The organism is Kitasatospora sp. NPDC048239, assembly GCF_043202015.1.
In the GTDB taxonomy this organism is placed as follows: domain Bacteria; phylum Actinomycetota; class Actinomycetes; order Streptomycetales; family Streptomycetaceae; genus Kitasatospora.
This window is the reverse complement of record NZ_JBICZP010000003.1, coordinates 329,016-386,686: the sequence shown is the minus strand read 5'-3', so window position 1 is coordinate 386,686 and position 57,671 is coordinate 329,016. Positions and strand designations below refer to the sequence as shown.

Sequence of the window (57,671 nt, the reverse complement as noted above, 5' to 3'; positions counted from 1 at the left end):
CTGGACCTCGCCCCCGGCCAGTCCGCCTTCCTGCCCGCGACCGGCACCGAAACCGGCCTCAGCGGCGCCGGCGCGACCGTCTTCCGCGCCACCGTCACCCTCTGACGGAGCGCCCCGGACACCCGAAGGGCCCGCATCCCCCCGGGGATGCGGGCCCTTCGTCACGTCCTCGGCGGGATCAGCCCGCCGTGGGTCCACCGGATCCGCCGGACCCGGCAGCCCCGGCGCCGACCTCGACCGGCACCCGGGCCGGCTCCGCCTGGACCGGTACGGCCGCCGCAGTGGCACCGCCCCCGGGCGCCGTCAGCGCCTCGGCGGGGAAGCGCCGCTCGACCGCCTTCAGCAGCTTCCGCCCGACCTTCTGCATCGGCAGCTCCACCAGGCGGTACATCAGGTAGGCCGCCAGCAGGGACACCGTGAGGAACTCGGCCACCCAGAGCACCTTCTCGCCGGTGGCGGTCGGCCGCTGCTCGTGCCCCAGCAGCGGGGCGATGGTGTGCAGCAGCGGCACGTGCAGCAGGTACAGCGAGAAGCTCACCGCGCCGAGCCAGGTCAGCACCTTCGGGAACCGCCGCTTGCGCAGCGCCATCGCCCCGAGGAAGGTCGCCCAGGCGCCGGTGTAGGAGGTCGACCAGGAGATCCACCCGGAGTTCCAGGTGTTCAGCTCCATGCCGTTGCGGTTGTACATCCAGCCGATCGCCACCCCGGCGACCACCACGAAGGCGCAGCACAGCACCGCGTGGATGCGCTCGATCTGACCGTGCTCGGCCCGGTAGAGCACCGTCCCGGCGAACATCGTGGCGAAGATCAGCAGGGTCTCGAAGACGGGGGCCCGGCTGTTGTTGAGCAGCAGCACCAGGGCGAGGCCGGCCACCAGCACCGCACCGGTGCGGGTCAGCACCGGGTTGCCGCTGAGCATGCACGCGAAGCCCATCAGCACGATCAGGGCCGCCGCCAGCACGAGGTTGCGGGTCGAGCCCAGGTCGTGGCTGATCGTGGCGGTCGCCATCGAGCCGCCGAACACCAGCGCCACCGCGGCGAACCCGACGGCGAAGGCGCTGCTGCGCTTGTGCCAGCCGAGCGCGAACAGACCGCTGACCAGGAAGTAGAAGGCCATCTCGTAGGTGAGGGTCCAGGTCACGCCCATGCCGTTGATCACGCCGAGCATGTCCTGGAGCATCGTCGCGTTGGCGACCAGCGAGATGAGGTTGTGGCCGGTGCGGAAGAGCGCCACCGATCCGTCGCCCTCGGGCAGCATCAGGATCGAGACCACGAAGGCGCCGATCAGCGCCGGGTAGATGCGGAACAGCCGCCCGACCCAGAACGCCCGCACATCACCCCGGCGTTCCAGCGAGGCGGGGATGATGTAGCCGCTGACCAGGAAGAACAGCATCACGCCGTACACGCCCAGGTCGAAGTGCCACCAGATCATCCCGCCGAACGGGAGCAGCTCCAGGATCCCGAAGTGGTGCAGCGCCACCACCAGGGCGGCCAACCCGCGCAGCGCGTCGAGCCAACCGAGCCGGGATCCGGCCTTTCCGGCCGCCGCCGCAGCACGCGTGTTCCCCCCGGCTCTACCGGGAAGCCGCAGTCGTATTGTTCTCACGGCAGGGACAGTAACCCATTCGCCGTAGCCCATCGTTTCCGGAGTACCCCGGCCCCGCCTGGGCCCTGGGCCGTCTGGAGCGCCCCCGAGGACGGCGGGGAGCGCCCCGGGGGGCAGCCTGCGGACGGCTGCCCCCCGGGGTGGTGATCAGCGGTCGCCGATCAGTCGTTCGGGTCGATCAGTTGTTCTGGTAGAAGCCGAACATGTCGACGAGCAGGTCGATGTCGCCGTCGCTGGCGTTCCAGAAGTCGACGATGCCGTTGACCCCGGGGTTCGCCTGGACGAGGTTCGGCACGGTGTCACCGGCCTGCCAGTTCAGCGAGGAGGTCGGCGGCTTGGTCGGCCGGACGTCCGTCCCGCTGTTGTACTGCGTCATCGAGTTCGGGTCCGGGGCGACGGTCAGGTGGCCCGAGTCCTGGGTGTTGGTCACGGTGGCGTTGAGCACGAAGCCGGTGAACTGCGGCTCGTCGACCGACAGCGGCATGTAGACGTAGTTGCGGCGGTCCAGCGGTCCGCCGATGTCCTCGACACGACGGGTGTCCAGCAGACGCAGCGGGGTCACCGGCAGGAAGGCGCTCTTGCTGTTGTCGCTGTAGTAGCCGACCACGTCCACGATCACGTCGGTCGGGGCCCAGGCACCGTTGCGGATCTGGATCCGCCCGTCGGCGCCGACCGGAACGATCACCGAGTTGGCGACGGTCTGGCCGGTCCGGAAGTTCACGTTGGAGGCGGTGGGCGCAGGTTGGCTACCCGGGAAGACCGTCAGGTGGCCGGTCTCCTGCGGGTTGGTCACCGTGACGTTGAGCGCGACCGCCTTGGCACCCGACGGGACACCCGCGGTGCCCCAGACCTGGGTCGAGATCGTCGAGACCGCGTTGACCTTGCCCTGCGCGGTGCCCGTGCCGTCGCGGGTGTCGACCAGGCGGGTCGGGCCGACGGCGGTGTAGCCCGCGGCCGCGGTGTGGGTGAAGTAGCCGGCGACGTCGGCCAGCAGGTCCACCGGGGCCCAGCCGCCGTTGTACAGGTCGACGTAGCCGTTCGCACCGACCGGGACGATCACCAGGTTCGGGACGGTCTGCCCCGGGGCGAAGTTGACGTTCGAGGTCTCCGGGAGGGCGCCGCCCTCGGCGAAGGCCTTGATGTGGCCGGGGGTGGTGGTGTTGGTGACGGTGACGTTGAGGGCCACGGCGGTCACGCCGGCCGGGATGCCGGCGTTGCCGCCGACCTTCACCCGGGCCGAGGTGGACGGCTGCACCTTGGCCGCGGGGGCGCCGGTGCCGTCACGGGTGTCGAGCAGGCGGGTCGGGCCGTACGGGGTGTACGCCGAACCCGGGGTCGCCATCGTGAGGGTGTTGGTCGCGAAGTAGCCGCTGCCGTCGGAGGCGGTCACCGAGATGGTGTACGAGCCGAGCTTCGCGTAGGTGTGCTTGCGACCGGTGTCCGTGCTCTGGCCGAACGCGTTGAAGTTGTCCGAGGTGCCGTCGCCCCAGTTCACGGTGACGGCGACCGAGACCGGGTCGCTGATGACGACCGTGGTCAGCTCGATGCCGTAGGCGCTGGTCCCGACGGCGGCGATGCCGACCGCCAGGCCAGAGTTGGCGGCCGGGGCGTCGGCGCCCTGCTGGGCGGTCTTGGCGCCCGGTGCGGCCTGGGAGTGCTGCGAGGCGCTGGCCGGGCTCTCGTACTTGGTGAACGCCGGGCTGGAGATCTTGTCCTTCGGCGCGGTCTGCACCACGTGCGCACCGGCGGTCGGCGCCGGGGCGTCGGCCGCCTGGGCCAGCGCGGGTGCGAAAACGACGCTGGCCGCCACGGCGGCAGCGGTCACAACGAGACGGTGACGGGACACCGTACCCCCCAAGTCCTATTAAGCGATCATCAAATGATGCTCACACAGAGTACACATCGCGCGGGTACGGAACAACGGAAATTCCGGCGCCCAGGGACGGCACTCCCGACCGGGGGGAATGGTCAGTCTCTCGTCATGTCGACAAAGCGGGAGTAATGGCCCTGGAATGCCACCGTGATGGTCGCGGTGGGGCCGTTTCGGTGCTTGGCGACAATCAGGTCGGCCTCGCCGGCGCGGGGGGACTCCTTCTCGTAGGCGTCCTCGCGGTGGAGCAGGATGACCATGTCGGCGTCCTGCTCGATCGAGCCGGACTCACGCAGGTCGGAGACCATCGGCCGCTTGTCGGTGCGCTGCTCGGGACCACGGTTCAGCTGGGAGAGCGCGATCACCGGGACCTCAAGCTCCTTCGCCAGCAGCTTCAGGTTTCGCGACATGTCGGAAACCTCCTGCTGACGGTTCTCGGCCCGGCGCGAACCACCGGACTGCATCAGCTGGAGGTAGTCGATAACGACCAGTTTGATGTCGTTGCGCTGCTTGAGCCGACGGCATTTGGCGCGGATCTCCATCATCGACAGGTTCGGCGAATCGTCGATGAACAGCGGCGCCTCGCTGACGTCCGGCATCCGCCGGGCCACCCTGGTCCAGTCGTCATCTGTCATGTTCCCGGAACGCATATGGTGCAGCGCCACCCGGGCCTCGGCGGAGAGCAGACGCATCGCGATTTCGTTTCGCCCCATTTCGAGCGAGAAAATCACGCTCGGGAGCTTGTTCTGAATGGAACACGCCCGCGCGAAGTCCAGCGCGAGGGTCGATTTTCCCATGGCCGGGCGGGCGGCGATGACGATCATCTGGCCGGGGTGCAGGCCGTTGGTCAGTGCGTCGAAGTCGGCGAAGCCGGTGGGCACCCCGGACATCTGGCCGTTGCGGGAGCCGATCGCCTCGATCTCGTCGAGGGCGCCCTCCATGATGTCGGAGAGCGGCGCGTAGTCCTCGTTGGTGCGCTGCTCGGTGACGGCGTAGATCTCCGCCTGCGCCGCGTTGACGATCTCGTCGACGTCGCCCTCGGCGGCGTAGCCCATGCCGGCGATCCGGGTGCCGGCCTCCACCAGCCGGCGCAGCACGGCGCGCTCGTGGACGATCTCGGCGTAGTACTCGGCGTTGGCGGCCGTCGGGACGGAGTTGACCAGGGTGTGCAGATAGCCCGGGCCGCCGACCCGGACCAGCTCGCCGCGCTTGGTCAGCTCGCCGGCCACGGTGATCGGGTCGGCCGGCTCGCCCCGGGCGTACAGGTCGAGGATCGCACCGTGGATCAGCTCGTGGGCCGGGCGGTAGTAGTCGGCGGGCTTGAGCACCTCGACCACGTCGGCGATGGCGTCCTTGGAGAGCAGCATGCCGCCGAGGACGGACTGCTCGGCCGCGAGGTCCTGCGGGGGCACCCGCTCGAAGCCCTCCAGGCCCTCGGAGCGCTCGCCGTCGCCCTGGCGCTGCTTGCCGCCGTCGCGCTGGAAGCCGCCGCCGGAGCCCTTGCCGCCCTTCTGGAAGCCGCCGCCCTTCTGGAAGCCCTCGCCCTGCCCGCCGCCCTGGCCGCCACTGCGCGACCGGGAGACCGGGAGCCGGTCGCCGGGCCCCTCCGGGAAGGGCCCGTCGGCGTATCCGGCCGGGAAGGGGTCGTCAGCGGTCTGCCAGTCCTCCTCCGGCGGCGGGGCGTCGTGGTCGTCGTACTGGGGGCCGGTCACGCGTGTTCCCCGATCAGCGAGTGGTGCGAGTTGGAGCGGGCCTTGCCGGTGGCTGGTGAAGCGGAGCTGCGCTCCTCTTTGTACGCCACCGCACCGACAAATCGGACGCCGAGGCGGGTGGGAGTGTCGGACGGACGGCCCACGCTAAGGCGCCGGACGCCCTTCAGCCAAGGTGGTTATCCACAGGGGGTGTGGACGATGGGTCCCGTGCTGTGGAGAAGTACCGCAAACCTGTGGACGCCCCTGTGGAAAGCCCTGTGGATAACCAGACCATCGATCCACCGTCAACCCGCTGACCTGGGAATCCCTCTTCCCGGGGCTGTGCATGAGAAATTCTTCACACACAGGCGAGTGGCCCGGCCCACACACCCGCTCGGCGTAGTCGCTCACAATTGCGAGTAATGATCCCAAGGGGCTGGCACCTCTTACCTGTGGATGAGTAGCCTGGAGCCCATGACCCTGCCCTCCACCGATCGCCGCCGGCACGACCGGGAGATCCTCTCCCTGGCGGTCCCGGCCTTCGGCGCCCTGGTCGCCGAGCCGCTCTTCCTGATGGCCGACTCGGCGATCGTCGGCCATCTCGGCACCTCCCAACTGGCCGGGGTCGGCGTCGCCTCCGCCGCCCTCACCACCGCCACCGGGGTGTTCGTCTTCCTCGCCTACGCCACCACGGCCGCGGTGGCCCGCCGGATCGGCGCAGGCGACCGCCGGGCCGCCATCCAGCAGGGCATCGACGGCATCTGGCTGGCGCTGGCGCTGGCCCTCGGCGTGGTCGCCCTGACCCTGCTGCTGGCCCCCTGGATGGCCGAGGTGCTGGGCGCCTCGGACACCGCCGCCCCGTACGCCGTGACCTATCTGCGGATCAGCGCGCTCGGCATCCCGGCGATGCTGATGGTGATGGCCGCCACCGGCGTCCTGCGCGGACTCCAGGACACCCGCACCCCCCTGCTGGTGGCCATCGCGGGGTTCGCCGCCAACCTCGCGCTGAACGCCGGCCTGGTGTACGGCGCCGGGCTCGGCGTGGCCGGCTCCGCCTGGGGCACCGTGCTGGCACAGACCGGGATGGCCGCCGCCTACCTCTTCGTGGTGGTCCGCGGCGCCCGCCGGGAGCGGGCCTCGCTCCGGCCCGACCCGGCCGGCATCCGGGCCTGCGCCAGGGCGGGCGGGCCGCTGATGGTCCGCACCCTGAGCCTGCGGGCCATCCTGATGATCGCCACCGCGGTCGCCGCCGGGCTCGGCGACAAGGAGATAGCGGCCCACCAGATCGCCATGACGCTGTTCCTCTTCGTCGCCTTCGCCCTGGACGCCATCGCGATCGCCGGCCAGGCCATCATCGGCCGCTACCTGGGCGCCGAGGACGTACCGGGGGCCAGGGCGGCCACCCGCCGGATGGTCGAGTGGGGGATCGGCTCGGGCGTGCTGCTCGGGCTGCTGGTGGTGGTCGCCCGGCCGCTGTACGTGCCGCTGTTCACCCCCGACCCGGCGGTGCAGGCGCAGCTGGACACCGTCCTGCTGCTGCTCGCGCTCTGCCAGCCGGTCTCCGGCCTGGTGTTCGTGCTGGACGGCGTGCTGATGGGCGCCGGGGACGGCACCTTCCTGGCCTGGGCGATGGTCGCCACCCTCGCGGTCTTCGCCCCGGTGGCCCTCGCCGTGCCCGCACTCGGCGGCGGGCTGGCCGGGCTCTGGTGGGCGATGAACCTCTTCATGCTGGTGCGCGGCGGGTTCCTGTGGTGGCGTGCCCGCGGCGGCCGGTGGCTGGTGACCGGAGCCGTCCGGGCCTAGGGCCCGCCCGGAAACGACCGAGGGCCGGACTCCCCCGAAGGGGAGCCCGGCCCTCAGGCCACTGCTACTGAACGGACTCAGGCAGCGACGACGGCGACGTCGAGGTTGGCCTGGACGTCGGCGTGCAGCTTGACCGAGACCTTGTGGGTGCCCACGGTCTTGATCGGCGAGGCGATCGCGACGGCGCGCTTGTCCACGGCCGGGCCGCCGGCGGCCTTGATGGCCTCGACGACATCGGCCTGGGTGACCGAGCCGAACAGACGGCCGGCCTCGCCCGAGCGAACGGCCAGCTTGACCTGGACGCCCTCGAGCTTGCCCTTGACCTCGGTAGCGGCCTCGAGCGTCTGGATCTCGTGGATCTTGCGGGCGCGACGGATCGCGTCGACGTCCTTCTGGCCGCCCTTGGTCCAGCGGATGGCGAAGCCACGCGGGACCAGGAAGTTGCGGGCGTAGCCGTCCTTGACCTCGACGACCTCGCCGGCGGAGCCGAGACCCGGCACCTCGTGCGTGAGGATGATCTTCATTACTTGGTCACCCTCTCTTAGCGCGCGGTGCTGGTGTAGGGCAGCAGCGCCATCTCACGGCTGTTCTTCACGGCCGTGGCGACGTCACGCTGGTGCTGGGTGCAGTTGCCGGTGACCCGGCGGGCACGGATCTTGCCACGGTCGGAGATGAACTTCCGCAGCAGGTTCGTGTCCTTGTAGTCAACGTAGTTGACCTTGTCCTTGCAGAAGACGCAAACCTTCTTCTTCGGCTTGCGAGCAGGCGGCTTCGCCATTGTGTGCTCCATTTGGGGTTCACGGCCCGGCTGGCGTCTCACGACGCCGGCCGCCGGGCCGCACGAAATCTGTCAGCTCTTAGAACGGGGGCTCTTCCGAGAAACCGCCGCCGGACGGGGCGCCCCAGCTGCCGCCACCCTGGTTTCCACCAGAGGGAGCACTGGAAGCCCACGGGTCGTCGGACGGGCCGGACTGGCCGCCACCGGAGTTTCCACCCCAGTTGCCGCCGCCCTGCTGGCCGCCACCGCCGCCCCAGTTACCGCCCTGGCCGCCGCCGCCCTGCTGGCCGCCGCCGAAGCCGCCGCCACCGGGAGCACCGGACCGGTTGGCCCGGGTGACCTTCGCGGTCGCCGAGCGCAGGCTCGGACCGACCTCGTCGACCTCGACCTCGAAGACCGTCCGCTTCTCGCCTTCCTTGGTCTCGTAAGACCGCTGGCGCAGTCGGCCCTGCACGATGACGCGCATGCCGCGCTGCAGCGACTCGGCGACGTTCTCCGCCGGCTGCCGCCAGACGTTGCACGTGAGGAAGAGGCTCTCGCCGTCCTTCCACTCGTTCGTCTGACGGTCGAAGGTGCGGGGGGTGGACGCGATGCGGAACTTCGCGACCGCCGCACCCGACGGGGTGAAGCGCAGCTCGGGGTCGTCGACGAGATTGCCGACGAGGGTGATGACGGTCTCGCCTGCCATGGTGGTGATGACCTCTCCGGAAGAGTTCCGTTCACCGCTGTTTCACGTGAAACAGCGGACGCGAGCTACCCGAGGCCCGAGGGCCTCAGAGGTGGCTCAGTGGGTGTCCGGGCGCAGGACCTTGGTCCGGAGAACCGACTCGCTCAGGCCAAGCTGGCGGTCGAGCTCCTTGACGACCTCAGGCGTGGCCTTGAGGTCGATGACCGAGTAGATGCCCTCGGACTGCTTGTTGATCTCGTAAGCCAGACGGCGACGGCCCCAGGTGTCGACCTTCTCCACCTTGCCGCCGCCATTGCGGACGACGGTGAGGAAGTTCTCGATCAGGGGGGCGACAGCGCGCTCCTCAACCGAGGGGTCGAGGATGACCATCAGCTCGTAGTGACGCATGTGTAACCCACCTCCTTTGGACTCAGCGGCCACGGTCTCTCCGTGGCAGGAGGGTTGTGCAGCGTCGGCACCGGAGTAGTGACGACACCGGCTCACCGTAGCGGCCGGGTCCGACACTCGGGCCCCATCGACCCGGAAGAGGGCGCAAGGGGGCACAACTACACCAGTGCAGACCGCACAGCCTACCCGCACCCGTACGGCCGAACAAAATGCATAGGGGTTGTGATCCATGCCCCAACCGCCGCAATCTGGACGGAACGGGTTTCCTGCTCGTTCGTCTCCTCGCCTGGAGGTGGGTCTCATGGCCCAGTCCATCCACCGGTTCCCCGCCCTCACCCTGAACACCGACGGCCACCGGCACCCCCGAGAGAACGCCCTGGTCGGCGTCACCGCCGTACTGGGCCTGCTGGCCTTCACGACCTCGTTCTTCCACGGTCTCCATCTGCTGAGCTCCTGGAGCGGGCTCTTCGGCGTCGTCACCGGTCTGTGGGGGCAGTTCGTCTCCGTGACCACGGCCGAGCGCTTCGTCCTGATCGTCTCGCTCGTCGCCTCGGCCTTCGGCCTCTACCTGGGTCTGGCCCGGGGCGGTCTCTGGGGCTAGGGCCTGTTCCGCCAGACCCCGGCCCCGTCCTCCCACGCGGAACCCCTGGCGCCCCCGTCGCGTACCTACCTAAGGGCAGGCAGGCGCCGGGGGCGCCGCCGCGCCCACAGCCGAAGGGGTCCCGGAGGATAAAGTCACCCCCGGGAACCTGGGGCCCACCGAGCCCGACCGACGAGGAGCACCGAGCATGAGCCTGCGCCTGAGGACGATCACCCGCGAGGAGCACCTCGCCTTCATCAGGAGCCGCGCCTCGGCCAGCCACATGCAGGTGCCGTCCTGGGGCGATGTGAAGGCCGAGTGGCGCACCGAGTCGATCGGCTGGATCGACGACTCCGGTCAGATCGTCGGCGCCGGCCTGGTGCTCTACCGCCAGCTCCCGAAGGTCAAGCGCTACCTGGCCTACCTGCCCGAGGGCCCGGTGATCGACTGGTTCGACCGCGACCTGGACCGCTGGCTGTCGCCGATGCTGGCGCACCTGAAGTCGCAGGGCGCCTTCTCGGTGAAGATGGGCCCGCCGGTGGTGATCCGGCGCTGGAACGCGCCGACCATCAAGGAGGCCATCGCCGGCAAGCAGGCCAAGCGCCTGCGCGACATCGAGGCCGACTGGTACGAGCCGCGCGCCTTCGAGGTGGCCGACCGGCTGCGCAAGGCGGGCTGGCTGCAGGGCGAGGACGGCGGCGCCGGCTTCGGCGACGTGCAGCCGCGCTACGTCTTCCAGGTGCCGCTGGCCAACCGCTCGCTGGACGACATCCAGAAGGGCTTCAACCAGCTCTGGCGCCGCAACATCAAGAAGGCCGAGAAGTCCGGCGTCGAGGTCGTCCAGGGCGGCTACGACGAGCTGCCGATCTTCCACCAGCTGTACCTGGTGACGGCCGAGCGCGACCGCTTCACCCCGCGCCCGCTGGCCTACTTCCAGCGGATGTGGAAGGCCCTCACCGCCGAGGACCCGAACCGCATGCGGCTCTACATCGCCTACCACGAGGGCGAGCCGCTGGCCGCGACCACGATGCTGGTGGTCGGCGAGCACGTCTGGTACTCCTACGGCGCCTCGGCCAACCACAAGCGCGAGGTCAAGCCGTCCAACGCCATCCAGTGGCGGATGATGCGCGACTCCTACGCCCTCGGCGGCGGGGTGTACGACCTGCGCGGCATCAGCGACACGCTGGACGAGAACGACCACCTGTTCGGCCTGATCCAGTTCAAGGTCGGCACCGGCGGCCAGGCCGCCGAGTACCTCGGCGAGTGGGACTTCCCGCTCAACAAGCTGCTGCACAAGGCGCTCGACCTCTACATGTCGCGCCGCTGAGCCGCTTGCGCCCCGCCGTGCCCCTCACCCCCTGGGAGATGACCCGATGACGCTGTCGCTCTACCTCGACACCGACCGCTGGCGCACCCACCAGCGCACCGTCCTGGCCGAGTTCCCCGGCCTGGTGCCGGTGGCGAAGGGCAACGGCTACGGCCTGGGCAACCACCGGCTGGCCGAGGAGGCGACCCTGCTGGGCACCGGCGTGCTGGCCGTCGGCACCGCCTACGAGGCGGCGGACGCCGCCGACTGGTACGGCGGCGAGCTGCTGGTGCTCACCCCGTACCGGGTCGGCGAGGAGGTCCTGCCGCTGCCGCACGCCCGGGTGATCCGGACGGTGGCGAACCTGGCCGGACTGCGGGCGCTGCACGGCGCCCGCGTCGTGGTGGAGTGCATGACCACCATGCGCCGGCACGGGGTGGGCGCGGCCGACCTGCCGGCCGTCGCCGCCGAGCTGGACGGCGTCTCCTTCGAGGGCCTGGCCCTGCACCTGCCGATGGACCGGCCGGACGGCTCCGACCCGGTCGACGAGGTGGCGTACTGGGTGGACACCGCCCGGGCCGCCGGCGTGCCGGTGCACACCGTGTTCGTCAGCCACCTCGGCGCGGCGGGCATGGGGCAGCTGGCCCAGCGCTACCCGGACACCGTCTTCCGGGCCCGGATCGGCACCCGGCTCTGGCTGGGCGACCACGGGGCGCTGGAGGTCCGGGCGACGGTGCTGGACGTCACCCCGGTCGTCAAGGGCGACCGCTACGGCTACCGCCAGCACCCGGCGCCCTCCGACGGCCACCTGGTGGTGGCAGCCGGGGGCACCGCGCACGGCATCGGCCTGGAGGCACCGAAGTACGTCCAGAGCATGTCCTCCCGGGCCAAGGGCATCGCCCGGGCCGGTCTGGCGACGGTCAACAAGACCAAGTCGCCGTACAACTGGTCCGGCAAGCAGCTCTGGTTCGCCGAGCCGCCGCACATGCAGGTCTCCCTGCTGTTCCTGGACAACGAGACCAAGCCGCCGGTCGTGGGCGACGAGCTCGCCCTGCAGGTCCGGCACACCACCACGCACTTCGACCGGGTGGTGGACCGCTAGGCCCCGTCGGTCGGACCGGCCCGAGGGCCCGTCCGACCGGGGGCACGCCCTACCGTTCGGCGCTGTCGGCCGGTTCCGGCGCGGTCGGCTCGTCCAGCCACTGCTCGGGACCGGCCGGCGCGTATCCGGCGTAGGTCGCCTCCTCCTTCAGCTGCCGGGCGGTGCCCAGCACGAAGACGTCCGGCGCGTGGTCCAGCACCCCGCCGGACGGGTCGTCGCTGCCGTCCCAGCGCACCGGGTCGCGGTCGGGCAGCAGGATGTCCCGGATCACCACCCCGCACAGGTAGAGCGTTCCGAGCAGGTGCAGGACGATCGCGAAGTGGTACCAGGACTCGCCGATTCCCTGCTGCTTGGCTCCGGTGACGAAGCCCAGGTGGGACCAGATGCCGAGGGTGTACAGCACCTCGCAGGCCTGCCAGATCAGGAAGTCCCGCCAGCGCGGCCGGGCCAGCACCGCGAACGGGATCAGCCAGAGCACGTACTGCGGTGAGTAGACCTTGTTGGCCAGCACGAACGCGGCCACCACCAGGAAGGCGAGCTGTGCGAAGCGCGGGCGGCGGGGCGCCGAGAGGGCCAGCCAGCCGATCCCCAGGCAGCAGAGCACCATCAGCACCGCGATGAAGGTGTCCAGGTTCTCCAGCCCGACGCCGCGGGTCTGCATCAGGATCAGCCAGAAGGACCCGTAGTCCTCCTTGCGGTGCTTGCTGAAGACGTAGAAGGTCGACCAGCCCTGCCAGTTGGCCATCATGATCGGCAGGTTGACCAGCACCCAGGCGCCGACCGCGCCGCCCAGCATCGCCCGGAACTCGCGCCACCGGCCGGCCCGCCAGCAGAGCAGCAGCAGCGGGCCGATCAGCAGCACCGGGTAGAGCTTGGCGGCGGTGGCCAGGCCGATGAAGACACCGGCCCAGACCGGGCGGGAGCCGGACCACCAGGCCATCGCGACGGCGGCCAGGGCGACCGCCAGCAGGTCCCAGTTGACGGTGGAGTTCAGCAGCAGACAGGGGGCGAGCGCGAACAGCAGGGCGTCCCAGGGGCGCCGGCGGTGGGTGCGCGACAGGGCGACCACCGCGACCACCGCGCAGGCCATCAGCAGGCCCGCGTTGATCGCCCAGAACCACTGCTCCTGGCTCTGGGTGCCGCCGCCACCGGGCGTCAGCCAGGCCGCCACCTGCATGAACAGACCGGTCAGCACCGGGTATTCGAGGAACTGGAGGTCACCCGAGGTGCCCGGGATCCGGTCGATGTACGGGTGCAGGCCGGCCGCGAAGCCGCGTCCGGAGAACAGGTGCGGGATGTCGCTGTAACAGGCGTGCACGTACTGCGGCGATCCGGGCTGGAACCAGGCGGTGTTGTAGCAGGGCAGCTTCTGCGCCATGCCCAGCACCGAGACCACGATCACCACCAGCGCGAGGAAGCGCGCCGGCACCCACCAGGAGACGCCCAGCAGGGCTCGTCGGCCGGGCGGGCCGCCGATCACCTCGCTTCCGGCCGCCGCGACCGGGTCCTCGTCCGCGGGGACGACCACGGTGTTGGCCGGCGGGGCGGGCGGTCCGGCCGGGTCCGCGGCGGGCGCCGCCAGGACGAGCCCGGCGGCCTCGACTGGCCCGGTCTGGCCGACGGATTCGTCACGCGCGCTCGACGTCATGCCGGACATCCTGCCGCACCTCCCCCACCAGGACGAGGAGGCCCCCTGAGCGGCACGGGACCGGTCCGGCGAATCATGACGAAACGGCGGTGGCGCCCCTCCGCAGAGGGGCGCCACCGCCGTTCGGAACCGTTCACAGCCGATCGTCAGGGCGCCATGCCCTGCTGGGCGCCGGTGCTCGCCGACGGCGAGGTGGTCGGCTTGGGCGGCTTGGTGCTGGTCGGGCTGGGATCGCTGGTCGACGCGGACGGGGAGGGCTGCTGGGAGGGGCACAGCCCGGGGATGAGGCAGCTGGGCGAGGCTCCGCCACCGCCGCCACCGCCACCGCCGCCGCCCGGGTGGGTCGACTTGCTCTGCGTCGGGGTCGGCACGGTACCCGGGCAGTCCACGCCGGGCACGCAGGCCGGCGGCTGGGTCTGCGTCGGCTGCTGCGGCTGCGGTTGCTGCGGCTGCTGGGCGCCCGGGTCCGGGGCGGTGGTCGCCGCGGACTCCGTCATCGTGGGCGAGGGCGAGGCGCTCGCGGTGCTCGGCGCGCCCGAGGAGTCCACCTGGCTGCCGACCGGCTGCGGGGCGGGGAAGTCCATCTTCTTCTCGTTGGCCAGGGCGACCTTCATGTACCGGGTGAAGATGTCCGTCGGGGTGTCACCACCGTGGATCGAGTCCTTGCCGCCGGTGCCGTTGAGCGAGAGCCGCTCGTGCTTGGCCGGGTCCTCGCGCCACATCGCGACGCTGGTGGCCAGCTGCGGGGTGTAGCCGACCCACCAGGCCGACTTGTTCTGGTCGGTGGTACCGGTCTTGCCGGCCACCGGGCGGCCCAGCGAGTTGCTCAGCTTGCCGGTACCGTTCTTGGCCACGTTCACCAGCACGTCGGTGACGTTGTCCGCGACGGCCGGCTCCAGCGCCTGCTTCAGCTCGGGCTTGCCGAAGCCGGCCAGCTCCTTGCCGCTGACCTCGACCTTGGTCACCGAGTAGGGGTCGGCCTGCTTGCCGCTGGCCGCCAGGGTGGCGTAGGAGTCGGCCATCCGGATCGGGCTCACGGTGGAGGTGCCGAGCGCGAAGGTCGGCGTCTTGGGGTCGGCGAAGCTCTCCTTGCGCACGCCCATCGCCTCCGCGATGTTGGCCACGTTCTGACCCCCGACGTCCTGGTTGAGCTGGACGAACGGCACGTTGTACGAGTTCTGCATGGCCTGCCGCAGCGAGACGTAGCCGCGCTTGCCGCTGTCCTCGTTCTTCTGCCGGTAGGGCTTGCCGTCGTCGCCGATCACCAGCGAGCCGTCCGGCTTGTGGATCTCGGACTTGTCGTCGGAGAGGTAGCGGCTGTCCGCGTTGATCCGCTTCGGCTTGCCCTGCTCGTCGGTCTGGGTCTGCACGCCGATCTGCATCGCGGCGGCCAGCACGAAGGGCTTGAAGGTCGAGCCGACCTGGACGCCCTTGGCGTCCGCGTTGTTGTCGAAGTGCTGGTTCTCCACACCGTCGCCGCCGTATATGGCGACGACCGCGCCGTCGCCGGGGCGGACGCTGGCGGCGCCGAACTGGACCCAGTTGTCCTGCTCGGGGCGCTTCTGCAGGTTGAGCGTCTCGCCCTTGACGTCGTCCACGGCCTTCTTGAGGGCGTCGACCTTGTCCTTCTCGAAGGTCGTGTAGATCTTGAAGCCGCCCTTGTCGATCGCCCGCTGGTCGATCTTGGGGTCCTTGCTCATGACGTACTTGTTGGCGGTGTCGACCAGGTAGCTGATCTCACCGTTCATGTTGGACGGCGGCTGGACCTTGATCGGCTCCGGGAACGTGGTGCACTTGGCGCGCTCCTCGGCGGTGGCGTTCTTGGTCTCCACCATCCGCTTCAGGATCCAGTTCCAGCGCTCCTCGGCGCGCTCGTGGTTGCCCTTGAGCGACGGGTCGTAGAGCCCCGCGCCCTTGAGCAGCCCGGCCAGCATCGCGCTCTGGCAGAGGTCCAGGTCCTTGGCGTTGACCCCGTAGTACGCCTGCGCGGCGGCCTGGGCGCCCTCCGCACCGCGACCGAACCAGCTGGTGTTGAGGTAGCCCTTCAGGATGTCGGGCTTCTCGGTCGTCTGGTTGATCTTCAGGGTGATGAAGAACTCCTTCACCTTGCGGTCAAGGGTCTGCTCCTGGGTGAGGTACGCGTTCTTGACGTACTGCTGGGTGATCGTCGAGGCGCCCTGCGTCTCGCCGCCCGTGGCCATGTTGTAGACGGCGCGCATCATGCCCATGGGGTCGATGCCGCTGTCGGTGCGGAAGGTCGAGTTCTCCGCCGCGATCACGGCGTTCTGCAGGTTGGGGCTGATGTCCGCGAGCTCGACGATCTGGCGGTTAGCCTCGCCCTTGCGGGTCATCTCCGAGCCGTCGGCCCAGTAGTAGATGTTGTTCTGACCCTTCACCAGGTCCTTGAGCGGCGGGACGGTGGTGCTCTGGTAGATGAAGAACACCCCGCCGACGCAGACCGCGAAGACCAGCAGGAACGCGGAGAGCCACTGCCGCCAGGACGGCAGCCAGCGGCGGACGCCCTGCTTGCCGAAGCGCGGGTAGTCGATGAAGCGCTTCTTGCCGGGCGGGCCCGGCTTGCCGCCCCGGCCCGTCGGCTCCGCCGCACCGCGCTTGCCGCCCTTCTGACCCGCCTTGCGCATCTCGGCACGGGTCATCCGGGGCTGTTGGGCGGTCTCCCGGACCCCCGAGGAGCGCCGCCCGCCGAGTCCGCCCGAGCTGAGCTCGTCGCCTCCGGCCCCGACCGGGCGGCCGTTGTCACCCGGAGGCTGTCCGCCGCCGCCGTCGGGCGACCTTCGCCGTCGTTCGCTCATGTTTCCAGCTACTCCTCGCCAGGCCGTCGAGCCTGAAGGCACGGTTCACGTCCAATGCCCGCAACCGCCCTAACCCCGGAGGTGGTCCTCGTGCACACGCGACAGCGTACGCAGCCGAGATATCCACCTAATCGGGCATCAGGCACCAACCGCCACAAAAGGGCGGCAGATCATTACACGGCCGTTGCCTAGCCCACCCGCGCGTCGCCTTGTGATCACATTCACGCGTGCCCCCCTTGCCCCTTCGAGGACCCAGGTTTACTGTTCTCGATATATCGAGCCGATACATCGGAACGGCATACCACCGGATACGGCGGTACCGCGGTCCGACCGGGAGGAAGGAGGACGACGGCATTGAGCAGGCGCTCAGGAGTGCTGGAGTTCGCCGTTCTCGGTCTGCTGCATGACGCACCGATGCACGGATACGAGCTGCGCAAGCGGCTCAACGTCCTGCTCGGCTCGTTCCGCGCGTTCTCCTACGGGACGCTCTACCCGTGTCTGAAGAGCCTGGTGGCCCAGGGTTTCCTGGTCGAGGACAACCCGGACGTCGCGTACGTCCCGGCCACCGCGCTCAACGGCAAGCGGTCCAAGATCGTCTACCGGCTCTCCCCCGAGGGCAAGCAGCGCTTCGAGGAACTGCTGGCCGACTCCGGCCCCGACGCCTGGGAGGACGAGCACTTCGGCGTCCACTTCGCGTTCTTCGGCCAGACCGACCGGGCGGTACGGATGCGCGTCCTGGAGGGGCGCCGCAGCCGGCTGGAGGAGCGCCTGGAGCGGATGCGCAACTCGCTCGCCCGGGCCCGCGAGCGGTTCGACGACTACACCGTCGAACTGCAGCGGCACGGACTGGAGTCGGTGGAGCGCGAGGTCCGGTGGCTCAACGAGCTGATCGAGACCGAGCGGGCCAACCGCACCGGCCGCCCCGGGGCCCCCAACGGCGGGCCCAACACCGCAGTACCCCCCACGACTTCGGACGGCCGTGGCCAGGAGGACGGGTCCTCGGACCCGCCCGGGCCACCGTACGACCGCCCGGGGCGCTCCGCCCAGGAGCGCTGACACCGCGTCAGCCCTGTGCCACGCGGCAGGAGTGGGCGCCTCGCGCGCCCGTCACAGCAGTCATCGAAGAAGCAGGACGAGCACCGCCGAGTCTCGGCGGCGCTCATGAGATCACAGGGAGCAACCGGAATGGGTTCGGTTCGCGTAGCCATCGTTGGCGTGGGCAACTGCGCCGCCTCGCTGGTGCAGGGTGTCGAGTACTACAAGGACGCCGACCCGGCCGGCAGGGTCCCCGGGCTGATGCACGTCCAGTTCGGTGACTACCACGTCAGCGACGTGGAGTTCGTCGCCGCGTTCGACGTCGACGCCAAGAAGGTCGGCTTCGACCTGGCCGACGCCATCGGCAACAGCGAGAACAACACCATCAAGATCTGCGACGTGCCGCCGACCGGCGTCACCGTCCAGCGCGGCCACACCTTCGACGGTCTGGGTAAGTACTACCGGGAGACCATCGAGGAGTCCGACGAGACCCCGGTCGACGTCGTCAAGGTCCTCAAGGACCAGCAGGTCGACGTCCTGGTCTGCTACCTGCCCGTCGGTTCCGAGGACGCGGCCAAGTTCTACGCCCAGTGCGCCATCGACGCCAAGGTCGCCTTCGTGAACGCCCTGCCGGTGTTCATCGCGGGCACCAAGGAGTGGGCGGACAAGTTCACCGAGGCCGGCGTGCCGATCGTCGGTGACGACATCAAGTCCCAGGTCGGCGCCACCATCACGCACCGCGTGATGGCCAAGCTGTTCGAGGACCGCGGTGTCATCCTCGAGCGCACCATGCAGCTGAACGTCGGCGGCAACATGGACTTCAAGAACATGCTCGAGCGCGAGCGCCTGGAGTCCAAGAAGATCTCCAAGACCCAGGCCGTCACCTCGCAGATCCGCGACCGTGAGCTGGGTGCCAAGAACGTCCACATCGGCCCGTCCGACTACGTGGCGTGGCTCGACGACCGCAAGTGGGCCTACGTCCGCCTTGAGGGTCGCGCGTTCGGCGACGTCCCGCTGAACCTGGAGTACAAGCTCGAGGTCTGGGACTCCCCGAACTCCGCCGGTGTCATCATCGACGCCGTGCGCGCCGCGAAGATCGCCAAGGACCGCGGCATCGGTGGCCCGATCCTGTCGGCGTCCTCGTACTTCATGAAGTCCCCGCCGGTCCAGTACTTCGACGACGAGGCCCGCGAGAACGTCGAGAAGTTCATCCGCGGCGAGGTCGAGCGCTGAGCATCGGGCTGACTGCTCGTAAGCTCTGAACGGACCCATGGTCTTGGACCATGGGTCCGTTCACCTTTTCCCGGCGAATGTTTCACGTGAAACACCGACCGGTTCCATGGCAATCTGGGCGGGTGGCGATCACGGAGAACGGCAGCACCACCCACCGGCCCGCGCAGCGCGCCACCCTCCTCGGCCTGCTCCGCGGCCGCGACTTCCGCCGGCTGCTGACCGCCCGGGTGCTCTCCCAGCTCTCCGACGGGGTCTTCCAGGTCTCCCTCGCCGCCTATGTGGTGTTCTCCCCGGAGAAGCAGTCCTCCCCCGCCGACATCGCCTCCGTCCTGGCCGTGATGCTGCTGCCGTTCTCGGTGATCGGCCCGTTCGCCGGCGTGCTGCTGGACCGCTGGCGGCGCCGCCAGGTGCTCTACTTCGGCAACCTGGCCCGGTTCGGGCTCGGCCTGGTGACCGGCGCCCTGCTGCTGGCCGAGGCCCCGTCCTGGCTGTTCTTCGCCTCCGCCCTGCTGGTCACCGCGCTCAACCGGTTCATCCTGGCCGGCCTGTCGGCCGCGCTCCCCCGGGTGGTGCCACAGGAACAGCTGGTGACCGCCAACGCGCTCTCGCCCACTCTCGGCACGGTCGCCGCGGCCTCCGGCGGCGGCCTCGGCTTCGTGCTGCACCAGGTGATGACCCCCGGGCCCCGGGCCGACGCGGCCCTGGTGACGGTCGCCGCGCTGCTCTACCTCTCGGCCGCGCTCGCCGCCCGCCGGATGGGCCGGGACCTCCTCGGGCCCGAGCACCGCACCGACCGCCCCCCGCTCGGCCGGGCCCTCGCCCAGGCCACCCGCGAGCTGGGCTCGGCCGTCCGGCACCTGGTCCGCGACTGCCGGCCCGCGGTGCACGCGCTGGCCGCCGTCACCGCCGCCCGGTTCTGCTACGGCGTGCTGATCGTCGTCGTGGTGATGCTGGCCCGCTACACCTTCAACGACCCGGCGGACAGCTCGGCCGGGCTGGTCACCCTCGGCCAGGCGGTCGGGCTCTCGGCCGCCGGGTTCTTCCTCGCCGCCGTGGTCAGCCCCTGGTGCACCCGCCGGCTTGGACTGGCCGGCTGGATGACGGTCTGCCTGGCGGCGCCGGTGGTGTTCGTCCCGGCGCTCGGCCTGGGCTTCTCCCTGGTGCCGTGCCTGATCGCGGCGCTCCTGCTCGGCGTGGTCACCCAGGGCACCAAGATCTGTGCCGACACCGTGGTCCAGGAGTCGGTCGAGGACGAGTACCGCGGCCGCGTCTTCGCCATCTACGACGTGCTGTTCAACGTCGCCTTCGTGGCCGCCGCCCTGGTGACCGCCCTGGTGCTGCCGATCTCCGGACGCTCGGTGCCGGTAGTCCTGGGGGTCGCCCTGGTCTACGGGCTCTCCGCCCTGTGGTACTTCCGGGCCGCCCGCCGTACCGGTCCCATCCCCGGTGACCAGGCCTCCTGAGGGCCCGCGCACCCTCGAAACCCGTCGCGTCCGAGTGAGTCGCTAAGGTACGTCAGATCTGTCGGAGCGACAGCACTCTGTCTCGGGGGACAACCTGATGAGCACACCGCCAAATCCGTACGGCCAGCCGCCGCAGTACGGCTACCCGCAGGGACCGCCGGCCCCTCAGCCGTACGGTGCGCCGGCTCCTCAGCCCTACGGTGCGCCGGCCCCGCAGTACGGGCCGCCGCAGGCGGTGCCGGCCGGCTACGGCCACCCCCAGCCCCAGCCCCAGCCCGCTCCGCCGGCCTACGGCTACCCGGCCCCGGCCCCCCAGCCCGCTCCGCCGTACGGGCAGCAGCCGCCCTACGGCGCCCCTCCCGGGGGCCAGCCGCCGTACGGCCAGCCGCCCCAGTACGGCCACCCGCAGGCTCCGCAGCCGCCCGCCGCGCCAGCGCGCAAGACCGGCGCCAAGGCCAAGCTGAAGGTCGTCGGCATCGTGCTCGGCGGTATCGCGCTGATCGTCGGCTACTTCGTCAGCGGGCCGAGCGTGAGCAGCGCCAAGGTCGGCGACTGCGTCAAGGCCAGCGGCTCGCGCGACGTCGACATCGTCAAGTGCACCGACAGCAAGGCGAACTACAAGGTGCTGGCGAAGTTCACCGACAGCACCGACACCACCCGCTGCCGGCAGACGGCGGGGACGACCAGCACGGTCTCCGGCAAGAGCGGCCGGCGCTGGAACAAGAAGCGCTACGTGCTCTGCCTCGGCCCGCTGACCACCGGCGTGCCGCCGGTCAAGACGTCGTCCTGACCGCCCCACCACCACGACCTTCCCCGGGGGACCCCACCATGTCCGTTCCACCTCCGCAGATGCCGTACGGCGCCCCGCCGCCCTCCGACGGCAGCAACCCCTACGCCACCGGCAACCCGTACGGGGCGCCGGCCGGTGCCCCGCCGGTGCCGCCGCAGGCCGGTCCGCCGCCGGGCTACGGCTACCCGGCCGCTCCCCCTCCCGGCCCCGCGCCCGCGTACGGCGCGCCCGCCCCGGCGCCCGGCTACGGCTACCCGCAGGCCGCGATGGCCCCGCAGGGCGGCCCGGTCTGCCGCTTCTGCGGCGGCTTCCCCGCCGCGGACACCACGGTCCGCGGGCACCAGGGGATCATCATCATCATGCGGTTCCTGAAGCAGCCGGGACCGTTCTGCCGCACCTGCGGCACCGCCGTGGTGCGCGACATGTCGGCCCGCACGCTGGTCCAGGGCTGGTGGGGCTACCTGTCCTCGATCATCACGCCGATCACCCTGCTGCGGAACCTGGCGGCCCACAACAAGATCAAGCAGCTGCCGCTGCCCGTCCCCGGCACCCACGGCCCGCAGCTCGACCCGGGCGTCCCGCTGACCAAGCGGCCGCACATGCTGATGCTGCTGCTGCCGGTGCTCTCGATCACCTCGTTCATCATCCTGGCGACCACCGGCGCGGTGATCGGCGCGAACCACGACACGCCCCGGCCGATCCGCACCATCGCGGTGCCCACGGTGCCCGTCCCGGCCTTCCCCAGCCCGTCGTTCTCGATGCCGCCGATCCCGGAGATCACCACCCCGGCGGTCCCGAAGTCCTCGGCCCCGCCGGCGGCCTCCACGGTGCCCAGCGACATCGACCGCGCCAAGGTCGGCGACTGCCTGCGCAACGAGAACGGGACGACCGCCACCCACGACACCAAGCCGCGGATCACGATGCTGCCCTGCAGCGACTCGCGGGCCCAGTACAAGGTGCTCCGCAAGCTGCTCGCCACCAGCGACGACAAGGGCTGCGACGCCGTGCCCGACTCGGACAGCAGCTACACCCGGGAGTCCACCAGCTCGGCCCTGAGCTTCGTGCTCTGCCTCCAGTCGGTGAACACCTGACGGCACCGAGCGACAACGCGGAAGGGGTGGCACCGGAGGTCCGGTGCCACCCCTTCCGCGTCGGGCGCGGCTCAGCCCTGCTGCTCCGCCCACCAGGCGCGAAGCGCGGCGACGGCCTCGTCCTGCTCCATCGGGCCGTGCTCCAGTCGCAGCTCCAGCATGTGCTTGTAGGCCTTGCCGACCTGGGGGCCGGGCCTGAGGTCGAGCAGCTCCATGATCTGGTTGCCGTCCAGCGCGGGGCGCACGGCGTCCAGCTCCTCCTGGTTGCGCAGCTCCTCGATCCGCTGCTCCAGGCCGTCGTAGGTGCGGGAGAGCGCGGCGGCCTTCTTGCGGTTGCGGGTGGTGCAGTCGGAGCGGGTGAGCTTGTGCAGGCGCTCCAGCAGCGGGCCGGCGTCGGTGACGTAGCGCCGCACCGCGGAGTCGGTCCACTCGCCGCCGCCGTAGCCGTGGAAGCGCAGGTGCAGCTCCACCAGGCGGGAGACCTCCTCGGTGAGCTCCTTGGAGTACTTCAGGTCGCGCATCCGCTTGCGGGTCATCTTGGCGCCGACCACCTCGTGGTGGTGGAAGGAGACCCGGCCGTCGGACTCGAAGCGGCGGGTGCGCGGCTTGCCGATGTCGTGCAGCAGCGCGGCCAGCCGCAGGCTGAGGTCGGGGCCGTCCTGCTCCAGGTCGATGGCCTGCTCCAGCACGGTGAGCGAGTGCTCGTACACGTCCTTGTGGCGGTGGTGCTCGTCGCGCTCCAGGCGCAGCGCGGGCAGCTCCGGCAGGACGTGGTCGGCCAGGCCGGTGTCGACCAGCAGCCGCAGGCCCTTCACCGGGTGGGCGGCCAGCAGCAGCTTGTTGAGTTCGGCCTGGACCCGCTCGGCGGAGACGATGGTGATCCGCTCGGCCATCGCGGTCATCGCGGCGACGACCTCGGGAGCGGGCTCGAAGTCGAGCTGGGCGGCGAAGCGGGCGGCCCGCATCATCCGCAGCGGGTCGTCGGAGAAGGACTCCTCCGGGGTGGCAGGGGTGCGCAGCACCCGGGCCTCCAGGTCGTCCAGGCCGTGGTGCGGGTCGACGAAGCCGCGGCCGGGCAGGTCGACGGCCATCGCGTTGACGGTGAAGTCGCGGCGGACCAGGTCCTGCTCGATGGTGTCGCCGTAGGTGACCTCGGGCTTGCGCGAGGTGCGGTCGTAGGCCTCGGAGCGGTAGGTGGTGATCTCGATCAGGAACGAGCCCTGCGGGGTGTCCTTGCGGGCGCCCACGGTGCCGAAGGCGATGCCGACGTCCCACACGGCGTCCGCCCAGCCCTTGACCAGCCTGAGGACCTGGTGCGGCCGGGCGTCGGTGGTGAAGTCCAGATCGTTGCCGAGGCGGCCCAGCAGGGCGTCCCGGACGGATCCGCCGACCAGCGCCAGCCGGTGCCCGGCCGCCTCGAAGCGGCGGGCGATCTCGTCGGCGACCGGGGACACCCGCAGCAGTTCCTGCAGGCCCAGCGTCTGCGCCTCGCTCAGGCCGGGGACGACCTGGGTGGCGGTGCTGGAATGATGGGCGCCGGACTCATGGGCGGTGGACTCATTGGCAGTGGACACGGCTCACAAGGGTACGTGCCCCGAAGGGCCCGCCGCCCGCGCGTTTTCCGGCGTCTCACCGCAAGACCCGCAACACTGCACCCCCGGCTGCATCGTTACCATGCCGGTGGAACGAGTCTCGGGCACCGCTGAGGGGCCGCCGGGCCGCGTGCCGTCACGGTCGGCCGAACGCCGTCCGGCCGCGGTTCTCACGGCTGATCGTTTCGGCCGACGGAGCACCCCAGCAGCATCCCCAGCAGCAGAGCATCAAGCAGCGAGCGATCGAGAACGGCGAGGGCGAAGCGCGTGAGCGAGCCGGCACGGCACTCGGGCCTGGAGGCGTACGGACACCCTGGACGTGCCAGGAGTGCCGCCGACGGGCCCCCACCCGGGCGCCGTGCGGTCCGGGTGGCCAGGCGGGCGGCGGCCGCCCTCGCAGCGGCGCTCGCGCTGCTGGCGGCCACGCCGCAGGCCGGCGCGCTGCCCGCCACGGGAGCCCGCCCGTCGGCGGAGTCCGGGGTGACGGCCGAGTACCCGGTGGTGATGACCATCGAGAGCGTCGAGCAGCCGGTGGCCACGCCGAACGGCACCGTGACGATCAAGGGCCATGTCACCAACGCCGGGAAGTCCGTGCTCAAGTCGGCGCACGCGGCGGCCCGCAAACCCTGGGCGGGCAAGCCCCTGAACACCCGCAGCGACCTGGCCGCGGTGGCCGCCCGGACCAGTCCGGTCGGCGCCGACGGCATCGAGCTGGACAGCCCGCAGTACGCGCTGAACGAGCTGGGCCCGGGCCAGAGCCAGGCGTACACCCTGGGGATCGCGGTGAGCGACCTCCAGCTCTCCGGTGAGGGCGTGTACGAGCTCGCGGTGGACGTCTGGGGCTCGACCGCGGACAACCAGCGGGACCGCCCGCTGGGCATCGCCCGCACCTTCCTGCCGTACGACGACCCGGCGCCGAACGAGGCGCAGCCGTCCAAGGTGACCACCCTGTGGCCGCTGGTGCACGCCCCCGTGCTGGCCGCGCAGACCGCCTCCGAGAACGACCAGAGCATCCCGGTGCTGCGCGACGACAGCCTGACGGCGGAGTTCTCGCCGGGCGGGCGGCTGTACGAGCTGGTGGACACCGGGGCGAAGCTGCCGGGGCTGACCTGGGTGGTGGACCCCGACCTGCTGGACACCGCGTTCGCGATGACCAGGACGTACAAGGTGCAGAAGCCCGGCACCCAGGGCCAGTCGGCCAAGGAGGACAACGTCGTCCCGGGCACCGGCCAGGCCGCCGCGACGGCCTGGCTGGACAAGCTGCGGGCCGCGGTGGCGAAGTCGGGCAGCCAGGTGGTGGCCCTGCCGTACGCCGATCCGGACATCGCCTCGATCGCGCACAACGGCGCCGATCTGCCGGGCGTCGACGCCGCGCTCGGCAAGGCGTCCACCGCGGGCCGGCTGACCGTCGAGGGCCGGCTGTCGGTGGACACCCGGGCGGACGTGGCCTGGCCGTACCAGGGCTACCTGGACCAGCAGATCGCCGGCATGACGCAGCGCACCGGCAGCAGCCTGGTGCTGGTCAACGGGGCGAGCCTGCCGGAGTCGGACGGGCTGAAGTACACGCCGACCGCGCCGCGCCCGATCGGCAACGGCCAGACCGGGGTGGTCGCCGACAGCACGGTCTCCGAGCTGTTCGAGACCGATCTGAACACCCCGCAGGCGCAGAGCGAGGCCGTGCAGCGCTTCCTCGCCGAGACCTTCGTGATCTCCCGGCAGGAGCCGCAGAACCCGCGCGGCCTGCTGGTGATGCCGCCGCGCGAGCTGACCGCGAACAACGCCAAGGCGCTGGCGACGGCCCTGCTGACGGCGCAGGCCGGCAAGTGGGTGGAGCCGGTCAAGCTGGACGTGCTCGCCGCGGGCCCGGCCGATCCGAAGGCGAACTCCGCCGTCCCGGCGGCCACCGACTACCCGGCGCAGGCGCGCGCCTCGGAGCTGTCCTCGCTGGAGCTCACCGACACCATCAGGATCCAGAGCGAGCTGGACAAACTGATGCGGATCCTCACCCTGCCGCAGCGGGTGCGCGGTCCGTTCAGCGCGGCCATGGTGCGCTCGATGTCCACCGAGTGGCGCTCCCAGCCGCCCGCCGGCAGCACCTATCGCGACGGCGTGTCGACGTACCTCGGCGAGCTGACCAAGGCGGTGAAGGTACCGAAGAAGACCGTCATCACCTTCGCCGGCGACACCGGCGTGCTGCAGGTCAGCGTCCGCAACGACCTCACCCAGACGGTCACCAACCTCGAACTGGTGCTGACCCCGGCCCAGCCCAACCGGCTCAAGGTCGGCGCGCCGGAGCCGATCGTGCTGCCGGCCGCGCAGAGCGTCACGCTGCGGTTCGCGGCCGAGGCGCACAACAACGGGCCGGTCGCCATGACCGCCCAGCTGCGCACCACCGGTCCGGACTCACAGCCGTACGGCGAGCCGGTGACGTTCACGGTGGAGGTCACCTCGGTGACCAACGGCGTGCTGTACGTCTTCGGCGGCGGCCTGGTGCTGCTCCTGCTGGCGGGCCTGCGCTTCTACCGGCAGCGCAAGCGGCGGGCCCCGGCGGAGGACGGCGACGAACCGCTCGGCGACGAGCCGGCGGCCGACGGGCCGACCGACGGCACGAGCGGTGACACGAACGGCGACACGAGCGGCGGCGCGGCGGAGCCCGGGGAACGGGCCGCCACCGACGGGGGCGGGGGCCCCGGAGGTGAGGGACCTGCGCAGACACCGCGCGGCAGGACCGCAGATGGCCGGGATCGGGCCACCGGTGATGAGAAGGTTGGTCCTTGATACCGCCGACACCGCCCGACTCCGGGCCGGCCTCCCCCACGACAGCGAAGAGGTGACATGACCGGGCGCAGCGAGGAGCGGCCGCCGGGCCGCGGTGAGGGCCGGCCGGGTGCCGAGTCGCCGTCCGGCGACTGGTACGTGGCCGACACCTACGCCCAGGACCCGTACGCGGCCGACGCGTACCAGGGCCACCAGGACGGCCAGGACCCGTACGGCATGCAGACCGCCCGGCCCGCCGAGCCCCAGCAGCCGGTCGCGGCGTACGACGTGCCGCCGCAGCTGCCGCCGCAGGGCGGCGGCTACCCGACGCCGGTGCCGGCGAGCTCCTTCGCCCCGCCCGTCCCGCCGGTGCAGCCCGGCTGGGACACCCCGCCGCAGGCGGCCTGGCAGGAGGGCGCCCCCGGGTGGGAGCAGCCGGCCGCGCCGGCCGACCAGTGGGGCGGGCAGCACCACCAGCCCCAGCACCAGCACCAGCCGCCGCAGCACCAGCAGTGGCAGCCGGGCCCGGCGCACTCCGCGTGGGACTCCGAGAGCACCGAGTACGTGGGTGTGGACGCGCTGTTCGGCGCGGGCGGCGGCGGCCTCGGCCAGAGCGAGGCGGCGTCCCGTCCGCACGTGCCGCAGCCCCCGCAGTCGCCGCTCGGCCATGCCCCGATGGCCCCCGCGGCACCCGTGGCACCCGTCCCCCCCGTGCCGCAGTCGCCGCTGGGCCAGCCGCTCCTGCCGCCGGCCCCGTACCCGCAGGCCGGCTCCTACCCGGGCCACCACGGCGGCGGCCAGGACGGGCAGCGCCCGTTCGTCCCGCCGATCGAGTTCGACCCGCCGCTCTCCGAGGAGGAGGCCACCATGCAGGTGGCCGCCGTCCAGGTACCGCCCGCGGTGGAGCCGCTGGACGAGCTGGCGGCCGAGCCGCACGCCCCCCAGGCGCCCGCGGCCGGCGGCGGCAAGGTCGCCAGCCTGCTGAACTCCAGCGCGATCATGGCGGCCGGCACCCTGGTCTCCCGTGGCACCGGCTTCCTGCGCACGATGGTGATCACCGCCGCGATCGGCGTCAGCGTGATGGGCGACTCGTACAACGCCGCCTACACCCTGCCGACCCTGCTGTACATCCTGATCGGCGGCGGCGCCCTGAACGCCGTGTTCGTGCCGCAGCTGGTCCGCAGCATGAAGAACGACGAGGACGGCGGCACCGCCTACGCCAACCGGCTGCTCACCCTGGTGATGGTCGGGCTCGGCGCGGTCGTGCTGCTGGCCGTGGTCGGCGCCCCGCTGCTGGTGCAGCTGATCTCGCACCCGATGATGGCGAACCCGGCCCGCGCCGACACCACCGTGGCGCTGGCCCGCTACTGCCTGCCGACCATCTTCTTCATGGGCATCCACGTCGTGATGGGCCAGATCCTCAACGCCCGCGGCCGGTTCGGCGCGATGATGTGGACCCCGGTCCTCAACAACATCGTGGTGATCTTCACCTTCTCCGCCTACCTCTGGGTGTACGGCGGATTCGGCACCACCGGGGTCACCCCCGAGACGATCTCCCCCGAGGGCGTCCGGCTGCTCGGCATCGGCACCCTGGTCGGCCTCGCCGTCCAGGCGCTGTCGATGATCCCGTACCTGCGGGCGGCGGACTTCCACTACCGGCCGCGCTTCGACTGGCGCGGCCACGGCCTCGGCAAGGCCGGCCGGCTGGCCAAGTGGACCTTCTTCTTCGTGCTCGCCAACCAGGCCGGCTACCTGGTGATCACCCAGCTGGCCACCGCGGCCGGCAGCGCCGCCGAGCACGGCGGCCACAACGGTGTCGGCCTCGCCGCCTTCTCCAACGCCCTGCTCATCTGGCAGCTCCCGCAGGCCGTCATCGTGGTCTCGCTGATGAGCGCGGTGCTCCCCCGGCTCTCCCGGGCCGCCGCCGACGAGGACGCCGGCGCGGTGCGCGACGACATCTCGTACGGGCTGCGGACCACCGCCGTGGCGGTCGTCCCGGGCGCCTTCCTGTTCCTCTCGCTCGGCCCGGCGATCGGCCGCGCGATCTACGGGGTCGGCGGCGGCGAGGTGGCCCTGGACAGCGCCACCAACGTGGGTCTGATGCTCTCCGCCTTCGCGCTGGGCCTGATCCCGTACTCGGTGCAGTACGTGATGCTGCGCGGCTTCTACGCCTACGAGGACACCCGGACGCCGTTCTCCAACACCGTCTGGGTGGCGGCCTGCCAGGCCGGCTTCTCGCTGCTCTGCTGGGTCGCCCTCCCCGCCGAGTGGACCGTGACGGGTATGGCATTCGGGTACGGTCTGGCGTACGCCGTCGGAGTGGCGGTGGCGGTACCCAAGCTGAAGAAGAAGATCGGCGGCCTGGACACCAAGCGGATCGGCAAGACCTACACCCGGCTGATCACCGCCTGTGTGCCGGCCGCGCTGGTCGGGCTGGGCGTCAGTCTGGCGGTGCAGCAGGTCGTCGGCGGCTGGCTGGGCAGTGTGCTCACCATCGTCCTGGCCGGCGCCCTCCAGATCGCCGTCTTCACCCTGATCGCGAAGAAGCTGCGGATCGAGGAGCTGAACGCGATGCTGGGCATGGTCCGCGGCCGACTGGGCCGCTGACCGCTCGTACCAACCGGTCGTACCGGCCGGCGCCCTGATCGGGTGTCAACCGGACGACCGGGGTTCTCCGCCCCGTCGGGGCGGGCACTGGGCCGCCATCCGGTCCGGGGATCTCCCGGACCCGGCTGGCGGCCCAGTGCCGGATCTGCACCACATCTCTCCACCATCACGCAACCGCGAGGCCCTTTCAGCGGTCGTACCGGTGGAGAAGAGTGGGCACAATTGTCCTGGAGCGCAGGGCGGCCAACCTCTACGCTCCAGCGACTCTCTCAGGCCGGGGCGACACAAGGGGAGGCAGGACCACGGTGGCTGATGGCACCAAGGCGGTCGTCGACACGTCAGCAGCTGGCGGCGCGGCGGACGAGGCCGCACTGGCCGCGGCGATCGACGAGCTCGCCGATGAGGCGGCCTCGGCGGCCGGGGGCACCGACCGCGCCCCGAGCGACTCCGAGCCCTCCCCGAGCGGGGAGGAGACGTCGGAGATCACCGCGCCGCTGTCGGCCAAGGAGATCGCCGCCGAGCTGTCCGCCGGCGACGCCGCCGCGGCCCGGCGGCGGGCGGACGCGGCAGCGGCCGGGGCGGGCGCCGGCAAGGCCGCCGAGCGCCCCCCGCAGGACCCGCAGCCCACCGTCGACACCCGCGACACCGGCACCCTGCCGCGCACCCTCCCCGCCCCGCTGCGGCACAGCGGCGACACGATCGGCCACCGGTACCGGCTGGAGGAGTGCATCTCCCAGGCCGAGACCTTCAGCAGCTGGCGGGCGGTCGACGAGAAGCTGCGCCGGGCCGTCGGCGTCCACCTGATGGCGGCCGGCCACCAGCGGGCCCGCGCCGTGCTGGCCGCCGCCAAGTCCGCCGCGCTGCTCGGCGACCCGCGCTTCGTCCAGGTCCTGGACGCCGTCCAGGAGGGCGAGCTGGTCTACGTCGTCCGGGAGTGGCTGCCGCACGCCTCCGACCTCGCCAAGCTGCTCGCCACCGGCCCGATGGAGCCGCACGACGCGTACCAGATGGTCCGCCAGGTCACCGACGCGGTCGCCGCCGCGCACCGGCGCGGCCAGGCCCACCTGCGGCTCACCCCGCGCTGTGTGCTGCGCACCGACAGCGGCCAGTACCGGATCAACGGCATCGCGGTCGACGCCGCCCTGCGCGGCCTGCCCACCGGGGACGCCGACGGGGACGGCGGCACCGCCGACGACGCCGCGCGCACCGACACCCGCGCCATCGGCGCCCTGCTGTACGCCGCGCTGACCCACCGCTGGCCGTTCCCCGAGGACCGCTACGACCTCCAGGGCCTGCCCAGAAGCCTCGGCGACGTGCCGCCCGACCAGGTCCGGGCCGGCGTCCACAAGGGCCTCTCCGAGCTGGCCGCCCGCGCCCTGTTCGACCACCCCCCGCACCACGCCGAGCCGATCACCACCCCCGAGCAGCTCGCCAAGGCCATCGCGCTGATGCCCCGCATCCGCCAGCCCGAGCCCGAGCTGCCCGCCTACACCGCGCCGCCCCGGCACAACACCCACGCGCTGCCCACCGCGCCCAACCCGACCCGGGTGGTCGCCGCCCCCGGCACCGGCCCGGTCCCGATGGCCGCCCAGCCGGTCCGGCGCAGTCGGCGCCGGCTGCGCCGGGTGGTGAAGGCGACCGCCTGGACGGTCGCCCTCGGCGCGATCGGCGTCGGCTCCTGGCAGCTGGTCGACAGCCTGCGCAGCACCGGGCCCTCGGTGGCGGCCACCCAGCCCGCGAGCGGCACCAGCTCGGCCCCCGTGCAGGCGGCCGCGCACACCCCCGTGCCGATCCAGGTCAAGGAGGCGCAGTCCTACGACCCGGTGGGCACCAATCCGCCGAGCAACTACCTGACCGACAAGGCCTTCGACGGGGACCCGAACACCGTCTGGATCAGCTCCTGGTACCAGGACCCGTTCGGCCCGAAGCCGCTCCCCCGGGAGGGCACCGGCCTGCTGATCGACCTCGGCACGCCGCAGCCCGTCAGCTCGGTGAACGTCCAGTTCGCCGGCTCCACCACGGCGGAGCTCAGGGTCCCCGGCGCACAGGCCGCCGGAAACCCGCAGAAGGCCCAGCCGAACGCCTTCACCGTGGTCGACAAGGGCAGCGGCACCACCGTCGACTTCGCCGCCCAGGCGCCGGTCACCACGCGCTACCTCTTGCTCTGGATGACCAGCCTGCCGAAGGATAACGACGGCAGGTTCCGCGGCCACGTCGCCGACGTCAAGGTCTTCGGCTGACCGCACCGGCGCGGACGGCCCAACGCGGACGACCCGACGCGGGACGGCCCGGCACAGGACATCAGGACGGCACAGGACGGGGAGGGGCGGTGGCAGTGACGGACGGCGCGGACCGGACGGACGACGACGCGGCCCTCCTCGCCCGGCACGTCGCCGGCGACCGGGAGGCCTTCGGCCTGCTGGTGAACCGCCACCGGGACCGGCTCTGGGCGGTCGCCCTGCGCACCCTGGGCGACCGCGAGGAGGCCGCCGACGCCCTCCAGGACGCCCTGGTCTCCGCGTTCCGCTCCGCCCACACCTTCCAGGGCCGCTCGGCCGTCACCACCTGGCTGCACCGGATCGTGGTCAACGCCTGCCTGGACCGCGCCCGGCGCACCGCCACCCGCCGCACCAAGCCGCTGGACGACGACCCGCAGCGGCTGGACTCCCTGGTCGGCTCCGCCGAGCCGGCCGACAGCCCGGTGGTCCGCGCCGAGGTGCACCGGGAGGTCACCGCGGCACTCGCCGAGCTCCCGGTCGAGCAGCGGGCCGCGCTCGTCCTGGTCGACATGCAGGGCTACCCCGTCGCCGAGGCGGCCGAGCTGCTCGGGGTGCCGGTCGGCACCGTGAAGAGCCGCTGCGCCCGCGGCCGCGCCCGGCTGCTGCCGCTGGTCCGCCACCTCCGCGAGGACGGCGGCGGCGCGGCGGCGGCCGCCGTTCCACGTGAAACGCCGACGGCCCGGCCGGGCGGCGGACCGGTCCGCGGCAGCGCCTCCGGGCCCCCTGGGAACCCACCGGCCGCCCGCACCGTCACAGGGACAGGCCCGGACACCGGCCGACCGATCCTGGAAGGAGACGCGAGCACGCGATGACTGCCCCCCTCTCCTCCCCCGACCCCACCGGACCGCACCCCGGCGTCGACGAGCTCGCCGACCTCGCCGAGGGGCTGGTGGAGTCGCCCGAGACCGCCGAGGCGCTGCGGCGCCACCTCGCCGACTGCGCCGAGTGCCGTGAGACGGCCGAGGCGCTCGCCGAGGTGCAGGCACTGCTCGGTGCCGCCGAGACGCCGCCGATGCCCGCCGACGTCGCCGAGCGGCTCGACGCCGCGCTGGCCGCGGCCGCCACCGAGACCGACGCCGCCGAGGCCGTCGACAAGGCCGTACGCGGCCCCCAGGAGCCCTCCCGACCGGCACACCGGGGCGAGGGCCCGACCCGACCGGCACGCCCCGCCACAGCGGCCTCCGCGCCGCCCGGGCGCCCCGCGGCGGGGACCGCGCCCACCGCCCCCGGCGGCACCGGCCCGGGCCGCCCCCGTCGGCGCCGGGCCCGGCTGCTGCTCGGCGCCGCCGCCGCGCTGTTCGCGGTCGGCCTCGGCGGCGCCCTGCTGCTGCAGCCGGACGACCGGCAGCCGTCGAGCAGCAGCGCGGCCCGCGCCGACGCCCCGGCCGCCACCTCCGTCCCCGCTCCCGGCACCCCGCCCCGGCCCGAGGCCGACGGCGGGACGGCCTACCGCGAGGACGCGCTGGCCGCCCAGATCCAGCAGCTGATCGCCCAGGGCGGCCGCCCCGGCAGCCCGGCCGCCAAGCCCTCCGCCGGACCGCCCGTCGACGGCGAGCAGGGGATCCGCGGCCACAGCGCCACCGCCTGTCCGGCACCCGTCGACGGCACCCCGCTGGCCACCGACCGGGGCAGCTTCGCCGGCGCCCCGGCGGAGGTCCTGGTGTACGCCGTGCCCGGCCACCCGGACCAGCTGGACGTCTACCTCCGGACCCCCGACTGCGGGCCGGTCCTCCTGCACCGCACCGTCCCGACCCGCTGAGCGGCACATCCGGCGTTCCGCGCCCCGCGATCCGAACGATCCACGCCCGGCACGACCCGACGCTCCCAGAGTTCGGGCACCTGGTACTGATCCGCCTGGGAATGCGGGAGACTGGTCAGTCGTTGTCCCGGGCGGCGGAGCAGGACCGCCCTCCCCGCACTAGCGCGGGTCGCGATGCGAACCAGGAGATGCAGTGAGCGACGTCCGTAACGTGATCATCATCGGTTCCGGCCCGGCCGGCTACACGGCTGCGCTCTACACCGCCCGAGCCTCCCTCAAGCCGTTGGTCTTCGAGGGTGCCGTCACCGCCGGTGGCGCGCTGATGAACACCACCGAGGTCGAGAACTTCCCGGGCTTCCGGGACGGCATCATGGGCCCCGAGCTGATGGACAACATGCGGGCGCAGGCCGAGCGCTTCGGCGCCGAGCTCATCCCGGACGACATCGTCTCGGTCGACCTCACCGGTGACGTCAAGACCGTCACCGACTCCGAGGGCAACGTCCACAAGGCCCGCGCCGTGATCGTCACCACCGGCTCGCAGCACCGCAAGCTGGGCCTGCCGAACGAGGACGCGCTGTCCGGCCGCGGGGTCTCCTGGTGCGCCACCTGCGACGGCTTCTTCTTCCGCGACCAGGACATCGCGGTGGTCGGCGGCGGCGACACCGCCCTGGAGGAGGCCACCTTCCTCTCGCGCTTCGCCCGCAGCGTCACGATCATCCACCGCCGTGACAGCCTGCGCGCCTCCAAGGCGATGCAGGAGCGCGCCTTCGCCGACGAGAAGATCCGCTTCGAGTGGAACAGCGCGGTCGAGGCGATCCACGGCGACCCGAAGCTGACCGGTGTCACCCTGCGCGCGGTGGCGAACGACGGAAGCAGCACCGGGGAGACCCGTGAGCTGCCCGTCACCGGCCTGTTCATCGCGATCGGCCACGACCCGCGCACCGAGCTGTTCAAGGGCCAGCTGGAGCTGGACGCCGAGGGCTACCTCAAGGTCGAGGCCCCCTCGACCCGCACCAACATCCCGGGTGTCTTCGGTGCCGGCGACGTCGTCGACCACACCTACCGCCAGGCCATCACGGCCGCCGGCACCGGCTGCTCGGCCGCGCTGGACGCCGAGCGCTACCTGGCCTCGCTGGCCGACCTGGAGGCCCAGGCCGCCGCGACCGTCACGGTCTGATCCGCCCCACCGCCCGATCCCCCGCGGGGGTGTTCCACGTGAAACACCCCCGCGCCGGCCAGGCAGAAACAGAACGGGTCCGCCCGTTGTTCTCCTGGCAGCAGCCCTCTTTGCCGTTTGACCCTGAGGAGTCCCCGTGGCCGGCGCCACCACCACCGTCACCGACGCGACGTTCAAGGCCGATGTCCTGGACAGCGAGAAGCCCGTACTGGTCGACTTCTGGGCCACCTGGTGCGGCCCGTGCCGCCAGGTCGCCCCGATCCTGGAAGAGATCGCGGCCGAGCACGCCGACAAGCTGACCATCGCCAAGCTGGACGTCGACAGCAACCAGCAGACCGCCGCTCAGTACAACGTGATCTCCATCCCGACCCTGATCGTCTACAAGGGCGGCGAGCCGGTGAAGTCCATCACCGGTGCGCGTCCGAAGGCCGCGCTGCTGCGCGAGCTGGCCGAGTTCATCTAGGTCCGGCCGACGACCACGCGAAGGCGGCGCTCCCCCACCGGGGAGCGCCGCCTTCGTCGTTCACACCAGGGATCCGGGCCGACCGGGCCAGGGGCTCAGAACGGCCGCAGCGCCGGCTCCTTGCGCGCCCCGCCGAGCAGCCGCTCCAGCGCCCCCTCCACATCGCCCCGCCAGGAGAGCGTGGCCCTGGCCTCCAGCCGCAGCCTCGGGTAGCGGTGGTGCGGCCGTACGGTCTTGAAGCCCACCGCCAGCAGATGGTCGGCCGGCAGCACGCAGCTCGGCGGCTCCCGTCCGACCGCGCCGAAGGCCTCGATCGCCCGGACCCCCCGCCCCAGCAGATCCTTGGCCACCGTCTGCACCAGCACCCGGCCGAGCCCCTGGCGCTGGAAGCCCGGCACGACCCGGCTGATCATCAGCTGGACGGCGTCCGGGGAGACCGGACTGGTCGGGAAGGACTGCGAGCGCGGGACGTAGGCGGGTGGGGCGTAGAGCACGAACCCGGCCGGGACGTCGTCCACATAGACGATCCGGCCGCAGGACCCCCACTCCAGCAGCACCGCGGAGATCCAGCCCTCCTTCTCCAGCTCCGGCTTGCCCGACTCCACCGCCGCCCTCCCGCTGACCGGATCCAGCTCCCAGAACACACAGGAGCGGCAGGTCGTCGGCAGGTCCGCGAGGTTGTCCAGCGTCAGCGGAGCGATTCGGCGTCCCATCCCCCGCACCTCCTCGTCCACTCCACAGTCGAGCATTCCCCCCGAATGCCGATGGGTGCATGTTCCACGTGAAACCCGGCTCACGTACAACACGCACCCATCGGCAGTACCACTCCCCGGAGTGGCTCAGCTCTGCGACAGCCGCAGCCCGTCCTCGCCCGGGGCCAGGCTGTCCAGGATCCGGTTCAGGTCCTCCACCGAGCCGAACTCCAGGACGACCTTGCCCTTGCCGAGCTTGCCGCCGCGCTGCGAGACCTCGACCTTGACCCGGGTGTCGAAGCGGTCCGAGAGCCGGCTCGCCAGGTCGTTGAAGGCCGGGGAGAGCAGCTTGCCCGCCTTCGGCCCGACCGGGCGCTGCGGCTTCTCCTCGCTGTCGATCAGCCGGACGATCTCCTCGGTGGTGCGCACCGAGAGGCCCTCCGCGATGATCCGCTTCGCCAGGTGCTCCTGGCGCTCCGCGTCCGGCACACCCACCAGCGCCTTGGCGTGCCCGGCGGTCAGCACACCCGCGGCGACCCGGCGCTGGACGGCCGGCGAGAGCTTCAGCAGCCGCAGGGTGTTGGTGACGTGCGGGCGCGAGCGGCCGATCCGGTCGGCCAGCTCGTCGTGCGTGCAGGAGAAGTCCCGCAGCAGCTGGTCGTAGGCGGCGGCCTCCTCCAGCGGATTCAGCTCCGCCCGGTGCAGGTTCTCCAGGAGGGCGTCCAGCAGCAGCTTGTCGTCCTCGGTGGCCCGGACGATCGCCGGGATCTGCTCCAGCCCGGCCTCCCGGGAGGCCCGCCACCGGCGCTCGCCCATGATGAGCTCGAAGCGCTCGGGCGCGACCTGGCGCACCACCACCGGCTGGAGCAGGCCCACCTCCTTGATGGAGGCGACCAGCTCGGCCAGCTTGTCGGCGTCGAACACCTCGCGCGGCTGGCGCGGGTTGGGGGTGATCGCGTCCAGCGGCAGCTCGGCGAAGAAGGCACCGACCGCCTGGGCCGGCTCCGCCGTCGCCGTCTCCCGGTCGGCCTGCTCCCGCAGGCTCTCGGCGGCCGCCCTGGCCGCCACCGTGCCCCGGCCGGTCGGCACCACCGGCACCGCTGCCGGTACCACCGTGTCGGCCACCGCCACCGCGACCGCCGCGGGCTGCGTGGCCACCGCGCCGTCCTCCGGCGTCGCGGCCGGGATCAGCGCCTTGAGTCCTCGTCCGAGACCCCTGCGACCACTCACCGATTGCCCTCCGTCGTGCTGTGCTGTGCCATCGGGGCGTCCTGCCCCGGCTCGCCATCCCGCTGCTGGCCGTCCTGCTGCTGGCCGCCGCGCTGCTGGCCCACCAGTGAACCACCGCTCCCGGCGACCACCGCCCGCATCGCGAGCTCCCGGGCGGCCTCCAGGTAGGAGAGCGCCCCGGTGGAGCCGGGATCGTAGGTGAGCACCGTCTGACCGTAGCTGGGTGCCTCCGAGATGCGCACCGAGCGAGGGATCGCGGTCTGCAGCACCTCCTGCTGGAAGTGCGTCCGGACCTCCTCGGCCACCTGGGCGGCCAGCCTGGTCCGGGCGTCGTACATGGTGAGCAGGATGGTGGAGACGTGCAGCGTGGGGTTGAGGTGTGCCCGGACCAGCTCGACGTTGCGCAGCAGCTGGCCGAGACCCTCCAGCGCGTAGTACTCGCACTGGATCGGGATCAGCACCTCCTGGCCCGCGACCAGGGCGTTGACCGTCAGCAGGCCCAGCGAGGGCGGGCAGTCGATCAGGATGTAGTCCAGCGGCTGCTCGTACGCGGCGATGGCGCGCTGGAGCCGGCCCTCCCGGGCCACCAGCGAGACCAGTTCGATCTCCGCGCCGGCCAGGTCGATGGTGGCGGGGACGCAGAACAGCCCCTCGACGTCCACCACCGGCTGCACCACGTCGGCCAGCGGCTTGCCCTCCACCAGGACCTCGTAGATCGACGGCACCTCGGCGTGGTGGTCGATGCCGAGTGCGGTGGAGGCGTTGCCCTGCGGGTCGAGGTCCACCACCAGGACCCGCAGTCCGTGCATGGCGAGCGAGGCGGCCATGTTGACGGTGGTGGTGGTCTTGCCCACCCCGCCCTTCTGGTTGGCCACCACGATCACGCGGGTGGCGGCGGGCCGGGGAAGCCCCTCCCCCGCCCGTCCGATCGCCTGGACCGCAGCCTGGGCAGCACGCGCGATGGGCGTGTCATCGATCTGGTCGATGGTCTCCGAGTCCTGCATGGGGGTCAGTGTTTCACGTGAAACCGGAGCGGCAACAGTCGCCGCCCGGATGAGACCGAGCCCGCGGCGAAGCCGCTTGTCGAGACCGTCTGAAAGCAGGGAGCGACGTTTCACGTGAAACACCATGCCCGCTATGTCGGAAATCTGACGGTGCGACACTCCGATGGGCGGCTGTCCCCCTGATGGCCGTCCGGATGTCACCCGGGCGCCGCAGGAGCGGCACGAACGGCACGCGCAGGCGGACAGCAGAGCGGGCGGGTGGTCCGAGGACCACCCGCCCGCTCTCCCGGCTTCGCTCAGCGCCCGCGGCGCCGTCCGCCCCGGGTCCGGTCGCCACCGCGCACGGCGGCCCCGGCGTTGCGCCCGGCCCGGGCCGCCTTGGCCCGCCTGGTCGCCGCCTTCACCCCGCCCGGGCTCTCCCCCGCCTTGACCTGGACCACCCGGGTCGAGGTCTCCAGGGTGCCCTCGCCCACCGAGATCACCGTCCACTCGACGGCGCCCAGCTTGGTCAGCCCGGCCCGCGAGTCCGCCAGCTCCTGCTCGGCGCTGTCGCCCTTGAGCGCCAGCATCTGGCCGTGCGGGCGGAGCAGCGGCATGCCCCAGCCGGCCAGCCGGTCCAGCGGTGCGACCGCGCGGGCCGTCACCACGTCCACCGCGATCTTGCCGACCATCTCCTCGGCGCGGCCGCGCAGCACGGTGACGTTCTCCAGCTGCAGCTCGCGGACCACCTCCTCCAGGAAGGTGGTCCGGCGCAGCAGCGGCTCCAGCAGGGTCACCGACACGTCGGGCCGGGCCAGGGCGACCGGGATGCCCGGCAGGCCGGCACCGGAGCCGACGTCGCACATGGTCGACCCGGGCGGCAGCAGCTCGGCGAGCACGGCGCAGTTCAGGACGTGGCGGTCCCAGAGCCGCGGCACCTCACGGGGGCCGATCAGACCGCGCTGGACACCCGCCGTGGCCAGCAGCTCGGTGTAGCGGACGGCGGCGTCGTAGCGCTCGCCGAACACCTCCCTGGCCACGGCCGGCGCCTCGGCCAGCCCTTCGGCGGCCGCACCCTCGACAGCCGGACCGTCCGCGGCCGGGTTGGTGTCACCCGTCCCGGGCTCGCCCGCCGCCGTGCTCTCCGTGTCCATCTCAGCCTCTCCGCTCCCCGGATCCACCGACCCGTGCTTCGCACCGTTTCACGTGAAACATCTCCCGCCGGGCCGCGGCCCCGCAGAGGGACGACGACCCCGCCCGCACAAGGCGGACGGGGTCTCAGTCGCCAACCGGTCGTTCCGACGCCCCCGGCCGTGTGGGGCCGGGCGTCGGTGCCACCTGCTGTCAGGCCGGCAGCACGACCACGAACCGCTGGGGCTCCTCGCCCTCCGACTCACTGCGCAGACCCGCCGCGGCCACCGCGTCGTGGACGACCTTGCGCTCGAACGGGGTCATCGGCCGCAGCTTGACCTGCTCACCCGTGCTCTTGACCTGATCCGCGGCCTGGGCGCCGAGCGTGGCCAGCTCCGAGCGCTTGCGGGCCCGGAAGCCGGCAATGTCCAGCATGAGGCGGCTGCGCTCGCCGGTCTCCCGGTGGACAGCCAACCGGGTCAGTTCCTGCAGCGCCTCCAGCACCTCGCCGTCCTGGCCGACCAGGCGCTGCAGCGCGCGGTCGTTGCCGTCGCCGACGATGGAGACCAGGGCGCGGTCGCCCTCCACGTCCATGTCGATGTCACCGTCGAGGTCGGCGATGTCGAGCAGACCCTCCAGGTAGTCCGCCGCGATGTCGCCCTCCTGCTCCAGGCGGGAGATGAGGCTGTCGTCGGCGCTGGCGGCGGCCTCGGCCTCGACGGCGGAGGTGGTGCCTTCCGTCACTGATGGACTCCTTCGGAGATGGGCCCGGGTGGTGGGCCGGAAACGAGGATCGGGGGGCCGCCCGGTCGCTCCGGGGGCGGGGCCGGTCGGGTCAGGACTTCTTCTTCGGCCGCTGGCCGCCCTGCCCGCCACGCTTCGGCTGCTGCCGGGTGCCCGGCCGGGTGGTTCCGGGCTTGGTGCCACCCGGCTTGCCCGTGCCCTGCTTGGCCGCGGCCGGCTTGGCGTCGCCGGACTCCGCCGGGGCGGCGTCCACGGGCTCCTCGGTCTGCTCCGGGGCGTCCTTGGTCAGGCTGGCCGTCTGGGTGCCACCGGTGTGCTGGCGCTGGGCCTTGGTCTGCTTGCGCGGCTGCTGGCGGCGGACCTGCACCGACTCCTCGACAACGGCCTCGGCGGAGGCGGTCGACTTCTTCGGGGGGAGCAGGCCGAACATGGCGCCCTTGATCACGGTGCCGTCCGGGTTGATCCGGCCGGCTTTCTTCAGCCGCGCCTGACGCTCGTCCCACGCCTTGCTGCCCGGCGTCGGGTTGTTGCGGATGACGATCAGCTGCTGGCCCATCGACCAGACGTTGGTGGTCAGCCAGTAGACGAGGACACCGACGGGGAAGTTGATGCCCATCACGGCGAACATGATCGGGAAGACGTACATCAGCATCTTCTGCTGCTGCATGAACGGCGTCTTGACCGAGAGGTCGACGTTCTTGGTCATCAGCTGGCGCTGGGTGATGAACTGCGACAGCGACATCAGGATGATCATCACGGCCGTGACGATCTTGACGCTGACCTCGGTGCTGCCGAGGAAGGTCGCCGACAGCGGGGCACCGAAGATGTGCGCCTGGCCGGCGCTGGTCAGCAGGTCACCGTGGATGACGCCGATCGGCTCGCTCTTCGCGACCTTGGCGAGCACACCGTAGAGAGCGGTGAAGAACGGCGCCTGCACGAGGATGGGAAGGCAGCTGGAGAACGGGTTGGTACCCGCCTCCTTGTACAGCTTCATCATCTCTTCGGACTGGCGCTGCTTGTCGTTCTTGTAGCGCTCCTGGATGGCCTTCATCTTCGGCTGGATCGCCTGCATGGCCCGGGTCGCCTTGATCTGCTTCACGAAGAGCGGGATCAGGCAGATCCGGATCACGACCACCATCGAGGCGATGGCCAGACCCCAGGCCCAGCCACCGTCCGGGTCGAAGACGTGGCTGTACAGCGAGTGGAACTGGACGATGATCCAGGACACCGCTGTGTACAGGGGGTTCAGGAAGGAGAAGGTCACCGGTCAGGCTCCTTGGACATTGGGATTGGCCGCACAGGGCCAATGGTCGCCGGGCCCTCGGGGTCCGGACCGGCGGGGGGCGTGGTCACCGGCTGACCGGCGGCGGACCTGCGGCTCAGCAGATCGCGCAGCCGGCGGTGCCACACCGGATGCTTGCGCGGCGGGACATGGTCCACCCCGCCGGGCGTCCACGGATTGCAGCGCAGGATGCGCCACGCGGTCAGGCCGCCGCCCTTGACCGCCCCGTGCACCTTCACGGCCTCGAAGCCGTAGTGCGAGCAGGAGGGGTAATAACGGCAGACCGGACCGAGCAGTGGGCTGATGGTCCACTGGTAGACCCGGATCAGACCCATCAGCAGGTACTTCATCGCCCTGCTCCCGTCGGCGCCGCGGCGGCGGGCTCCGCCTTCAGCAGCCGCTTCAGCGCCGCGTCAAGATCGCGTTCAAGATCCTGGTACGAGGCGGACGCGGCCTGGGGCAGCGCACGCACCACTATCAGGCTACCGGCGGGCAGCCTGGAGAGACGATCACGGACGAGATGGCGCAGGCGCCGCTTCACCAGGTTGCGGACGACCGCCGGACCGACGGCCTTGCTCACGACGAAACCCGCACGCGCCGAAGGAGTCCCCTCGGCGACGTGCGGGCGGGAGTCGCTGGTCCGGTCGGCCTGCCCCTTGAGGTCCCCGTCTCTACTGAGATGGACGACCAGAAGGGGCCGACCGGCCCGGCGACCGCGTTTCACCGCGGTCGCGAAGTCCTGGCGCCGCCGCAGCCGGTTTTCGGAGGGCAGCACAACAGACTCTGGCGCGAATCAGGCGGAGATGGCGCTGCGGCCCTTGCCACGGCGGGCGGCCAGGATGGCACGGCCGGCACGGGTACGCATACGCAGCCGGAAGCCGTGGGTCTTCGCGCGACGACGGTTGTTCGGCTGGAAGGTGCGCTTGCTCACTCGGGGGCTCCTGAGGTGAATCGTAGGATGACGGGTGATCGCTTGGCCGTCACCGTGCGTCCGCGTGATCTCCCCTGATACGGAAATCCGGCCCATCACCCCAGTTCGGCTGGGGTTCAGGCAATCCACGGCGCCCGTGCTGCGCGCCTTATGGAGCGGGCGGACCCGCGGACATGCGGCAGCGGCCATCGACAACTCGACCTGGTTACGGTACGCGGGACGGGGCACGAGGGTCAAACCAGCCGTTCACACCCTGGCGTCGGAACGCCGCATCCCCCGCCCTTCGCCCACAGCCTGTGGACAACGACTTGATCCCGCTCTGTTCGCTGACTACCGTTGCAGGACTTGTCTGGTTTGTTCTTCATCAACGGACCGCAGATCCACAGTCTCTTGATCCACCACCCCCTGCTGGAGCCGCGGGGAACCGAGAAAGCGTGCACCAGTGGCTGATGTCAACAGCGACCTTGTCCCGGTCTGGGCGCGGGTCGTCGAGCGGCTGGTCAGCGACCCGGACGTCGGGGAGATGGACAAGCAGTGGGTGCAGCGCACCCAGCCGATGTGGATGATGCACGACACTGCCCTGCTGGCGACCCCCAACGAGCGGGCCAAGCAGGTCCTGGAGGGCCGGCTGCTGCCGCAGCTCACCGAGGCCCTCAGCCGCGAGCTCAGCCGCCCGGTGCGGATCGCCGTGATGGTCGACGCCAACGCGGTGCCGACCACCCCCGCGTCCGCCGCACCCGCCGAGCCGTACCCGGGCGCCGAGGACACCGGCGAGTACGACGAGCCCGCGTACGAGCGGCCCTACGAGCAGGACTACGAGCGCGGCCGGTACGACACCGGCGGCTACGAGCAGCGCCCGGCCCCCTACGGTCCCCCCGGCGGGGCACCGGCCTGGCCGGGCGGCGAGAGCTCCCCCGCCTGGGAGGGCCGCCACGGCTACGCCGAGCAGGGCCCGTCCTACCCCGACTCCCCGCCCGTCTACCGCGAGCCGGAGGAGCCCGGGCGCCACCCGCAGCGTCCGCTTCCCGGACCGCCCGCGACCACCCAGGGCGACCTGTTCGGCGGTGCCTACGGCCCCGGGCCGAACGAGCAGCCCCGGACCGGACCCGGCCGCCGCTCCCCCGCCGGCCGGCCGGCTCCCGGCCGCCCCGCGGACAAGTCCGCCGGGGAGCGCGCCCCGGAGCGCCCGGGTGTGCCCGGGGTGCCCCCGCCGCCCGGCGCCCCTCCGGCCGGCGGCTCCCGCAAGGACGAGCCGGCCGCGCGGCTGAACCCCAAGTACCTCTTCGACACCTTCGTCATCGGCGCGAGCAACCGCTTCGCGCACGCGGCGGCGGTGGCCGTCGCCGAGGCCCCGGCCAAGGCGTACAACCCGCTCTTCATCTACGGCGAGTCCGGGCTGGGCAAGACCCACCTGCTGCACGCCATCGGGCACTACTCGCGCAGCCTCTTCCCGGGGACCAGGGTGCGGTACGTGTCCTCGGAGGAGTTCACCAACGAGTTCATCAACTCGATCCGGGACGGCAAGGCGGACGCGTTCCGCAAGCGCTACCGGGACATGGACATCCTGCTCGTGGACGACGTGCAGTTCCTTGCGAGCAAGGAGTCCACGCAGGAGGAGTTCTTCCACACGTTCAACACCCTGCACAACGCCAACAAGCAGATCGTGCTGTCCTCCGACCGGCCGCCCAAGCAGCTGATCACGCTGGAGGACCGGCTGCGCAACCGCTTCGAGTGGGGTCTGATCACCGACGTCACCCCGCCGGAGCTGGAGACCAGGATCGCGATCCTGCGCAAGAAGGCGATCCAGGAGCAACTGAACGCGCCGGCCGACGTGTTGGAGTTCATCGCGTCCCGGATCACCCGCAACATCCGGGAGTTGGAGGGCGCCCTGATCCGGGTCACCGCCTTCGCCAACCTCAACCGGGCGCCGGTGGACCTGGAGTTGGCCGGCATCGTCCTCAAGGACCTGATCCCGGGCGGGGACGAGGACGCCGGGCCGGAGATCACCGCGCAGGTCATCATGCAGCAGACCGCCGCCTACTTCGGGTTGGGCGTCGACGACCTGTGCGGATCCTCGCGCAGCCGCGTACTGGTGACGGCCCGTCAGATCGCCATGTACCTCTGCCGCGAGCTGACCGACCTCTCGCTGCCGAAGATCGGCGCGCAGTTCGGCGGCCGCGACCACACCACGGTGATGCACGCGGACCGCAAGATCCGCTCGCTGATGGCCGAGCGCCGCTCGATCTACAACCAGGTCACCGAGCTGACCAACCGCATCAAGAGCTGACCCTCCCAGGGGCGTTGGGGGCGTCGGGGGCGGTGCACGGTGTGCACCGCCCCCGAGCGGTTCCCGGGCCGGCGAAAGGGCGTCAGGAGCGATCCTGGCGCCCTTTCGCACATCCACAGGTGTGTATCGCCGATCCGCTGGGCATGGATGTCGGTGACGGACGCTCCGCCAGTGCACAGCCCGCGCCGAACATCTGACCGGGGATTCGAACTCCCCGGGTGCGCAGGGCCGAAATCCACAGGTGAGCGGGGTTCTCGACCGTCCACAGGCCGCCGGGCTGCGAGTTATCCAGAATTCCTCCACAGGCCGCCCACCGCTACGCTCTTCCGCGCAGGTCAGGTGCCTGTGGACTTGTGCACAACGGTTATCCACAGGGTGTGGACAATTGGCGGGCCGTCAGAGGGCCATCCGGGTTATCCACCGGTTGTCCCCAGGGCCGGGTGGGTTATCCCCAGGTTGTCCACAGTGGCGTCCACAGTTCGACAACCTTGGGCAGGCGTTCATGCCCTGGTGTGAAAGGCGTCACGCGATGTTGACCGGAGCCCGTGGATAACCGTGGCAGGATCTGGGGACAGCGCTGGGGATAACCTGTGGATACTCAGGGTGTCCTGTGGGTAACGCTCCGCCGTCCACAGCGGGCCGTGTCCGTCCACAGCTCCCGTCCACACCTCCTGTGGACAAAAAACCGGGCCTGACCTGCGCAAACAGGGTTATCCACGGTTTCCACAGGCCCTACTACTACCACTACACCTATAGACCAATCGACTCGTTCAAAAGCAGGTGGGGTCGAAATCTGTGGACAACGGATCCCCGACATCTGTTCGGCTTGCTTCCGCCCGTCTGCCCCGTCTGTCGGTGGAGTACGTCAGACTGTCCTCGGCGACTGGAAGCGGAGTGGCAGAGCTCGGCGGTCAGCCGCACCGACGATCAAGATCAGACGAACCAGACAGCGAGCGGGAGCGCTCGACCCAGGAGGCGGTTACCGGTGAAGTTCCGGGTGGAGCGTGACGTCCTCGCGGAGGCGGTGGCCTGGGCTGCCCGCAGCCTCCCGGCACGGCCGCCGGTGCCGGTGCTGGCCGGCCTGCTGCTGACCGCACAGGACGGCAGCCTGGCGCTGTCCGGCTTCGACTACGAGGTCTCGGCCCGGGTCGAGCTGGAGGCCGACATCGAGGAGGCCGGCACCGTACTGGTCTCCGGCCGGCTGCTGAACGACATCTCGCGCAACCTGCCCAACCGGCCGGTGGAGATCTCCACCGACGGCCAGCGGGTCAGCGTGGTCTGCGGCAGCTCCCGGTTCACCCTCCCCACCCTCCCGGTGGACGAGTACCCGGCCCTGCCCCAGATGCCCACCGCCACCGGCACCGTCCCGGGCGACGTCTTCGCCTCGGCGGTCAGCCAGGCCGCGGTGGCCGCCGGCCGTGACGACACCCTGCCGGTGCTCACCGGTGTGCGGGTCGAGATCGAGGGCGACCGGATCACCCTGGCCGCCACCGACCGCTACCGCTTCGCCGTCCGCGAGCTGCTGTGGAAGCCCGAGCAGTCGGACATCTCCGCGGTCGCCCTGGTGCCCGCCAAGACCCTGCAGGACATCGCCAAGTCCCTCGGCAGCGGCGACAGCGTCTCGATCGCGCTCTCCTCGGGTGGCGCGGGCGAGGGCCTGATCGGCTTCGAGGGCGCCGGCCGCCGGACCACGACCCGCCTGCTGGAGGGCGAGTTCCCGAAGTTCCGCAGCCTCTTCCCGACGGAGTTCAACGCCATCGCGGCGATCCAGACCCAGCCCTTCCTGGAGGCGCTCAAGCGCGTCTCGCTGGTCGCCGAGCGCAACACCCCGGTCCGGCTGAACTTCGAGGAGGGCGTGCTCACCCTGGAGGCCGGTTCGGGCGACGACGCCCAGGCCACCGAGCGGGTCGACGCCTCGCTGGAGGGCGACGCCATCTCGATCGCCTTCAACCCGGGCTACCTGGAGGAGGGCCTCAAGGCCATCGACTCCGCCTACGCCCAGCTGAGCTTCACCACGCCGACCAAGCCGGCCCTGCTCAGCGGCAAGCCCTCGGTGGACGCCGAGGCGGACGAGGCCTACCAGTACCTGATCATGCCGGTCCGCCTCTCCGGCTGAGCCGGCCGCCCACCCGCGACGGTTACCCACAGGCTGTGCACACCGCCTGTGGAAGGCCTCTCCCCCGGTCGGCCCGACCGGCGGGGAGGCCCGAGGGGCCCGGTATCGGCCCCCGCCTCCGGTGCGACGCCGGGCAGGCGGGGGTTTGACGCCGGGCCCCAGGCCGTTCAGCGCGTAGGCTCGGCACTGCGCGGCAACGGCGCCGCCGCCAGCCAGGCATGTCACCACAGGTAAGGACTTGGTCATGGAGCTCGGCCTCATCGGTCTCGGCAAGATGGGCGGCAACATGCGCGAGCGGATCCGCCGCGCCGGCCACACCGTCATCGGCTACGACCGCAACCCGGACATCTCGGACGTCGAGAGCCTCCAGGAGCTCGTCACCAAGCTCCAGGGCCCGCGCGTGGTCTGGGTCATGGTCCCCGCCGGGGCCGCCACCCAGGCGACGGTGGACGAGCTCGCCGAGCTGCTCTCCCCCGGCGACGTGGTGGTCGACGGCGGCAACTCCCGCTGGACCGACGACATCAAGCACGCCGAGTCGCTGGCCGCCAAGGGCATCGGCTTCGTCGACTGCGGTGTCTCCGGCGGCGTCTGGGGCCTGGAGAACGGCTACGCGCTGATGTACGGCGGCGATGCCGAGCACGTGGCCAAGGCCCAGCCGGTCTTCGACGCACTGAAGCCCGAGGGCGACTTCGGCGCGGTGCACGCGGGCGCGGTCGGCGCCGGCCACTTCGCCAAGATGGTCCACAACGGCATCGAGTACGCGATGATGCAGGCCTTCGCCGAGGGCTGGGAGCTGCTGGAGGCCGCCCCCGAGGTCACCGACGTGCGCGAGGTCTTCCGCAGCTGGCAGGAGGGCACCGTCATCCGCTCCTGGCTGCTCGACCTGGCCGTCCGCGCCCTGGACGACGACGAGCACCTGGCCAAGCTCAAGGGCTGGGCCGCCGACTCGGGCGAGGGCCGCTGGACGGTCGAGGCCGCGATCGACCACGCCGTGCCGCTGCCCGCGATCACCGCCTCGCTCTTCGCCCGTTTCGCCTCCCGCCAGGACGACTCGCCGCAGATGAAGATGATCGCCGCGCTGCGCAACCAGTTCGGCGGCCACGCGGTCGAGTCGAAGTAGTCCGACCCCCGCAGGGATATCCACAGAAGGCGAGCGCAGTCCACAGCCATGCACGTCGCGCATCTGTCGCTCGCCGACTTCCGCTCCTACGCCCGGGTCGAGGTGCCCCTCGACCCGGGCGTGACGGCCTTCGTCGGGCCCAACGGTCAGGGCAAGACCAACCTGGTCGAGGCGATCGGCTACATCGCCACCCTGGGCAGCCACCGGGTGGCCACCGACGCCCCGCTGATCCGGCTCGGCGCGGAGCGGGCCGTGGTCCGCGCCTCCGTGGTGGCCGGGACCAGGAGCACCCTGGTCGAACTGGAGATCACCCCGGGCAAGGCCAACCGGGCCCGGATCAACCGCTCGGACAACGTCCGCCCGCGCGATGTGCTCGGGCTGCTGCGCACCGTGCTGTTCGCCCCCGAGGACCTCAGCCTGGTCAAGGGCGATCCGGGTGAGCGCCGGCGCTTCCTGGACGAGCTGCTGACCGCCCGCGCCCCGCGGCTGGCCGGCGTCCGGCAGGACTACGAGCGGGTGCTCAAGCAGCGCAACGCCCTGCTGAAGACCGCCGCGATGGCCCGCCGGGCCGGCGGCGGCAAGGGCGCCGACCTCTCCACCCTGGAGGTCTGGGACGGCCATCTGGCCCGGGCCGGTGCCGAGTTGACCGCCTTTCGGATCCAGCTGGTGGCCGCCCTGCAGCCGCTGGTGGCGGCCGCGTACGGGCAGCTCGCACCGACCGGCGGCGAGACCGTGCTGGAGTACCGCAGCTCCTTCGAGGGCGGGCTGCCGACCAGTCGGGAGCAGGCCGAGGAGCAACTGCTGCAGGCCCTCCAGTCGGCGCGCAAGCAGGAGGTCGAGCGCGGGCTGACGCTGGTCGGTCCGCACCGCGACGAGCTGCAGCTCAGGCTCGGCCCGCTGCCGGCCAAGGGCTACGCCAGCCACGGTGAGTCCTGGTCGTTCGCGCTGGCCCTGCGGCTGGCCTCGTACGAGCTGCTGCGCGCCGACGGCGGTGAGCCGGTGCTGATCCTGGACGACGTGTTCGCCGAGCTGGACGCCGCCCGCCGGGACCGGCTGGCGGAGCTGGTCGCGGGCGGCGAGCAGGTCCTGGTCACCGCGGCGGTCGCCGAGGACGTGCCGAAGGCGCTGGCCGGGGCCCGCTACACGGTCGCGGACGGCGCCGTGCAGCGGGTCGACTCCTGACCCCGGCCGCGCCGCGGACCGTTCGCCCGCTCCCGTAGGCTGGACGGCCCACCGGCGCGCGTTCGCGTCCGTTGTCCACAGGCTGGGGAAAGGAGATCGCCGTGAGCGATCCGGCGGAGCACTCCCCGAAGCCGGGCGCCGGACCGTCCGGGATCGGACCGTCCGGAATCGGGCAGCCGGGCGGCGGCGAGCTGACCGGGGCCGATCTGGCCCGCTCGGCGCTGCGGGCGGCCCGGGCACAGGCCCGCCAGCGCGGTGAGCAGGTCCGGGAGAAGCGCGAGGCGAAGCGGACCGGACTGCGCAGCGGTGCGCGTTCGGACGGCCGGGACCCGGTGCCGCTGGGGGCGGCGCTGAACCGGCTGCTGACCGAGCGGGGCTGGGAGTCCTCGGCGGCGGTCGGCGGCGTGATGGGCCGTTGGGGGCAGATCGTCGGCCCGGACATCGCCGCGCACTGCGAGCCGAAGTCCTACGACGACGAGGCCGCGGTGCTCACGGTGCAGTGCGACTCCACCGCCTGGGCCACACAACTTCGCTGGCTGGCACGGCAGTTGGTGGCCCGTCTGAACCACGAGCTGGGGCACGGCACGGTCAAGACGATCAAGGTGCTCGGTCCGGCCGCTCCCGCCCGCGGCTACGGGCGGCTGCGCGCGCCGGGGAGTAAGGGCCCGGGCGACACCTGGGGGTGAGCCGGGCCGGCCCGGCCGGGAGCGGACCCGGAGCCTCCGGAACCCCTGACGGCCCTTCCAGGCGGTCTGGGCCCCCGGGGCGAGTATCGGGACATGTGCAGAGGGGATTCAGGGCGGCGTATCTGCCCTCAGAGGCTGCCAAACGCCCATCTATGTCAGTCGTACCGGTAGACTGAAGGCCAAACACTGTTGCTAGTGGCAACCGAGTCGAAACGCTGTGGTCGCACGCCCGCCCGCACGGGGCAGGGGATGCGGCCCGTGCTGTGCCAGAGAGGGCGCTTCGTGGCCGATTCCGGCAACCCCAGCCAGATCCCAGACCAGACCGACCAGGCGAGCGAGAGCACCTACACCGGAAGCAACATCCAGGTGCTGGAAGGCCTCGACGCCGTCCGCAAGCGCCCCGGCATGTACATCGGCTCGACCGGTGAGCGTGGCCTGCACCACCTGGTGCAGGAGGTCGTGGACAACTCCGTCGACGAGGCGATGGCCGGGTACGCCGACACCATCGACGTCACGCTCCTCGCCGACGGCGCGGTCCGCGTGGTCGACAACGGCCGAGGCATCCCGGTGGACATCGTCCCCGGCCAGGAGAAGCCGGCCGTCGAGGTCGTGCTCACCGTCCTGCACGCGGGCGGCAAGTTCGGCGGCGGCGGCTACGCGGTCTCCGGCGGTCTGCACGGCGTCGGCGTCTCCGTGGTGAACGCCCTCTCCACCCGGCTCGCGGTGGAGATCCACAAGGACGGCAACCGCTGGACCCAGGAGTACAAGATGGGCGCGCCGACCGCGCCCCTGGTCAAGGGCGAGGAGACGGACCTCACCGGTACCACCGTCACCTTCTGGGCCGACCCGGACATCTTCGAGACCACGGTCTACTCCTTCGAGACGCTCTCGCGGCGCTTCCAGGAGATGGCGTTCCTCAACAAGGGCCTGTCGATCTCGCTGACCGACGAGCGCCCGGAGCACGCCGACGAGGACGGCAAGCCGCTCTCGGTGACCTACAAGTACGACGGCGGCATCGCGGACTTCGTCACCCACCTCAACTCCCGCAAGGGCGAGGTCGTCCACCCCTCGGTGATCGACTTCGAGTCCGAGGACAAGGACAAGGCGATCTCCGTCGAGGTCGCCATGCAGTGGAACTCCTCGTACACCGAGGGGGTCTACAGCTTTGCCAACACCATCCACACGCATGGCGGCGGCACCCACGAGGAGGGCTTCCGCGCCGCGCTGACCGGCCTGGTCAACCGCTACGCGCGGGACAAGAAGCTGCTCCGCGAGAAGGACGACAACCTCTCCGGCGAGGACATCCGCGAGGGTCTGACCGCGATCATCTCGGTCAAGCTCGGCGAGCCGCAGTTCGAGGGCCAGACCAAGGACAAGCTGGGCAACACCGAGGCGAAGACCTTCGTCCAGCGGGTCGTCCACGAGCAGCTGAACGACTGGCTGGACCGCAACCCCAACGAGGCTTCGGACATCATCCGCAAGTCCATCCAGGCCGCCACCGCGCGCGTCGCCGCCCGCAAGGCCCGCGACCTGACCCGTCGCAAGGGCCTGCTGGAGTCGGCCTCGCTGCCGGGCAAGCTCAGCGACTGCCAGTCCAAGGACCCGGCCGAGTGCGAGATCTTCATCGTCGAGGGCGACTCGGCCGGCGGCTCGGCCAAGCAGGGCCGTGACCCGCGGGTCCAGGCCATCCTGCCGATCCGCGGCAAGATCCTGAACGTCGAGAAGGCCCGGATCGACAAGGTGCTGCAGAACACCGAGGTCCAGGCGCTGATCTCGGCCTTCGGCTGCGGCATCCAGGAGGACTACGACGAGGCCAAGCTCCGCTATCACAAGATCGTTCTGATGGCGGACGCCGACGTCGACGGACAGCACATCCGCACCCTGCTGCTCACCCTGCTGTTCCGCTTCATGCGGCCGCTGGTCGAGGGCGGGTACGTCTACCTGGCGATGCCGCCGCTGTACAAGATCAAGTGGGGCAAGGACGACTTCGAGTACGTCTACTCCGACCGCGAGCGCGACGCCGTGATCGCGGCGGGCGTGGCGGCCGGTCGCCGACTGCCCAAGGACGACGCGATCCAGCGCTTCAAGGGTCTCGGCGAGATGAACGCCGAGGAGCTCCGGGTCACCACCATGGACCAGGCCCACCGCCTGCTGCAGCAGATCACCCTGGAGGACGCGGCCCGCGCCGACGACCTCTTCTCCGTCCTGATGGGCGAGGACGTCGAGGCCCGCCGCTCCTTCATCCAGCGCAACGCCAAGGACGTCCGCTTCCTGGACGTGTGACCGGGGGCCAGCCCCCGCCAGCACAGTCCAGTCACGCGTGAAAGGAAACTGACCACCAGTGGTCGACGACAACCGTCCCGACGGCGAGCAGCCGGACGCCAGCACCGCCACCGACACGTTCGTGTCCCGGGTCGAGCCGATCGAGCTCGAGACCGAGATGCAGCGCTCGTACCTCGACTACGCGATGAGCGTCATCGTGAGCCGTGCGCTGCCCGAGGTCCGCGACGGCCTCAAGCCGGTGCACCGGCGCGTGCTCTACGCGATGTACGACGGCGGGTACCGCCCCGAGAAGGGCTACTACAAGTGCGCCCGCGTCGTCGGCGACGTCATGGGCAACTACCACCCGCACGGCGACACCTCGATCTACGACACCGTGGTCCGGCTGGCCCAGCCCTGGTCGCTGCGGATGCCGCTGGTGGACGGCAACGGCAACTTCGGCTCCCCGGGCAACGACCCGGCGGCGGCCATGCGCTACACCGAGTGCAAGATGATGCCGCTGGCCATGGAGATGATGCGGGACATCGACGAGGAGACCGTCGACTTCGCCGCCAACTACGACGGCCGCTCGCAGGAGCCGACCGTCCTGCCCGCGCGCATCCCCAACCTGCTGATCAACGGTGCCACCGGCATCGCGGTCGGCATGGCCACCAACATCCCGCCGCACAACCTGCGCGAGGTCGCCTCCGGTGCGCTCTGGGCGCTGGAGCACCCGGAGGCCTCCAGCGAGGAGCTGCTGGACGCCCTGATCGAGCGGATCAAGGGACCGGACTTCCCCACCGGCGCGCTGATCGTCGGCCGACGCGGGATCGAGGACGCGTACCGCACCGGTCGCGGCTCGATCACCATGCGCGCCGTGGTCGAGGTCGAGGAGATCCAGGGCCGCCAGTGCCTGGTGATCACCGAGCTGCCGTACCAGGTGAACCCGGACAACCTCGCGCTGAAGATCGCCGACCTGGTCAAGGACGGCAAGGTCGCCGGCATCGCCGACGTCCGCGACGAGTCCTCCTCGCGCACCGGCCAGCGCCTGGTGATCGTGCTCAAGCGCGACGCCGTCGCCAAGGTCGTGCTGAACAACCTCTACAAGCACACCGACCTGCAGACCAACTTCGGCGCCAACATGCTGGCCCTGGTCGACGGCGTGCCGCGCACGCTGTCGCTGGACTCCTTCATCCGGCACTGGGTCAACCACCAGGTCGAGGTCATCGTCCGGCGCACCACCTTCCGGCTGCGCAAGGCCGAGGAGCGGGCGCACATCCTGCGCGCGCTGCTGCGCGCCCTGGACATGATCGACGAGGTCATCGCGCTGATCCGGGCGTCGGCCAGCGCCGACGCCGCCCGCACCGGCCTGATGGGGCTGCTCTCCATCGACGAGCTCCAGGCCAACGCGATCCTGGAGATGCAGCTGCGCCGGCTGGCCGCCCTGGAGCGCCAGCGGATCATGGACGAGCACGACGAGCTGCAGCGCAAGATCGACGAGTACAACGCGATCCTGGCCTCCCCGGTCCGCCAGCGGGAGATCATCTCCGAGGAGCTCACCGCGATCGTCGAGAAGTACGGCGACGAGCGGCGCTCCACCCTCATCCCCTCCGACGGCGACCTCTCCATCGAGGACCTCATCGCCGAGGAGGACATCGTCGTCACCATCACCCGTGGCGGCTACGTCAAGCGGACCCGCTCCGACCTCTACCGCTCGCAGAAGCGCGGCGGCAAGGGCGTGCGCGGTGCCCAGCTGAAGCAGGACGACATCGTCGACCACTTCTTCGTGACGACGACCCACAACTGGATCCTGTTCTTCACCAACAAGGGCCGGGTCTACCGCGCCAAGGGCTACGAGCTGCCCGACGCCGGGCGCGACGCCCGCGGCCAGCACGTGGCCAACCTGCTGGCCTTCCAGCCGGAGGAGCACATCACCCAGGTGATGGCGGTGCGCACCTACGAGGACAAGCCGTACCTGGTGCTCGCCACCCGGGCCGGGCTGGTCAAGAAGTCCGCACTGAAGGACTACGACTCCCCGCGCTCCGGCGGCCTGATCGCGATCAACCTGCGCCAGGACGAGCAGGGCCGGGACGACGAGCTGATCGGCGCCGAGCTGGTCTCCGCCGAGGACGACCTGCTGCTGGTCTCCAGGAAGGCCCAGTCGATCCGGTTCACCGCGACCGACGACGCGCTGCGGCCCACCGGGCGGGCCACCTCGGGCGTCAAGGGCATGTCCTTCCGCGAGGACGACGAGCTGCTCTCGATGAACGTGGTCCGAACGGGGACGTACGTCTTCACCGCCACCGACGGTGGCTACGCCAAGCGCACCGGGGTGGACGAGTACCGTGTCCAGGGACGCGGCGGCTACGGCACCAAGGCGGCGAAGATCGTCGAGGGCCGGGGCTCGCTGGTCGGCGCCCTGGTGGTCGACGACAGCGACGAGATCATGGCGATCACCCTGTCGGGTGGGGTGATCCGCACGAGGGTTTCCGAGGTTCGTGAAACCGGACGTGACACCATGGGCGTCCAACTGATCAACCTCGGAAAGCGCGACGCGGTCGTGGGTATGGCCCGCAACGCGGAGGCCGAGGACGAGGAGCTGGCGGAGGACGAGACGGCAGACGCCGAGTCCACCGCCGAGGTGGCCGAGGGTACGGAGACGGCGGGCGGCGAAGCAGCCCAGGCCTGACCCCTACCGCGACGGCCGGTGCCGCCGCGCCCTGACCCGGCGCGGTGGCACCGGCCGCCGACCAGTTCCGGGCAATCCCGCCGGGCGCTGGGTGACGAGTGACGACGCAGGGCGGTCCGCCGCCCTGGTGGGAAGTGCGGGAGGACCAGGTGAGTGGAGCCACGGGTGCTGCGGGAGGAGCCACCGGCGGCCGTCCGGGCGCAGCACAGGGCGGCGGGGGGTACGGGGTGCCGCAGCCGCCGGCCGAGCACCCCTCCGCGTCCACCTCGCTGATGCCCCCGGTCGGTTCGGCGGGCCAGGGCGGGGCGGCCTACGGCGGCCAGCCGACGCCCCCGCCGCCGCCGGGCGCGCCGGCGGGCGGTTCGGGTGGGTTCTCCCAGCCGACCACGTACGCCAAGGGGCAGCCGACGCCGCCGCGGGGCACCAGGGTGACCGGCAACACCCCGCCCGGCGGTACGCCGGTTCCGGGTGCGGCCCGCCGCCCCGCCGGTCCGCCGCCCGCCGCCGGTCCGGGCCTGGGCCGGACCCGCAAGGCGCGGCTGCGGGTGACCAAGGCCGACCCGTGGTCGGTGATGAAGGTCAGCTTCCTGCTGTCGCTGGCGGTCGGGATCATCATCATCGTGGCGGCCGCCGTGCTGTGGATGACGCTGGACTCGCTCGGCGTGTTCGACTCGCTGACCAAGACCCTGAAGGACGTCACCGGCTCGGACGCCAGCGGCGGCCTGAACCTGATGGACTACGTCGGCTTCGGCAAGGTGATGACCTTCACCTCGCTGATCGCGGTGGTGGACGTCGTGCTGCTGACCGCGCTGTCCACGCTGTCGGCGTTCATCTACAACGCCGCGGCCGGGTTCACCGGCGGTATCGAACTGACCCTCGCCGAAGAGGACTGATCCGGCTGCGCGGACGCTTCCCTGATCCCCGGTCAGGTTTTCGTCCGCAGGCGGAATGAGCGGGCCCCGCAGGCTGTTGCAGCCTCCGGGGCCCGTTGGCATTCGGGTGACAGCCAGCCCCCGCGGCGTGCCGCCCGGATCGGCGCCAGTCGCGGTGGGATTAGCTGGGTGCCGCTCGTTCCGAGTTTCCGACTGCCGCAGGCCGCCCCCCGGTCCGACCGGCCGGGGCGGGTACGGCTGTGCAGGTACGGCTGGACGGAGGCGCGCGATGGCTCAGCTCGCAAGGCAACTCGTCGAGGCCCTGGAGGGGCTCCTGGGGGTCCAGGTGCCACTGCGGGTGCAGGCCTGGGACGGCAGTACCGCCGGGCCGCCGGGGGCCCCCACCGTGGTGCTGCGCAACCGCCGGGCGCTGCGCCGGCTGCTCTGGCAGCCGGGGGAGCTGGGCCTGGCCCGCGCCTACGTGTCCGGGGATCTGGAGGTGGCCCCGGGCACCGACCTCTACGAGGTGCTGACCGCCGTCGCGCACTTCGCCGAGCTCCCCGAGATCCGGCTGCTGGAGCTGGGCCCGTCCGACGTCCTGGGGGCCAGGGGGCGGCGGGTGGTCGGCGCCCTGCTGCGGGCCGGTGCGCTGGGCCCGCAGCCCGCCCCGCCGCCGGAGGAGGCCGGGGCGGTCACCGGGCGGCTGCACAGCCGCAGCCGGGACCGCGCGGCCATCAGCCACCACTACGACGTCGGGAACGACTTCTACGGGCTCGTGCTGGGCCCGTCGATGGTCTACTCGTGCGCGTACTGGGTGCCCGCCGCCAAGAGCCTGGAGGCGGCCCAGGAGGCCAAGCTGGACCTCATCTGCCGCAAGCTGGGCCTGCGGCCGGGGATGCGGCTGCTGGACGTCGGCTGCGGCTGGGGCTCGCTGCTGCTGCACGCGGCGCGGCACTACGGCGTCACGGCGGTCGGCGTCTCCATCTCGGCCGAGCAGGTCGAGCTGGCCCGCCGGCGGATCGAGGAGGCCGGCCTGGCGGACCGGGTCGAGGTCCGGCTGCAGGACTACCGGGAGATCCCGGACGGCCCGTTCGACGCGATCTCCAGCGTCGGCATGGCCGAGCACGTCGGCTCCGCGCAGTACCTGGTCTACGCCGAGGGGCTGTACGGCCTGCTGGCGCCCGGCGGCCGGCTGCTCAACCACCAGATCGCCCGTCGGCCCGACCGCCGGGGCGAGCCGTACCGCCCCAGCCCGTTCATCGACCGCTACGTCTTTCCGGACGGCGAGCTCTCGCCGGTGGGCTCCACGGTGGCCCGGCTGGAGGAGGCGGGCTTCGAGGTCCGTGATGTGGAGTCGCTGCGCGAGCACTACGGGCTGACCCTGCGCGAGTGGGTGGCCAACCTGGAGGCGCACTGGACGCAGGCGGTCGGCCTGGTGGGCCGCGGCCGGGCCCGGGTCTGGCGGCTGTACATGGCGGCCTGCGCGCTCGCCTTCGAGGAGAACCGGATCGGCATCAACCAGATCCTCGCCGTGCGCACCGGTCCCGAGGGCGCCGCCCACCTCCCCGCCACCCGCGAGGAATGGCTGCTGCGCCCGGCCGCCGCCCCCCACCAGCAGCCCTCCTCCGCCCGCCCCCGGCCGGTCGCCGCGAGCCCCGCCGACCCGGATTTGGGAGATCGGCCGTCGGTCCGCTAATCTTTCAGTGCGGCAAGGGCCTATAGCTCAGACGGTTAGAGCGCTTCCCTGATAAGGAAGAGGCCACAGGTTCAAGTCCTGTTAGGCCCACCACCGCGAAGGGCCCGGAGTGATCTCACTCCGGGCCCTTCGGCGTTTCCCCGGCCGCCGCCGGAACCGTGGGCCGGGCCCGGGGGTTCTACGGGTAGGGCCTGTGGAGAGGTGGTGGCGGTATGGCGCTGTTCTGGGCCATGAGCATTCCCGGACTGGTCTGCGCGCTGGTGGCGCTGGCCTTCGTGGACCAGCTGGCGCTGCGGGCCCGGCGGTCCCGCTGGGTGCCCTGGCGGGGGACGGGCCGGGAGGGGCAGATCTCGTCGACCGGGTTCGAGCAGCTGCACGCGCAGTTCGCGGCGGGCAAGCAGCACGAGCTGGACGAGCGGCGCAGCACGCTGATGCTGCGCGACGAGGAGGGCGAGGGGGCCCCGCCGCGGACCAGGGTGGACCTGTCGGCCGGTACGGCCGTGGTGGTGCCGCCGACGCGGCCGTGAGCGGTCGGCGGCAGGCCGACCGTACGACAGGAGGGATGGCGTCAATCCTCCGACCGGACCGGTCGGTTGGAGGCAGCGGCGGCTGGTCACGATTGGGACACCGGTGTGTATCATCGGCCGCAAGGGCAGTCTGGCACCCGACAGCCCGTTCGTGCTCGAAACAACTCATGGACTCGTCGGCCCGGCCATTCCGGTCGGAGCACGGCTGTTGAGTCCGCAACGCAAGAAGGACGAGGTCCCGCGGTGAAGAAGCTTCTCCTGGTCGCCCTGGTCGCCCTCGGCGGCTTCTTTGTCTACCGTCAGGTCCAGGCGGACCGCGCCGAGCAGGACCTGTGGACCGAGGCCACCGACCCGGTCCCGGCCGGTCGCTGAGGACCCGGACGATCTGACGATCGACGATCTTCGGAGGCGCCGCAGGGTGCCTCCCGGGCCGGTCGGCCCGGTCCTGTGACCGGGTCGGCCGGCGCTCCGCGCACCGGCCGGTCAGCCGGTGCCGGATACCGCGTGGGATTCCCGCCGGGACCCGGTACGCTAGTTCCCGGCGGGAAGCGCGGTGCCGTCGAGGGGCTTTAGCTCAGTTGGTAGAGCGCTGCCTTTGCAAGGCAGATGTCAGGAGTTCGAGTCTCCTAAGCTCCACAGTTTCACGACGCGGCAACGGCCGTGGGGCCCGGGTGCACGGGCCCCCGCCGGTCTTGGGGGCGGGGGGGACGGGCGGGGCGGATGGGC

At 71.5% G+C, this 57,671-nt stretch carries 47 protein-coding genes and 2 tRNA genes (1 of these 49 only partly in view); 30 read left to right on the top strand and 19 right to left on the bottom strand.

What is annotated here, in order from left to right; all coding sequences use genetic code 11:
• Positions 1-105: the 3' end of a mannose-6-phosphate isomerase, class I gene (gene manA / locus ACGFZP_RS09520; RefSeq protein ID WP_392930341.1), read on the top strand. 1,095 nt of this gene lie to the left of the window's left edge; 105 of the gene's 1,200 nt are visible here — the last part of the coding sequence; its start codon lies off the left edge, out of view; the stop codon is at positions 103-105.
• Between the two features lie 73 nt (positions 106-178).
• Here manA and ACGFZP_RS09515 read toward each other — a convergent pair whose 3' ends face one another.
• The 3 genes from ACGFZP_RS09515 to dnaB all read right to left on the bottom strand — a co-directional run bounded on the left by ACGFZP_RS09515 (position 179) and on the right by dnaB (position 5,188).
• On the bottom strand, positions 179-1,639 hold the full coding sequence (locus tag ACGFZP_RS09515) for an acyltransferase family protein (RefSeq protein WP_392930338.1): 1,461 nt from the start codon (positions 1,637-1,639) through the stop codon (positions 179-181).
• Positions 1,640-1,784: 145 nt separating this feature from the next.
• The gene (locus ACGFZP_RS09510; protein WP_392930336.1) at positions 1,785-3,431 is read right to left on the bottom strand and encodes a hypothetical protein; all 1,647 of its coding nucleotides are present in this window, start codon (positions 3,429-3,431) and stop codon (positions 1,785-1,787) included.
• 143 nt (positions 3,432-3,574) lie between these two features.
• Positions 3,575-5,188 (bottom strand): replicative DNA helicase, encoded by a 1,614-nt coding sequence (dnaB, locus tag ACGFZP_RS09505; RefSeq protein ID WP_392930334.1) that lies wholly within the window; start codon positions 5,186-5,188, stop codon positions 3,575-3,577.
• Positions 5,189-5,641: 453 nt separating this feature from the next.
• Between dnaB and ACGFZP_RS09500 the strand changes: the two genes are divergently transcribed.
• A complete protein-coding gene (locus tag ACGFZP_RS09500) occupies positions 5,642-6,970 on the top strand; it encodes an MATE family efflux transporter (protein ID WP_392930332.1) in 1,329 nt (442 codons plus the stop codon).
• A 77-nt stretch (positions 6,971-7,047) separates the two neighbouring features.
• Here ACGFZP_RS09500 and rplI read toward each other — a convergent pair whose 3' ends face one another.
• The 4 genes from rplI to rpsF all read right to left on the bottom strand — a co-directional run bounded on the left by rplI (position 7,048) and on the right by rpsF (position 8,823).
• The gene (rplI, locus tag ACGFZP_RS09495) at positions 7,048-7,494 is read right to left on the bottom strand and encodes a 50S ribosomal protein L9 (protein ID WP_209415674.1); all 447 of its coding nucleotides are present in this window, start codon (positions 7,492-7,494) and stop codon (positions 7,048-7,050) included.
• A 17-nt stretch (positions 7,495-7,511) separates the two neighbouring features.
• Positions 7,512-7,748, bottom strand: a complete 237-nt coding sequence (gene rpsR, locus ACGFZP_RS09490) for a 30S ribosomal protein S18 (RefSeq protein ID WP_030304537.1) — start codon at positions 7,746-7,748, stop codon at positions 7,512-7,514.
• A 79-nt stretch (positions 7,749-7,827) separates the two neighbouring features.
• A complete protein-coding gene (locus ACGFZP_RS09485; protein WP_392930329.1) occupies positions 7,828-8,436 on the bottom strand; it encodes a single-stranded DNA-binding protein in 609 nt (202 codons plus the stop codon).
• A gap of 96 nt (positions 8,437-8,532) precedes the next feature.
• Positions 8,533-8,823: a 30S ribosomal protein S6 gene (gene rpsF, locus ACGFZP_RS09480; protein WP_148643846.1), complete on the bottom strand. Its 291-nt coding sequence runs from the start codon at positions 8,821-8,823 to the stop codon at positions 8,533-8,535.
• A gap of 301 nt (positions 8,824-9,124) precedes the next feature.
• Here rpsF and ACGFZP_RS09475 point away from each other — a divergent pair, with 301 nt between their 5' ends.
• From ACGFZP_RS09475 to ACGFZP_RS09465, 3 genes are all read left to right on the top strand, one after another.
• Positions 9,125-9,424: a hypothetical protein gene (locus ACGFZP_RS09475; protein ID WP_392930327.1), complete on the top strand. Its 300-nt coding sequence runs from the start codon at positions 9,125-9,127 to the stop codon at positions 9,422-9,424.
• A gap of 187 nt (positions 9,425-9,611) precedes the next feature.
• Positions 9,612-10,730, top strand: a complete 1,119-nt coding sequence (locus ACGFZP_RS09470) for a lipid II:glycine glycyltransferase FemX (RefSeq protein WP_392930324.1) — start codon at positions 9,612-9,614, stop codon at positions 10,728-10,730.
• Between the two features lie 46 nt (positions 10,731-10,776).
• Positions 10,777-11,811, top strand: coding sequence for an alanine racemase (locus tag ACGFZP_RS09465; protein WP_387947623.1), 1,035 nt, complete (start codon positions 10,777-10,779; stop codon positions 11,809-11,811).
• A gap of 49 nt (positions 11,812-11,860) precedes the next feature.
• On the opposite strand, the gene ACGFZP_RS09460 is transcribed toward ACGFZP_RS09465, so the two are convergent.
• Positions 11,861-13,459, bottom strand: a complete 1,599-nt coding sequence (locus tag ACGFZP_RS09460) for a glycosyltransferase family 87 protein (RefSeq protein ID WP_392930320.1) — start codon at positions 13,457-13,459, stop codon at positions 11,861-11,863.
• Positions 13,460-13,605: 146 nt separating this feature from the next.
• Positions 13,606-16,272 carry a transglycosylase domain-containing protein gene (locus ACGFZP_RS09455; RefSeq protein ID WP_392930318.1) on the bottom strand — a complete coding sequence of 889 codons (2,667 nt, stop codon included), beginning with the start codon at positions 16,270-16,272 and terminating at the stop codon, positions 13,606-13,608.
• Positions 16,273-16,626: 354 nt separating this feature from the next.
• Here ACGFZP_RS09455 and ACGFZP_RS09450 point away from each other — a divergent pair, with 354 nt between their 5' ends.
• The 5 genes from ACGFZP_RS09450 to ACGFZP_RS09430 all read left to right on the top strand — a co-directional run bounded on the left by ACGFZP_RS09450 (position 16,627) and on the right by ACGFZP_RS09430 (position 21,884).
• On the top strand, positions 16,627-17,328 hold the full coding sequence (locus ACGFZP_RS09450; protein WP_392930316.1) for a helix-turn-helix transcriptional regulator: 702 nt from the start codon (positions 16,627-16,629) through the stop codon (positions 17,326-17,328).
• 129 nt (positions 17,329-17,457) lie between these two features.
• Positions 17,458-18,540, top strand: coding sequence for an inositol-3-phosphate synthase (locus tag ACGFZP_RS09445; RefSeq protein ID WP_392930314.1), 1,083 nt, complete (start codon positions 17,458-17,460; stop codon positions 18,538-18,540).
• Between the two features lie 128 nt (positions 18,541-18,668).
• Positions 18,669-20,003 carry an MFS transporter gene (locus ACGFZP_RS09440; protein WP_392931023.1) on the top strand — a complete coding sequence of 445 codons (1,335 nt, stop codon included), beginning with the start codon at positions 18,669-18,671 and terminating at the stop codon, positions 20,001-20,003.
• Positions 20,004-20,100: 97 nt separating this feature from the next.
• Positions 20,101-20,793: a hypothetical protein gene (locus tag ACGFZP_RS09435; protein ID WP_392930312.1), complete on the top strand. Its 693-nt coding sequence runs from the start codon at positions 20,101-20,103 to the stop codon at positions 20,791-20,793.
• 38 nt (positions 20,794-20,831) lie between these two features.
• Complete coding sequence (locus ACGFZP_RS09430) at positions 20,832-21,884, top strand: hypothetical protein (RefSeq protein WP_392930310.1); 1,053 nt, start codon at positions 20,832-20,834, stop codon at positions 21,882-21,884.
• Positions 21,885-21,955: 71 nt separating this feature from the next.
• Here ACGFZP_RS09430 and ACGFZP_RS09425 read toward each other — a convergent pair whose 3' ends face one another.
• Positions 21,956-23,380, bottom strand: a complete 1,425-nt coding sequence (locus ACGFZP_RS09425) for a CCA tRNA nucleotidyltransferase (RefSeq protein ID WP_392931021.1) — start codon at positions 23,378-23,380, stop codon at positions 21,956-21,958.
• Positions 23,381-23,743: 363 nt separating this feature from the next.
• Here ACGFZP_RS09425 and ACGFZP_RS09420 point away from each other — a divergent pair, with 363 nt between their 5' ends.
• From ACGFZP_RS09420 to trxA, 7 genes are all read left to right on the top strand, one after another.
• Complete coding sequence (locus ACGFZP_RS09420; RefSeq protein ID WP_392930308.1) at positions 23,744-26,254, top strand: DUF6049 family protein; 2,511 nt, start codon at positions 23,744-23,746, stop codon at positions 26,252-26,254.
• Between the two features lie 57 nt (positions 26,255-26,311).
• Positions 26,312-28,840, top strand: coding sequence for a murein biosynthesis integral membrane protein MurJ (gene murJ / locus ACGFZP_RS09415; RefSeq protein ID WP_392930306.1), 2,529 nt, complete (start codon positions 26,312-26,314; stop codon positions 28,838-28,840).
• A gap of 305 nt (positions 28,841-29,145) precedes the next feature.
• The gene (locus ACGFZP_RS09410; RefSeq protein WP_392930304.1) at positions 29,146-31,080 is read left to right on the top strand and encodes a protein kinase family protein; all 1,935 of its coding nucleotides are present in this window, start codon (positions 29,146-29,148) and stop codon (positions 31,078-31,080) included.
• A 95-nt stretch (positions 31,081-31,175) separates the two neighbouring features.
• Positions 31,176-31,931 (top strand): RNA polymerase sigma factor SigM, encoded by a 756-nt coding sequence (gene sigM, locus ACGFZP_RS09405; RefSeq protein WP_392931019.1) that lies wholly within the window; start codon positions 31,176-31,178, stop codon positions 31,929-31,931.
• Positions 31,928-32,878: an anti-sigma factor family protein gene (locus tag ACGFZP_RS09400; protein ID WP_392930302.1), complete on the top strand. Its 951-nt coding sequence runs from the start codon at positions 31,928-31,930 to the stop codon at positions 32,876-32,878. The genes sigM and ACGFZP_RS09400 overlap by 4 nt, the downstream gene beginning before the upstream one ends.
• A 193-nt stretch (positions 32,879-33,071) precedes the next feature.
• Positions 33,072-34,055 carry a thioredoxin-disulfide reductase gene (gene trxB, locus ACGFZP_RS09395; protein WP_392930300.1) on the top strand — a complete coding sequence of 328 codons (984 nt, stop codon included), beginning with the start codon at positions 33,072-33,074 and terminating at the stop codon, positions 34,053-34,055.
• A 136-nt stretch (positions 34,056-34,191) separates the two neighbouring features.
• Positions 34,192-34,518, top strand: a complete 327-nt coding sequence (gene trxA / locus ACGFZP_RS09390) for a thioredoxin (protein WP_392930298.1) — start codon at positions 34,192-34,194, stop codon at positions 34,516-34,518.
• A 95-nt stretch (positions 34,519-34,613) separates the two neighbouring features.
• On the opposite strand, the gene ACGFZP_RS09385 is transcribed toward trxA, so the two are convergent.
• The 9 genes from ACGFZP_RS09385 to rpmH form a co-directional block, all read right to left on the bottom strand.
• Complete coding sequence (locus ACGFZP_RS09385) at positions 34,614-35,231, bottom strand: GNAT family N-acetyltransferase (RefSeq protein ID WP_392930296.1); 618 nt, start codon at positions 35,229-35,231, stop codon at positions 34,614-34,616.
• 126 nt (positions 35,232-35,357) lie between these two features.
• The gene (locus tag ACGFZP_RS09380) at positions 35,358-36,440 is read right to left on the bottom strand and encodes a ParB/RepB/Spo0J family partition protein (protein ID WP_392930295.1); all 1,083 of its coding nucleotides are present in this window, start codon (positions 36,438-36,440) and stop codon (positions 35,358-35,360) included.
• Positions 36,437-37,444, bottom strand: coding sequence for a ParA family protein (locus ACGFZP_RS09375; RefSeq protein ID WP_392930293.1), 1,008 nt, complete (start codon positions 37,442-37,444; stop codon positions 36,437-36,439). The genes ACGFZP_RS09380 and ACGFZP_RS09375 overlap by 4 nt, the downstream gene beginning before the upstream one ends.
• A 296-nt stretch (positions 37,445-37,740) precedes the next feature.
• Complete coding sequence (gene rsmG / locus ACGFZP_RS09370) at positions 37,741-38,577, bottom strand: 16S rRNA (guanine(527)-N(7))-methyltransferase RsmG (RefSeq protein ID WP_392930292.1); 837 nt, start codon at positions 38,575-38,577, stop codon at positions 37,741-37,743.
• A gap of 190 nt (positions 38,578-38,767) precedes the next feature.
• Positions 38,768-39,298 carry a protein jag gene (locus ACGFZP_RS09365; RefSeq protein ID WP_392930290.1) on the bottom strand — a complete coding sequence of 177 codons (531 nt, stop codon included), beginning with the start codon at positions 39,296-39,298 and terminating at the stop codon, positions 38,768-38,770.
• Positions 39,299-39,389: 91 nt separating this feature from the next.
• Positions 39,390-40,562 carry a membrane protein insertase YidC gene (yidC, locus tag ACGFZP_RS09360; protein WP_392930287.1) on the bottom strand — a complete coding sequence of 391 codons (1,173 nt, stop codon included), beginning with the start codon at positions 40,560-40,562 and terminating at the stop codon, positions 39,390-39,392.
• Positions 40,559-40,930: a membrane protein insertion efficiency factor YidD gene (gene yidD, locus ACGFZP_RS09355; protein WP_392930285.1), complete on the bottom strand. Its 372-nt coding sequence runs from the start codon at positions 40,928-40,930 to the stop codon at positions 40,559-40,561. Before yidD ends, yidC begins: the two co-directional genes overlap by 4 nt.
• Positions 40,927-41,355 (bottom strand): ribonuclease P protein component, encoded by a 429-nt coding sequence (gene rnpA / locus ACGFZP_RS09350; RefSeq protein WP_392930284.1) that lies wholly within the window; start codon positions 41,353-41,355, stop codon positions 40,927-40,929. Before rnpA ends, yidD begins: the two co-directional genes overlap by 4 nt.
• Positions 41,356-41,373: 18 nt before the next feature.
• Complete coding sequence (gene rpmH / locus ACGFZP_RS09345) at positions 41,374-41,511, bottom strand: 50S ribosomal protein L34 (RefSeq protein WP_148643823.1); 138 nt, start codon at positions 41,509-41,511, stop codon at positions 41,374-41,376.
• A gap of 442 nt (positions 41,512-41,953) precedes the next feature.
• Here rpmH and dnaA point away from each other — a divergent pair, with 442 nt between their 5' ends.
• From dnaA to ACGFZP_RS09280, 13 genes are all read left to right on the top strand, one after another.
• A complete protein-coding gene (dnaA, locus tag ACGFZP_RS09340) occupies positions 41,954-43,798 on the top strand; it encodes a chromosomal replication initiator protein DnaA (RefSeq protein WP_392930281.1) in 1,845 nt (614 codons plus the stop codon).
• A gap of 985 nt (positions 43,799-44,783) precedes the next feature.
• Entirely contained in the window at positions 44,784-45,914 is a 1,131-nt protein-coding gene (gene dnaN, locus ACGFZP_RS09335) for a DNA polymerase III subunit beta (RefSeq protein WP_387952470.1), read from the top strand.
• Positions 45,915-46,158: 244 nt separating this feature from the next.
• On the top strand, positions 46,159-47,034 hold the full coding sequence (gene gnd / locus ACGFZP_RS09330) for a phosphogluconate dehydrogenase (NAD(+)-dependent, decarboxylating) (RefSeq protein ID WP_380575565.1): 876 nt from the start codon (positions 46,159-46,161) through the stop codon (positions 47,032-47,034).
• A gap of 48 nt (positions 47,035-47,082) precedes the next feature.
• A complete protein-coding gene (gene recF, locus ACGFZP_RS09325) occupies positions 47,083-48,216 on the top strand; it encodes a DNA replication/repair protein RecF (protein WP_392930279.1) in 1,134 nt (377 codons plus the stop codon).
• Between the two features lie 152 nt (positions 48,217-48,368).
• Positions 48,369-48,902, top strand: a complete 534-nt coding sequence (locus ACGFZP_RS09320) for a DUF721 domain-containing protein (protein ID WP_392931017.1) — start codon at positions 48,369-48,371, stop codon at positions 48,900-48,902.
• Between the two features lie 258 nt (positions 48,903-49,160).
• Complete coding sequence (gene gyrB, locus ACGFZP_RS09315) at positions 49,161-51,185, top strand: DNA topoisomerase (ATP-hydrolyzing) subunit B (RefSeq protein ID WP_392930277.1); 2,025 nt, start codon at positions 49,161-49,163, stop codon at positions 51,183-51,185.
• A 58-nt stretch (positions 51,186-51,243) separates the two neighbouring features.
• Complete coding sequence (gene gyrA / locus ACGFZP_RS09310; protein ID WP_392930275.1) at positions 51,244-53,850, top strand: DNA gyrase subunit A; 2,607 nt, start codon at positions 51,244-51,246, stop codon at positions 53,848-53,850.
• 227 nt (positions 53,851-54,077) lie between these two features.
• Positions 54,078-54,743 carry a DUF3566 domain-containing protein gene (locus ACGFZP_RS09305; protein ID WP_392930273.1) on the top strand — a complete coding sequence of 222 codons (666 nt, stop codon included), beginning with the start codon at positions 54,078-54,080 and terminating at the stop codon, positions 54,741-54,743.
• A 268-nt stretch (positions 54,744-55,011) separates the two neighbouring features.
• Positions 55,012-56,418, top strand: a complete 1,407-nt coding sequence (locus ACGFZP_RS09300; RefSeq protein ID WP_392930271.1) for a class I SAM-dependent methyltransferase — start codon at positions 55,012-55,014, stop codon at positions 56,416-56,418.
• Positions 56,419-56,434: 16 nt separating this feature from the next.
• A tRNA-Ile gene (locus ACGFZP_RS09295) sits at positions 56,435-56,511 on the top strand.
• Positions 56,512-56,630: 119 nt separating this feature from the next.
• Positions 56,631-56,945: a DUF6191 domain-containing protein gene (locus ACGFZP_RS09290; RefSeq protein ID WP_392930268.1), complete on the top strand. Its 315-nt coding sequence runs from the start codon at positions 56,631-56,633 to the stop codon at positions 56,943-56,945.
• 243 nt (positions 56,946-57,188) lie between these two features.
• Positions 57,189-57,317 (top strand): DLW-39 family protein, encoded by a 129-nt coding sequence (locus tag ACGFZP_RS09285; RefSeq protein ID WP_014137031.1) that lies wholly within the window; start codon positions 57,189-57,191, stop codon positions 57,315-57,317.
• A gap of 191 nt (positions 57,318-57,508) precedes the next feature.
• Positions 57,509-57,581 (top strand) — tRNA-Ala (locus ACGFZP_RS09280).
• Positions 57,582-57,671: the final 90 nt, after the last annotated feature.

Excerpts from the sequence above, each read along its gene's own strand:
- ACGFZP_RS09515 (WP_392930338.1), bottom strand. The coding sequence starts at position 1,639 with ATGGGCTACGGCGAATGGGTTACTGTCCCTGCCGTGAGAACAATACGA.
- ACGFZP_RS09500 (WP_392930332.1), top strand. The coding sequence starts at position 5,642 with ATGACCCTGCCCTCCACCGATCGCCGCCGGCACGACCGGGAGATCCTC.
- rplI (WP_209415674.1), bottom strand. The coding sequence starts at position 7,494 with ATGAAGATCATCCTCACGCACGAGGTGCCGGGTCTCGGCTCCGCCGGC.
- rpsR (WP_030304537.1), bottom strand. The coding sequence starts at position 7,748 with ATGGCGAAGCCGCCTGCTCGCAAGCCGAAGAAGAAGGTTTGCGTCTTC.
- ACGFZP_RS09485 (WP_392930329.1), bottom strand. The coding sequence starts at position 8,436 with ATGGCAGGCGAGACCGTCATCACCCTCGTCGGCAATCTCGTCGACGAC.
- rpsF (WP_148643846.1), bottom strand. The coding sequence starts at position 8,823 with ATGCGTCACTACGAGCTGATGGTCATCCTCGACCCCTCGGTTGAGGAG.
- ACGFZP_RS09475 (WP_392930327.1), top strand. The coding sequence starts at position 9,125 with ATGGCCCAGTCCATCCACCGGTTCCCCGCCCTCACCCTGAACACCGAC.
- ACGFZP_RS09470 (WP_392930324.1), top strand. The coding sequence starts at position 9,612 with ATGAGCCTGCGCCTGAGGACGATCACCCGCGAGGAGCACCTCGCCTTC.
- ACGFZP_RS09465 (WP_387947623.1), top strand. The coding sequence starts at position 10,777 with ATGACGCTGTCGCTCTACCTCGACACCGACCGCTGGCGCACCCACCAG.
- ACGFZP_RS09460 (WP_392930320.1), bottom strand. The coding sequence starts at position 13,459 with ATGACGTCGAGCGCGCGTGACGAATCCGTCGGCCAGACCGGGCCAGTC.
- ACGFZP_RS09455 (WP_392930318.1), bottom strand. The coding sequence starts at position 16,272 with ATGAGCGAACGACGGCGAAGGTCGCCCGACGGCGGCGGCGGACAGCCT.
- ACGFZP_RS09445 (WP_392930314.1), top strand. The coding sequence starts at position 17,458 with ATGGGTTCGGTTCGCGTAGCCATCGTTGGCGTGGGCAACTGCGCCGCC.
- ACGFZP_RS09435 (WP_392930312.1), top strand. The coding sequence starts at position 20,101 with ATGAGCACACCGCCAAATCCGTACGGCCAGCCGCCGCAGTACGGCTAC.
- ACGFZP_RS09430 (WP_392930310.1), top strand. The coding sequence starts at position 20,832 with ATGTCCGTTCCACCTCCGCAGATGCCGTACGGCGCCCCGCCGCCCTCC.
- murJ (WP_392930306.1), top strand. The coding sequence starts at position 26,312 with ATGACCGGGCGCAGCGAGGAGCGGCCGCCGGGCCGCGGTGAGGGCCGG.
- ACGFZP_RS09400 (WP_392930302.1), top strand. The coding sequence starts at position 31,928 with ATGACTGCCCCCCTCTCCTCCCCCGACCCCACCGGACCGCACCCCGGC.
- ACGFZP_RS09385 (WP_392930296.1), bottom strand. The coding sequence starts at position 35,231 with ATGGGACGCCGAATCGCTCCGCTGACGCTGGACAACCTCGCGGACCTG.
- ACGFZP_RS09375 (WP_392930293.1), bottom strand. The coding sequence starts at position 37,444 with ATGCAGGACTCGGAGACCATCGACCAGATCGATGACACGCCCATCGCG.
- rsmG (WP_392930292.1), bottom strand. The coding sequence starts at position 38,577 with ATGGACACGGAGAGCACGGCGGCGGGCGAGCCCGGGACGGGTGACACC.
- yidD (WP_392930285.1), bottom strand. The coding sequence starts at position 40,930 with ATGAAGTACCTGCTGATGGGTCTGATCCGGGTCTACCAGTGGACCATC.
- gnd (WP_380575565.1), top strand. The coding sequence starts at position 46,159 with ATGGAGCTCGGCCTCATCGGTCTCGGCAAGATGGGCGGCAACATGCGC.
- recF (WP_392930279.1), top strand. The coding sequence starts at position 47,083 with ATGCACGTCGCGCATCTGTCGCTCGCCGACTTCCGCTCCTACGCCCGG.
- ACGFZP_RS09300 (WP_392930271.1), top strand. The coding sequence starts at position 55,012 with ATGGCTCAGCTCGCAAGGCAACTCGTCGAGGCCCTGGAGGGGCTCCTG.
- ACGFZP_RS09290 (WP_392930268.1), top strand. The coding sequence starts at position 56,631 with ATGGCGCTGTTCTGGGCCATGAGCATTCCCGGACTGGTCTGCGCGCTG.